A 57,671-nucleotide genomic window follows, 5' to 3' on the forward strand; every position below is an offset into this window, starting at 1 on the left:
AAAATGTTCCCGGGAATGAGTGAAGTGGTTTTGGCTTCTATTCTGGCAATTAAAGATTTAAAAGGAATTGTTCTGGAAACCTACGGTTCTGGAAATGCCCCAACAGAAGATTGGTTTTTAAATTTGATTGAAAAAGCAATTCAATCCGGATTGCACATCGTTAACGTTACGCAATGTTCGGGAGGAAGCGTAAATATGGGGCAATATGAAACCAGTACTGCTTTGAAATCTCTTGGAGTGATCTCTGGAAAAGACATCACTACCGAAGCTGCTATTACGAAATTAATGTATTTGTTAGGACATAATATTCCACAATCCGAGTTTAAAACGATTTTCGAAACCGCTTTGCGTGGAGAGATTTCGCTATAAAATAAAATTCCAAATTCCAATCTTTGCTTTGGAATTTGGAATTTCTAAAATTGGAGCTTATCAATTTTTGTAGCGAACCTCACAGGTTCCAAACTCTTCCTGAGAACTCTGTTTTTTGTAGTACACATAAACAATGACCGAGATAATACTGATAACACCCTGAATGGCGACAGTTTCTCTGGTTCCGATAATGTGTGACACATAGCCAATAATCAAACTTCCCACAGGAATCATTCCCTGATACGCCATCAAATAGTAACTAATACTTCTTGAACGCATATTTACGGTACTTTGTGTTTGAATGTAAATGTTGATTGATGAGGTTTGCGCCATCATTCCAATACCGCTTAAAGCCATGCAAATAAGCGCTACAGTTAAGCTATTTGAATAGGCTAATATGATGATGCTAAAACCCAGCAATAAGCTTGCAGTGATCATTATTTTACCCATATTGTCAGCTTTTTTAAGGTTAGCCAGATAAATAGCGGATAGTATTGATCCAATCCCGGCAGCACTTTCAAACCAGCTGAAAGTCTGAGCATTTCCGTTAAAAATATCCTTGGCAAAAACAGGCATTAAAGTGTTGAAAGAAATAACAAATAAGCTGCTGCACATTAACATCAGAAGCATTTTGGCCATTTCGGTTTCTTTTTTTACATAATCCAGACCTTCCAGAAAATCATCTACCATTTTCATCTTATCAGTGGCTTTAATATGTGGTGTAATTTTCATCATTAACAGCGAAATTAAAACCGGAATGTAGCTTAAGAAGTTGCCGATAAAACAAATATCTTCACCATAATTGTGCAGAATAATTCCCGCCAGAGCCGGGCCTGCAATTCGGGCAAAATTATTCAGGGTAGAGTTTAAGGCGACTGCATTAGGTAAATCTTCTTTGTTGTCGACAATATCAATCATCATCGTTTGTCTGCAGGTCATGTCAAAAGAATTGATGATGCCCTGAATCAGACTTAAAGCCAGAATAAAGTTGATGTTGTATATTTTCAGGTAAATCAGCAGAGCCAAAGCACCCGCCTGAAGCATTGCCAAAGATTGTAATAAAATCATAGCACGGTGTCTGTCGTAGCGGCCAATAATACTTCCGGCTAAAGGAGCCAGAAATAAAGAGGGGATCATACTTAAAAACGTTGCCAATCCCAGCAAAAAAACCGAACCCGTAACGCTATAAACCATCCAGCTTACGGCTGTTTTTTGAAGCCAGGTTCCAATTACAGAAACAGATTGTCCGTAAAAGAATAACTTGAAGTTTTTTGATTTTAACGCTTGAAACATGATGCCTGATATTTTTTTACAAAGTTCGGGATTATGATTTCATTAGAAAAATTAATAATTTTACTTATAATAAGTAATTAAAATTATCAATATGGAAATTTATCAGTTAGAATATTTTATCAAAACAGCAGAGGTGTTGCATTTTACAAAAGCGGCAGAGTTGTGTTTTGTAACCCAATCCGGATTATCACAACAGATAAAGAAACTAGAAGAAGAACTTGAAATGCCTTTGTTTAAAAGAATAGGTAAAAAAGTGCAGCTTACCGAAGCCGGTGCTGTTTTCCTTATTCACGCCAAAAAAGTCATTGAAAATGTAGAAAACGGAAAGCAGGCGATTGAAGATTTAAACGAAATGATTGGTGGTGAACTGCGAATAGGGGTAACCTATATTTTTGGACTTTTGATTTTGCCCGTTATCAATACGTTTGCCAAACAATATCCGAACCTGAAAATTGTGGTCGAATATGGTACAACAGAGGCTTTAGAACAAAAACTACTGACGAACGAGTTAGACTTGGTTCTGGTGATTTCTTCGCATGAGATAAATATTCCTGTTGAGAAAGTTCCTTTGTTTACTTCGCAAATGGTAATGGTGGTTTCGAAAACACATTCTCTGGCAGCTTTAGACAAAATTGCGTTTAAGAAGATAGAGGAAATTCCGCTTGTTTTACCGGGAAAGGGTTCGAATTCAAGGGAGTTTGTAGAAGAATTATTCGCTAAGAACAAAATGCGACCTAAGATTTCGATCGAGCTAAACTCAATTCATGCCTTGTTGCAAATGGTTCAGGATAGTGATTGGGCTACAATAGTTGCTGAAAAAGCCCTAAAAGGTTGGGATGACCTCAAAGCCATTCAGATTACAGGAGTTCCCACTAAGAGAGACTCGTTTATGCTGACTATTGGAGGCTATCAAAAAAAGGCGGTCAAGCTATTTATGGAAGAATTTAGAAAAAGTATGTAAAGTAATATCCGATTTTGTTTTTCTAAGTCATTTTTTTTTATGTTATTTGCAGACCAATTTAGAGAGGTGTCCGAGTGGTTGAAGGAGCTAGCCTGGAAAGCTAGTATATGGGTAACTGTATCGAGGGTTCGAATCCCTTCCTCTCTGCAAATTTTTAACTTAAAGAATACCAAACCCCGAAACTTGTGTTTCGGGGTTTTTTTATTAACTTTTTCGAACTGCCAAAAAAAACATCAATAGGTCTGAGAATCAAAAAAATATTGTTTTTTTGTAAAGTGTTGACTATAAAAATACCTTTTTAAGATGGAAAGTAATATACTGATATATCAAACAGAAGACGGTGTGACCAAAATACAAACTCGTTTAGAGAATGAAACAGTTTGGCTTACGCAATTGCAGATGGCAGAGCTTTTTAGTAAGGATAGGACTGTCATTACAAAACATCTAAAAAATATCTTTGCAGAAGAAGAATTGGACAAGAAAAGCAATGTGCAAATTTTGCACGTTGCAAATTCCGACAAGCCGGTTAAGTTTTATAATCTCGATGTAATAATCTCTGTTGGTTATAGAGTGAAAAGTTTGCAGGGAACTAAATTTCGTCAATGGGCGACGGCAAGATTGCGAGAGTACTTGGTAAAAGGTTTTACCATGAATGATGAAATGCTGAAACAAACTGGCGGAGGGAATTATTTTGACGAATTACTGGCTCGGATTAGAGATATTCGTTCTTCTGAGAAGGTGTTTTGGCGTAAAGTGCTTGATATTTATGCGACAAGTATAGATTATGACCCAAAAGCAGAAAGCTCTGTTTTGTTTTTTCAGACGATACAAAACAAAATGCACTGGGCTGCGCATGGACATACAGCAGCTGAAATAATTTATCAGCGCATTGATGCCAGTAAAGCTAATTTGGGTTTAACCAGTTTTAAAGGCAAGAAACCAACCAAACAAGAAGCTGAAACTGCCAAAAATTATTTGAATGAACAGGAATTAAATGTCTTAAACCGAATCGTTTCTGCTTATTTAGATTTGGCCGAAATTCAGGCTTTGAATCAAAAGCCAATGTATATGAACAGTTGGATAGAAAAGCTGGAAGAATTTATAAATCTGACAGGCAATGAAGTTTTACTTCACTCCGGAAAAATAACTCACAAACAAGCTTTAGAAAAAGCCAATGTCGAATATCAAAAATACAAGCTACAAACGATAAATGACCTGAGTTTGGTTGAGAAACATTTTATGGAAAGTATCGATAAAACCAACAAAATCCTTAAACCTAAAAAATAATAGGGAGGTTTTGTAAGTTAAAATAGAGAGGTGTCCGAGTGGTTGAAGGAGCTAGCCTGGAAAGCTAGTATATGGGTAACTGTATCGAGGGTTCGAATCCCTTCCTCTCTGCAAAAAAGCAATGTATTTTGCTTAAATTTTATTAAAATGCTAAAAACCGGCAAGTTCATAACTTGCTGGTTTTTTTTACATCTATATCTTATGTATTAGATTCCTTTAAGGTTGTCCTTGTAAGTACGGCCTATGGGCAACTCCTTGCCGTCTCTGAGCTGTACCATACGTGAATTGAATGATACGATGTGGTTTTTCAAAATCAGGTATGATTTATGTATTCTAATAAATCCCAGATGACGGTGCATTTCTTCAAATTTTGCCATGCGTTCCAGTACCATGTATTTTTTATAGCGGGATACAATTTTGAGGTATTCTCCAAAACCTTCTATCCAAAAAATATCATCCAGTTTTACTTTGTTTACAATGTTGTCTGATTTAAACATAATGTAATCTTCAACAATGTCTTTAGATTTTATAAAGCGGTGGTATTCTTTGGCTTTTGTGATGGCCTTTTCAAAACGTTCAAAACTTATGGGTTTTATAAGATAATCTACAACATCAAGTTCAAATGCTTTGGCAGCATGTTGCTCTTCGGCAGTTATAAAAATGCAGAGCGGCTTGTTGTGTGTGTTTTGTAGTAATTCTATCCCGTTGATGCCGGGCATATTAATATCCAGTATCAGCAGGTCAACTTCATTGTGCTGCAAAAAATCCATGGCTTCCTTTGGATTGCTGTAGGTAGCCAGTAACTTTATGTCATCCGTTTTGGCACAATACTTTTTTATCAGTTCCAGCGCAAGGTATTCATCATCTACGCCTACAACCTGCAATTGGTTCATAACTTTATTTTGAGAGTAGAAAAGTACGTCTTATTTGATAATTCATCAAACAATTCATAATTTTCTGCATATTCCATTGCTAATATTTTTTTCAATGCAACCAGTCCCATTCCGTTATATCCTTTGTTATTACTAATTTGAGCGTGTTCTGGTACAGAGTTTTCTATTCTGAACAACAAGTTATCGTCTTCCTTATCAAACCTCACAGAAATATAGGCATCCATGTCTGTCCCAATGTCTGAATGCTTAAGTGCATTCTCAAAAAGAGTAAAATATATAGAAGGAGGAATCTCTACCTGTTCCTGCACTTCACTATCATTTAACTCAAATGCTATATGGAGTGTATTGTTGTATTTGAGCTGATACAAACCCGCAAGTGCCTTCATCATTTCAAACTCTTTATGTATGGCAATAGTTTTTTTATCGGTTTCATATATAACATATTGCAGCAACTGGCTTAGCTGTAGTATTGCTTCGGTCGTATTACCATGTTGGCTGTAACTGCCCGCATAAATATTATTAAGGGTATTGAGCAAAAAGTGAGGATTTATCTTTGACTTCATAAGGTTGAGGTCGGTCTCATTTTTTTTTACCTCAAGGTCGAGATAGTCATATTCTATTAAAAACTTATGTTTTGATATTCCTAAAAAGGAAGCTACTAAAATCACGATACTTTGCGAGCTGTATACGCTTATCAAAAAAAGCGTTTGGTCTTGTGCTACGCCGCTCCCTTTTGAAAATTCAGGTTCAGCGAGTAGTCTTAGTAATGTTGTTGATATAAATAATATCAGGGCATACAACAGGTATTCAGGATACTTATGGGTTTGATAATAGGCAGGAACTAAATAGGCATAACAAACGATATACAAGGCAGTATTGATCGTCATAATAAATAGTATCCTGTACAGCGCAAAAGGCATGTCGGTAAAATAAAACATTGAAATTATCAGAAAGGAGGTATATATCACAAAAAACAAAACATGTTGAAACCTGATAAGGTTTGTCCATTGTTTTTTCATGAGGCTGCCTATAATCTTTTGTTCAAACAGTAATCTAAAAGCTACAAGGAGGATAATGATGTTTATTAGTAAAACCATACTTTTTTGTGTTAAAAATTATTCACCCGTTAAAATTATATCATTTAAAATACAAATATCATTATTTTATAATAGGCACTTTGCGTTGTTTGTTTATTAAATGAGTCGTTCGTTGAAAATTAAATTTTTGAAAAAATCAATCCTATACTTTTACCTCACACAAATAAATTAACAATTTATCAGAATGTATAGAATATATATATCAATCATGTTTTTTTTAATGCTTTTTTCTACGAAAGCATCAGCGCAGCAAGATAATCTTAACATGTGGCTGCAATATACAATGTCGGCAAAACTGAGCGAAAAGTACAGCTTTACAGCCCTTTCTCAATATCGTGCATACGATTTGGTAAAAGATTCACGTCTTTTTTTAGTTTCTACCTATTTGGAAAGAAAGTTAGACAACGACCTGTATCCGGCTGTGGGTTTCATGTTTTTGGTGCTACAACCGTACACAAGTTTTACCGATAAAAAGATACGTTATGAAAACAGGCCGTTTCAGCAGTTAACGATTAAAAGTAAACTTGGGCGTACTACATTATTACATCGTTATCGTGTCGAAGAACGTTTTTTAACCAATCCTGATGATTTTGTTTTGAGACTGCGTTATCTCATATCGTTAAAAATCCCATTGGGTAAAGAAAAGGGAAATAACCTCATGTATGGCATTCTAAAAAATGAAATCAGGATGAATGTGGTAAAGGAGGAACAATTTGACAGCAACAGGATTACAGCCGGATTGGGTATTAATCTTGGTAAACAATCAGCAATAGAACTTTCATTTGTCAATCAGGTAAGCCCTGATGATACAAGCAATTATGTATTGGCGGGCTTTAGAAACTCATTTGACTGGTCGGCTAAAATAGAAAACAATTAAACTTAAAAATATAGAGTCATGCTTACAATCTTAGGATTTTCAATGATCATTGTATTTATGTACCTGATCATGACAAAACGCTTGTTTCCTTTAACGGCGCTAATACTTATCCCTATACTTTTTGCCATTTTAGGTGGTTTTACTGCCGACCTTGGTTCAATAATCATGGAGGGTGTAAAGAATATTGCTCCCACCGGTATCATGCTTATTTTTGGGATACTCTTCTTTAGTATAATGATTGATGCCGGATTATTTGACCCGTTGGTAAACCTAATATTAAAGTTTGTAAAAGGTGACCCTTTAAAAATAGTCGTAGGTACTGCCTTGCTTACCATATTGGTTTCGCTTGATGGTGATGGTGCTACTACCTATATGATAGTTGTAGCCGCAATGTTGCCATTATATAAAAAACTGGGCATGAATCCACTTGTTCTCGCGTGCATTATAATGCTTGGCGGTGGAGTAATGAATATACTGCCTTGGGGCGGGCCTACAGCACGTGCGATGACGACTCTTAAAATGGATGCGTCAGAATTGTTTATGCCTATGATACCGGTCATGATTGGCGGTATACTATGGGTACTATTTGCAGCATTCTGGCTTGGGCTTCGCGAAAAAAGAAGGATTGCGCGCGAAGGCGACATGAATAAGTACCTTATAAACGAGGAAGAAGTTGTTATAGAGCGCGAACTCAGGAGACCTGGTCTGATATGGTTTAACCTTCTGCTTACGATACTTTTGCTGGCCTCAATGATGTTTGATGTACTGCCTTTGGCCGTTTCTTTTATGATAGCATTCTGCATTGGACTTATTATTAATTACCCCAAAGTAGAGGAGCAGCAAAAAGTATTGAAACTGCATGCGGGCAACGCCCTTTCTGTAGCATCGATGATATTTGCGGCAGGCATTTTTACAGGTATCCTTTCTGGTACCGGAATGATGGATGCTATGGCAGCTTCTATGATAGCAATGGTGCCAGATACTTGGGGGAGTGCTTTTCCGGTTATAACAGCTGTAAGCAGCGCACCGTTAACATTTTTTTTAAGCAACGATGCTTATTATTTTGGTATACTGCCATTAATTACAGAAACGGGTATACACTTGGGGGCTACAAAGTTAGAGATAGGAGTGGCATCGCTTATCGGTCAGGGAGTTCATTTGTTAAGCCCGCTTGTACCCTCAACCTATCTTTTAGTAGGTTTGGCAGGTGTTGAATTTTCTGATCATGTAAAGTTTACTATAAAATGGGCCTTGGGTTCATCACTTGCTATGCTTATTGCGGCGTTGCTTATCGGGTTAATAACTTTTTAAAATTACCTTTACGGAGCAATTTAATGAGTAAGGTTTAAAAAATGGATACCACACAACAACATCCGGAAAGCACTGGAATACCGCAAAAGTATTTGAAAAATCTAGCAGCTTATGTCACCATAGCATTGTTGTTGGGAATTGCTGTGGGCCACTATTATCCTGAACAGGGGATTCAGCTGGATTTTTTAGGCAGTGGATTTTTATATCTTATTGAACCGCTTATACAGCCCATAATATTTTTAACGATAATTATAGGTGTAAGTAGTATTGACAATCTTAAAAAAGTGAGTCGTGTAGGGTTCAAGGCGCTCGTTTATTTTGAAATAATAACTACTCTTGCCATGATAATGGGTATAATGGCAGCATTATTTATAGAACCGGGTAAGATAGAAAAAAGCTTTATCGATGCAGCCTTGCCCAAACATTTTACAGCTACCGAATCACTTAATGGCGGCTGGTTTAATTTTATAATACTTAATCGACCGCTGGTATTGGTTCTGTTGGCAGTTATAACAGGTGTTTTGCTTAGCCTCTCGCCGGGTCGGGCAAAGTATGTAACAACTCTGCAAAAAATTATGACCTTCTTGTATAAGATACTGATGTACCTGTTTTTGCTTATACCGGTTGCTGCTTTTGGCGGAATGGCTTACGCAGTATCGCGATTTGGTATACACAGCCTGTTGCCTTTAGGCAAATTGCTGGCGACAACTTATATAACAATGGCTCTCTTTGTATTTATAGTACTGGGACTTTTGCTGCGTTATTACAATATAAGCCTCTGGAAGTTCCTGAATTATATTAAAGAAGAACTGCTTATTGTTTTTAGTACATCATCATCCAGGACAGCGTTTCCTTTAATTGTTGCAAAGCTTGAAAAAGCAGGGTGTAGTAAGGCTGTAGTAGGTCTTTCAATACCGCTGGGCTATTCTTTTAACCTTGCTGGTGCGTCTATATTTTTGCCAGTATGTACATTGTTTGTTGCTCAGTTGTTTAATATCCCACTTACTCTTCACGATATCATAACTATAGGGCTGGTTATCATGGTTACATCAAAAGTGGCATCGGGAATACCGGGATCTGGTTTTATCGCTCTTACTATAACGTTTACAACACTTAATAAATTTCCTTTAGAAGGCTTGGCACTACTTTTCAGTATTGATAAGTTTATGAACGAAGCCCGCACCATAACTAATTTTATAGGTAATGGTGTAGCGGTTATACTCATTTCTAAATATGAAAATGACTTTGAGCCAAACTCCGAAATAGATCTTTCTATATCAAAATAAATAAGCCATTAAGGCATCATTCTTTAAAATAATACAAAATGACTGAATTACTTACTACTATTAATAGCCTTTGGCAAGATATTATTGCACATCCCGGTACATCCCTGGCAATTATTGGAAACCTTATCCTTATTGAGAGCCTGCTCTCTGTAGACAATGCGGCCGTACTGGCTACAATGGTAATGGATTTGCCTGAAAACCAGCGTGACCGTGCGCTTAAGTATGGTATTTGGGGGGCTTATTTCTTTAGGGGTGTTGCCATGATATTTGCTTCGGCACTTATTGCCATTTGGTGGCTTAAGCCTATTGGTGGACTTTACTTGCTCTATCTGGTGTATTCGTGGTATAAAGACAAGCAAAAAGAAGGAGGCGAAGAAGAGAAAGTAAATAAGGAAGGTAATTGGTTATACCGTGTAACAGTAGGCTCAATAGGCCATTTTTGGGCTACTGTTTGCCTTGTGGAGCTTATGGATATGGCCTTTTCAATTGATAATGTATTTGCAGCTGTAGCCTTTACGCCAAATATCATATTAGTATGCATTGGTGTATTTATAGGTATTCTGGCGATGCGTTTTATAGCACAATGGTTTGTGGGGCTTATGCAAAAATACAATTTTCTGGAAACCGCAGCTTTTGTAGTAATTGCCATTTTAGGGATTAAACTGGCGTTATCTTTATATGAACATTTTTATCCCGAAACAGCATTCAGTAAATTCTTAGCAAGCCATGCTGCAGATATAGGGATCTCGGTCCTTACCGCTGCCGTATTTTTTGTACCGATACTAACCAGTACCTTCTTTAATTTTCCAATGAAAACCAAACCAGTTGCAAATAAATAAATTTTAGTGCTAGGTATAAGTTTAGAGTGCTTAAAGCAGCCAGCTTGGAAAGATAATATAAGGGTAACTGTGTAGAGGGTTCGAATCTAGTGCTCTCTGAAATAAAAAGGGGCTGTCATATTGAGACAGCCCCTTTTGAATTTGATTAAGTTTTGATTTTCTTTTTTGTTGGATTTTAGATATTCTAGAAACAGACTTCTTTTAATTTTGAATGTGTCATTTGCGTATTAGAAAAACCAACTCAAATTTTATTGTAGACGAATTCTATAAGTACTTTTATTTTTTGAATTTTTCAATTCGTTTAGAATAGATGTTATTGCCAAAAATAATCGCGGCCATTAAAAATGGAACAAAATGCGAAATTTGCCAAAAAAGATCAATTCCAGTTTTTAAGCCTTCGTCTAATGTTTCAAATATTCCTATACCAATAAAGAATAAGCAAATAACAAATAAGACAAATTGAATTTTATAATTTATTTTAATCATGATTTTGAACTTATGTCTCGTTTTGAAATAGTGATACAAAAAAGGATCGCGTTTATAGTAAGAATTTATTTCTCCTTTAACAATTTCTCCAAATATTCATTTTTATCTTTTTCAGCCTGCACTAAACGTTCGTAAAGTTCAACAACTTTATCAAGAGGATTAAAAGTACAATGATTAGACTGTGGAGCTAAAATACTTCCATTAATTTCGTTATCATAAATGTTATTAAAATAGTTAAAAACAGCTTCTTCCGAAAAGTTTTTAATTGCTTCAACCGTAACTCCAAGTACTTTTGCCACTTCTTTCAATTTTTCATCATCAATAGTTTCGCTGTTTTCTATAGCAGAAACCGATTGCTGAGATATACCTAAAGCTTGTGCCAATGCTTCTTGTTTCATGTCTTTAAGTTCACGAATACGGCTGATTTTTCGCCCTATATGATATGGTTTTGTTGCTGTGCTCATAAATCAAAGATATTTAAAAATTTTAGAGAAAATAGATTTTAGTAAAAAACAGATTCTTTTTTGTAAGATACGGATTTCATTATTGATGCAAAAATACGGTTTTTCTACTCTGGTACAAGTCTGTTATTCGGATTCGTCTACAATAAATTAATCAAAAATTAAAAGCAATTGATCAGATTTTCAGTAGTAGTAATATTAAAAAATACATTGAAAACAGAAATTTGATGAAGGCTTTCAAATCTTATTTTTAAGTTAAATTTATTAGATAAATTATTATATATTTGGCTCCTTTTGTTACCTAAAAAACTAGAATGGATTTACCTCCTTATTCGCCAGGACTGCATAAACTGGTTACTTTACATGTAGATGAAATTCAAAAACTAACCAATAGTCAGGGTTTTGTTGATGCAACCCATATAATTTTAGAAAAGTATGAATTGGAGAAGGTTGGTGCGGTTATACACAATTTTGACAACGATAGCTTTACAATTTCATTCTGTTTAAAAGAATCTCATATTTGCATACACACCTGGCCGGAATACAATCAATTAACACTGGATGTTTATTTGTGTAACTATCTTCAGGATAACTCGCAAAAGGTCAAAGACGTAATGGCAGATTATATCAGCTATTTTGAAGGAAAGATTATTAAAGATTTTGAAATTAACCGATAGTATATGAAAATTCATTGTTACGATTGTAATATAGAAACCGAATTACAGGTTGGTTTTGACGTTGTGAATTTTGTCTGTCCTAATTGTCAGAGTTTATATGCTCGGGACAAAGAAGGGATGTTTCGCAAAAAAACTCAGTATAAAACGACAATCAATGATTTTCCCTTAGCGATAGGTGATGTTGGTTTTTTAAAAGGAAGCGAATATAAAGTTACAGGCATTTTGGTAAAGAAGGTTCATCCTGATTATAGATGGACCGAGGTTATACTCCAAAACCATAAAAATGAATTTATCTATCTTTCACTTTCTCAAGGGCATTGGATTTTATTAACTCAAATGGAAGAGGTTTTTGAGGTAAAAAAACATCCTCTGATTTTGGAGCATAATAAGGAAGACTATAATATTTTTGAATATTCAGATGCCGCAATTATAAATGCTCAGGGGTTTTTCGATTTCGAATTGCCTCAGAACAGGAATATTCATTTAGTGGAGTACATAAGACCACCGTATATGATTTCGGTGGAAAGAATGAATGGTGTTGAAACCGCTTTTTACGGAGAATACATTAAAAAAGGAGAAATAAAAAAGGCTTTTAAGAAGATTACTTTACCGTATCAGTCTGGTACAAATATGGTTCAGCCCTATGGATTTGATCTCAGAAATACCGGAATTATTTTCTGCTTTATTGCTTTATTGATCATTACGGCCAACTGGTATATCTATAAGGATCAATTCGAACAGAATGTTTTTTCTAAATCAATAAAGTTTACCGAATTTGATAATAAAGAAGTTACAAGTGATGCTTTTATTCTGAACGGAGGTTCGGCACCATTGACCATTAAAGTTTCTACAGATGTTGATAATTCATGGGCCAATCTGAATATCGCTTTAGTAAATGAAGTGACCAATGATGAAATTTATGCAAACAAAGACATCGAATATTATCACGGATATACGGACGGAGAGTCCTGGACAGAAGGGAATAATTCTGAAGAATTTAATATTTGCGGTGTAAAAGCAGGCAAATACCATCTTTTAATAACACCAATGAAAGCGCCAGAAGATGTTATTAATAGCGAAATGCGTGTAAATGTGGTCTGGAATGAGCCTTCAAGCAGAAATGTCTGGATGGTTGTTATTGGCATGATTATCATTTACTTAATAATATGGTTTTTTAATTATAATTTTGAAAAAGGGAGATGGGCAGACAGTTCTTATTCTCGCTATGAGGAATAAACAGTTATGAAAAAAATTTCGGATTTTATATTTAATAATGCCGCTTCACTAGCAATAGGACTTTTTTGCTTTGGAGTTTATCTTTATTTTGCAATGGCAGGAAATCGAATTTGCGATTGTGAAAGCACAGAAAATTACAAGTCAACGGGAAGCCGTACTTCTTATAACCGTTTTTATCACAAATAACATTTTACTATGGATTTAATACATGTTCAACCAGTAGTTAATTCAGTCATTTTTTCTTTTTTAGGAATTATCATTTTATTGGCAGCTTACTTAATTATCGAAAAAATTACTCCTGAAAACACGTGGAAAGAGGTTGTGGAGAAAAATAATGTTGCCGTTGCAATTGTTCTGGCTGCATTCATCATCGGGATTTCGATGATCATTAGTGCAGCAATTCATGGGTAAAAAGTTTCTTAGGTTTGAATTTCTTTTGCTGTTTGCCGTATTTATTATTGCGACCTGCGGGCTTATATATGAGCTTGTGGCGGGAACGTTAGCAAGTTATTTATTAGGCGATTCAGTAAAACAATTTTCATTTATAATTGGAGTTTACCTGTTTTCGATGGGTATTGGCTCCTTTTTTTCAAAGTTTTTTCACAAAAACCTGCTCAATACATTTGTCGAAATCGAGATTTTGGTTGGTTTGATAGGCGGTTTGAGTTCGGTAGTTTTATTTCTATTGTTCGAAAGTGTCGAATCCTTTCAATTCATATTGTATCTGTTTGTTTTTGTAACAGGTTTTTTGGTCGGATTAGAGATCCCACTTTTGATGAATATTTTAAAAGACAAAGTCGAATTCAGAGATTTGGTCTCTAATGTATTTACATTCGATTATATCGGGGCTCTGTTGGCGTCAATACTTTTTCCTTTGGTTTTAGTTCCAAAATTAGGGATAATGGGAACGTCTCTTTTCTTTGGAATGATCAATGTCAGCATAGCCATTGTGTTGTGCTTTTTGCTTACTAAAGAATTAAAAAAGCCTTACTTCTTAAAGGTAAAAGCTATTTTTTCATTTTTAGTCTTACTTACGGTTTTTATTTTTTCAGATGTTATTTTATCTTATTCAGAAGGAAAATTATATGGAGAAAATATAATTTACACTAGTACAACTCCTTATCAGCGAATTGTTTTAACACACAATAAAAGTGATTACAGATTGTATTTAAATAACAATCTCCAGTTTAGTTCTGTAGACGAATATCGTTACCATGAAGCCTTAGTTCATCCAGTAATGTCAATAGCTAAAGAGGTAAAAAACGTTCTAGTTTTAGGAGGAGGTGACGGATTAGCGGTTAGAGAAATCCTAAAATACAAAGAAGTTCAAAAAGTGACCTTAGTTGATTTGGATGAGGGGATGACCAAACTTTTTAAAACCAATAAGATACTGACAAAATTCAATCAAAATTCATTAAACAATCCAAAAGTTACAGTTGTAAATACGGATGCCTATATCTGGGCAAAAAGCTGTACCGAGAAGTTTGATGTTGCAATTATAGATTTTCCTGACCCCTCAAATTATAGTTTAGGAAAGTTATATTCTCTGAATTTCTATCAAACTATAAAAAACATATTAAAACAGGATGCGGCAGTTGTGATTCAGACTACTTCGCCTTATTTTGCTCCAAAATCATTTTGGTGTATTAATAAAACAGTGATGCAGGTTTTTCCACAGGTTGATGCTTACCATGCTTATGTTCCTTCGTTTGGAGAATGGGGGTATACCATTGCAATCAATGGTTTTGGAACCACTTTTAATGAAGTGAAACGAAAAAGCCCGGGATTGAAATTTTATAATTATCAATTTGACAGATTCAATTATTTTACCAACGATATGATTTCGAATCAAATAGAAATAAATCGTTTGGATAACCAGATTTTAGTACGCTATTTTGATGAAGAATGGGGAAAATTGCAATAGAGGAAGGCGAAATTTCGTAAAGGGAATTACGGCATCTTTGCTTTTAATCCCTTTTTTACAATTTTGCTCCGATAAAATAGCAGTTCTGATGATTCGGTTATCAGGAACAAATCATCTTTTAGGACATCGTTTGTGGATAAAGGACTTTCCGAAACCACAGCAACAAGTAAAAATCCCGTATTTAATTATTGGTGGTGGAATCTCAGGTTTGAGCGCTGCACGTCAGTTTCATAAAAAAAGAATCTCAGATTTTTTATTGATTGAAATGGCAGATCATTTGGGAGGGAACTCTTCTAATGGGGAGAATAAATATTCTAAATACCCTTTGGGCGCGCATTATCTGCCGCTTCCAAATTTTAATGATAAAGAACTTCTCGGTTTTCTTGAAGAAGAAAAAATTATTCTTGATTACGATAAAAACGGACTTCCTGTTTTTGATGAATTACAACTGACTTTTGCACCGGATGAACGGTTGTTTTATAAAAATAATTGGCAGGAAGGCGTTGTTCCAAAGGAAGGAAACTCTCCGGAAGAACATAAAGAATTTCAGCGTTTCTTTAAAGAAATGGATGCCTTTCGAATTGCAAAAGGAGAAGATCAGAAGTACTTATTCGATATACCTGTTTCTCTTTCTTCTAAAAATGAAAAAACAAGAGCATTGGATAAAATTACAATGCAGCAATGGTTTGAAGAGAACAATTTCAAATCAGAACCTTTGTTTAATTATATTGATTATTGCTGTAAGGACGATTTTGGATTAGGAATTGCCTTTGTTTCGGCCTGGGCAGGAATTCATTATTTTGCCGGAAGAAAGCAAGATGCAGCTGTAGAAAAAATGGATAGTGTTTTGACATGGCCGGAAGGAAATGCAAGATTGACACAGCATCTTAAGAAATATACAGAGCAAAAAGCACTGAAAAACCATTTGGTTTACGAGGTGAAAATTGAAAAAGACAAAGTTATTGTTAAAGCTTTTGATGATGTCAAAAAGACAACAATAGAAATAATAGCAGATAAAGTTATTATGGCAACACCGCAGTTTGTAAACCAATATCTCATCAAAGACCGAAAACAATTTACAAAACAGTTTCATTACACGCCTTGGCTTTTGGCGACTTTAGTTGTAAACAATTTGACTGACAATTTAAGTTTCCCGCTTTCGTGGGATAACGTAATTTATGAAGCAAAAGGCTTAGGTTATGTTTACGCGCAACATCAGACGTTAAATCAGATTCAGGACAAAAAAGTGATTACGTATTATTACAGTTTTTCATCCGGAGATTTAAGGAAAATGCGCAAAGAAATTTATAAAAAAGACAAAGGATATTGGAAACAGATTGTCTTTAATGATTTGAAAATTGCCCATCCGGATATTGAAAATGATACCGAAGAAATGGAAGTTTTTTTATTAGGGCACGGAATGATTTCTCCGGTGCCTGATTTTATTTTTGGAGAAGCAAAAGAGAAGGCTTCACAGAGTATCGAAAATCGAATCTATTTTGCTCACTCCGATTTGTCGGGAATTTCAATTTTTGAAGAAGCTTTTCATCAGGGAATTAATGCCGTAAATAAAATTTTAGATGGAACAACCCTGGATTCATAAAGTAAAAACAGACTCATTGTTTATCATTGGTCCTTCATTTTTTGTGTTGGCAGTTATTTTTGTTTTTCAGAACTATATCACTTCGATCGAAAATAATTATTCTTTTTATACCTGGCTTTTTCTAATTGTTTTTATTGATGTCGCACACGTTTATGCCACCTTATTTAAAACCTATTTTGTAAAAAGTGAATTTCAAAAAGACAGGAAAAAATTGATTCTTTTGCCTGTTATTTGTTTTCTTACCGGCTTAGTTTTATTCTCTTTCGGGAGCTTAGTTTTTTGGTCTTTTCTGGCTTATGTGGCTGTTTTTCATTTTATTCGACAGCAATATGGTTTCGTGCGATTGTATGCGCGTAAGGAAGAGAAAACGAAAGTTTCTGTGTGGATGGATAATCTGGCAATTTATGCTGCTACAGTTTACCCAATGCTATTTTGGTTTCTTTCTTCTGAAAGAAAGTTCAATTGGTTTGTTGAAAATGAATTCTTTCGTTTTGAAAATAAAACCGTCTTAGAAATTTTGTTTTGGGTTTATATTGCCATTCTATCTCTTTATGTTATTCGCACTATAATCGTTTCGGTTAAAACTAAATTCTTTAATATCCCTAAAAACAGCATTATTTTAGGAACTGTGCTTTCGTGGTATTTCGGAATTGTTTATTTCAACGACGATCTTATTTTTACTTTGCTAAATGTGGTTTCACACGGAATTCCTTATATGGCTTTAGTGTACTTTAAAGAAATTGATGGGAAGAGTAGTAAAGAAATAGGTGCTTTGACTTATTTAAAGAGATACAATGGTGTTTTAATTTATATTGGGATATTAGTATTAATTGCTTTTTCAGAAGAGTTTCTCTGGGAGTTTTTTGTCTGGAATGAAAATATAACGTTGAGCCGTTTCGATTTTTCAGGATGGCAGTTTCTATTAGTGCCGCTTCTGAGTGTGCCTCAATTTACACACTATATTTTAGACGGCTTTATCTGGAAATCTAAAAAGTAAGCTTAAACTAAAGCTTAATATTAAACAAATTGACAAACCCCTTGTAATGTTGTTTACAAGGAGTTTATTTTTTGGTCTTCATAAGTTATTGTATCTATAGTAATAATTCAGATGGTATTTTATAACTTGCAGCATACTGGAGATTTTCTCCACTTTCTTTAAATTTAATAAATGCTTTTCGATACCATTTTAAATCAGAGTTAAAATCCTCGTTTGTTATGACATCATAAAACGCTCCATTTTTCCAAGGTTCTATTCCTAAAATTTCAACACCAAGTTTTTCTACTCTATCGAGAACTATTTCAAAATCATTTTGAGAGAAATAATATATTGATTCAGAATCAAAACCATTGTTAAGATTTTCAAGCCCGATAAAGACATTTTTAATTAAAAAACTATGCTTGTCCATTTCTTGAGATTTTATTTTATGAATGAAGGTAAGTAAACTAAAGCTTAATCTCAAACAAACTAAAGGAACCTTCTTTATAATGCTCCGGTAATTCGCTTGTCCATTCGATGGTGCTGATACCCTTGTATTCGAAACCACAGCTGGTGTAATAGTTGTTTATCCTTTCGTTTCCGCTGTGGGTGTCAAGACGAATATATTGTTTGTTGTTTTCTTTAGCGTATTCTTTGGTCCAGGCAATAATTTTTTTGACATACGATTGTCCTCTGAATTTTGGATTCGTTGCAATACGATGAAGATAAACTGCAGGATCGGCACTGGCTTCTTTCCAGATAATCAAATCGTTAAAAGTAAGAACAAATGTACAGGCCACTTCATTTCCTTCTTTGATGATGAAATGACGATTCTCGGCAATTTCTTTTTCTATAAGAGTCCTTTCAAAACCTCTCCAGCTTTTGTTGTTGACTGTTTTTTGATAAGATGTAGCGGCATTGTAAAGATCGAAAACGGCATCGATATCTTCATTTGTAGTTTTAAAAAATTCCATTCTTAGGTTGTATACTGTAGATTAATGAATACTTCAAAGATAAATCTTTAAGCAGCGTAAAGTTCCATGAAACATCAGTTTTAACTTTTTTTATTAGAGTCCAGCCATACCACATTTTGTTCGGATTGATGCTCCTGACCAATAATATCCCGATACAATTCTGGTCTTCTTGCTTTTATGTAACGATTTCCACCAGCCTTAGTACATTTTTCAGAAGTTAGTATCGCGGCTGTAAAAGAGTCATCAAAAGAACGGCATTCGGCAAGAATATCTCCAAAAGGATCAATAATCATCGAACAGCCATTTTTCAGCTGATCGTCATCCATACCGATTGGGTTTGAAAATATGGCATAAATAGCATTGTCATAGGCTCTTGCAGGCAACCATTTCATTAACCAGTCTCTCCCTTTCATTCCATCAAATTCTAATCGGAGAGAAGTAGGATCGGCTTCACGGTTTTCCCACAGTTGCGGAGAAACAAAACCTGCACCTGGTCGGGTAGAAGGAGTACACATCGTAACATGCGGCATGAAAATGATCTTGGCTCCCAAAAGAGTTGTGGCGCGAACATTCTCAACAATATTATTGTCGTAACAAATTAAGATTCCACATTTCCAGCCTTTAATTTCAAAAATGCAATAACGATCTCCCGGAGTAAGGTGCGGATTTATAAACGGATGCAATTTTCGGTATTTGGCGACTAAACCGTTTTGGTCTACACACACATAAGCTTTGAATAAGTTATTGTTCTCGTCTTTTTCAAAAAGCCCCGCCAGAATCACGATATTATTGTTTCGGGCAATTTCAGTCAATTTTAAAATGCTTTCTCCACTCGGAATTAATTCTGCTAAGTCTAACATTTGTTCTTTAGACAAATGTCGCGCAAAGGTATAGCCGGTTACAGAGCACTCGTGAAACGAAATAACATCACAACCCTGGCTTGCTGCCTGTTGAGAAAGTTTTTCAATTACAGCTAAATTATAGTTTTTGTCACCGCTTTTATTCTCAAACTGAGCGGTGGCTATTTTTAGATTTTTCATAAGGCATACTATTGATTTGAGACAAAAGTAGCACTAGTCCTATTTTGAAAATTGTACAAAACCGACATTTTAAAGAACAATAGGCGGAGCGGTTCTGAGAAGATTATTGGTTAACTTTCCGGTATTGTTTATGTATTCTTTTGGAGTTATTCCGGTGTGTTTTCTGAATTCTTTTATCAGATGAGACTGATCCGAAAATCCGGCATTGTAACAAAGGCTCGTGAGATTTGTATCGGCAGCTTTATCTTTTAGTAATTTTAAAAAATAATGCAGTTTTATAATGTTTCCAAATTTCTTAGGATTTAATCCAATAGATTCCTGAAACTTCCTTTCCAGATGCCTTTCCGTATAGCCAGTATATTTAACCAGTTGCTTTACATTAAAACTTCCTTTGTGGGCAGTAATGAAATGAATCGCACTTTCTACGATTAATTGGTGAGAAACCTCTTTATTGGAAATGTAAGTACTGAAAAAATGATTGAGAAGATTGACTTTCTTTGGGATCGTATAGTTTTCAGATAATTTCTCCTGAAGAATCAAACCGTTTTTGTCAAAAATGTCGTCAATAGAAACAATAGAATCCAGAAACTCATGAGCCGGAATTCCTAGCAGTTGGTGGATTCCGTTTGGTTGAAAAACAACAATAACTAAAGTGATTGCATTGTTGGAATAAATGTCTTTAAATCCGCTAAGCTGTCCGTATAGAAAAGAATCAGGTAAATGATTTTTTATCTTGGAATCATTAAAATCAGAACTGAGTTTACCTTTTAAGGAAAATACGATACCGGTATTACCATCAGAAAACAAGCGAAGTTTTTGTACAGCCATTTCATTATGATCTAAAAAGAGATAATGTCTAATGTAAGGCGATAGTTCTTCTGATGGCGAAATCTGCATGGTTTAAAGAATTGATTGAGCGCAATCCATTACGGTCAATTTTAGAAGATCATTTTTGATTGATGATGAAATAACTTTTGATAAAATTAAGGATATTTTTTCAATTATTGTTTTTTGGGTTCCATGCAGGGGCTCCTTTTTATAATACTATTTTATAATACTATTTTATCTGTGGAAGAGCGCAGAATATTAATCCTCTAAAGCGACTCTTATCTTAGGTAAAATACGCTCTGCATATAAAGTATAAGCTTTGGCTGAAGGGTGTAAACCATCTGTGGCCACCAAATCAGGATTGTCAAGACCTTGACGAGAAATATCGGTTATCGAAACAAAAACAATATTGTTGAGTTTACAATAGTTTTCGGCAAAGGAATTGTATTGATTGATTTCGCTTGAAATTCTTTCACCTTCTCCTTCCATTTGTACTTTACCAAAACGAGTATAGGCATAATCAGGAATGGAGATAACAATTACCCTTTTTTTATTCCCTTTTGCTAAAACAATTGCTTTGTTTACGAGTTCTGGAAATTCTTTCTCATAGATCGAAAAGCTTTTTCCCTGATACTGATTGTTAACTCCAATAAGAAGGGTAACGATATCGTATATAGGATCGGGATTTTGGGTATTTATTGCCGAAATTAGATTAGTCGTGGTCCATCCGGTGGTTGCAATGATTTTTAAAGAAAAGCTGGTTTGCGGATAAATTGCCTTTAAACTTGATTTTAGCTGTTCAGGAAATCCGCAAGTTTCACAAACGCTTTGTCCAATGGTATAGCTGTCTCCTAAAGCCAAATATTTTATGGAACCGGTAAGTGGAGTAATTGGAGCGGTAGGAGTTTCTGAAGTTGTTTCTTCAGAACTACAGCTTAAGAGGAATATAGAAAGGATAACAATAACTATTTGTTTGAATTGTAGTTTCATAACTTAGATAAATTAAGTTTCGGCTCATTTTAAACAAATAGTTACGTTGAATAACTTGTTTTGGTTTTTAGACCATCTCCGTTTTCATTAGAATTTCTTCTTCAATAGCGTTCCAAAGTCCGATACGTTTTTCTAATGCCAGAATTGAAATTTCTTCCACTTCTTTCCATTTTTGGGCGTCATCTTCACATAAATCAGAAATCATTTGCATGGCCATTGGTCCGTGTTCATCAGCATCCAATTCTATATGTCTTTCAAAATAGTATAAAAGTTTACTTAAATCTGTTTCAGGAAGATTTTTCTGAAAGTTTTTCAGGATTGCCGTAAACATACTCGGAATCAAATCTTCTCTTCCAAAAGTAAACGCCGCTGCAATTTGATGCGGTTTTCCTTCTTCAATCACTCTAAAAGTAAAATCTAAGAAAGCTTTTGTATTAGGATGTAAGGAACTTTGTTTTATGGCAACAAAAATATTATGCAATGAATTTACTTCAGCTAAAAAGGTGTTGATTCCGCTTGTATCGGCACCACAATCTTCCATTGCTTCAAGATACATTTCATAATGACTTTGCCTTTTTCCATCAATACTTAAATCTGTTTCCTCTGCCAGAACAATTTCGTTGATTAAGTATCTTGTCTCCGGATTTTTTGTTGCAAACCAAGGCGTAGAAGTGCAGGTAAGTTTAGATTGTAATGCTTTTAATAATGACATAAAATCCCAAACGGCAAAGACATGAGTTTCTAAAAAACGATGTAAATCATCAATGCTTTGGATTTTATTGTATAATGAATGTTGTAAAAGTTGATCTTTTTGGGGTTGAATGCTATTGTTTATAGTTTCAATATTCATTTTCGTATTTTTTCTGCAAATATAAAAAGCTTCCCGTTAAGAAGAAGCTTTTTGTATTGGTTTTGTATATATTTTAATAGTTGTTTATTATTTAAATGCTGGAATTCCAGTTACATCCATACCTGTTATTAAGAGGTGAATGTCGTGAGTTCCTTCATAAGTAATAACACTTTCGAGATTCATCATGTGACGCATAATCGAGTATTCTCCCGTAATACCCATTCCGCCCAACATTTGTCTTGCTTCACGTGCAATATGTATTGCCATATCGACATTATTACGTTTGGCCATCGAGATTTGTGAAGTTGTAGCTTTTCCTTCGTTACGTAAAACACCTAAACGCCAGGTTAATAATTGTGCTTTTGTGATTTCGGTAATCATTTCGGCTAATTTTTTCTGTTGTAATTGCGTTCCTCCAATTGGTTTTCCAAATTGAATTCTTTCTTTAGCATAACGCAAAGCGGTATCGTAACAATCCATTGCTGCTCCAATTGCTCCCCAAGCGATTCCGTATCGTGCTGAATCTAAGCATCCAAGAGGTGCGCCAAGGCCGGACTTATTAGGTAGTAGATTCTCTTTAGGTACCTTTACATTGTCAAAGATTAATTCTCCGGTTGAAGAGGCACGAAGTGACCATTTATTATGTGTTTCAGGAGTTGTAAAACCTTCCATTCCGCGTTCAACGATAAGACCGTGAATTCTTCCTTCTTCATTTTTTGCCCAAACTACGGCAATATCTGCGAAAGGAGCGTTTGAAATCCACATTTTAGCACCATTTAAAAGATAGTGATCTCCCATATCTTTAAAATTAGTGATCATACTTCCGGGGTCAGAACCGTGATCCGGTTCAGTTAAACCAAAGCATCCCATGAATTCTCCTGTAGCCAGTTTTGGTAAGTATTTCATTCGCTGCTCTTCGTTTCCATACTTCCAAATAGGATACATTACTAACGAAGACTGTACAGATGAAGTAGATCGAACACCTGAGTCTCCACGTTCTATTTCCTGCATAATCAAACCATAAGAAATTTGATCCAGACCTGCACCTCCGTATTCTACCGGAATATAAGGTCCGAAACCGCCAATTTCTCCGAGTCCTTTTATAATTTGTGTTGGAAATTCTGCTTTTTGGGCATATTCTTCTATAATAGGAGAAACTTCTCTCTTGACCCAGGCTCGTGCTGATTCTCGAACTAATTTGTGTTCGTCTGTCAATAAGTCATCTAGGTTATAATAATCTGGGGCTTGAAATAGGTCTGGTTTCATTTTTGATAGTTTTATAATACAAATCTACGCAATAAAAATATAACAAAATACCGTTAAATTGTTATATTTTTATAAATACTAGAGAAGAAAAATAGTATAAACACGAATTAATTTTAGTTTATTGAAAATTTATAAGCTATTTTTGAGATTCCAAAAACAAAATGAATGAGGCTGATCATCTCTTTTATACTCTTTTTTGTTCTAAATATTGCTGTTTCTCAAGAGAAAAGGGTTTTTACAGAACAAGAGTACTTAATCTTGCAAGACAAAATTCGACTAACGGCAAATGCCAATGTTGACAGTGCGATCGTATACGCCAATCAGCTGGCGAGATCCAATAATAATAAGCATTTGGCTTTTGCAAATGCGGCATTGTCTTATTTGAGTCAGTTAAAAGGAAATACCGCAAAATCTAAAGAGAAATATCAGTTAGCATTAAGATTCTTAGATAAAATCCCGGATGGTCAGGAAAAAATACAGCTTAGGTCCTATTTGTACAATTATGCCGGACTATCAGAATGGAAAAGAGAGAACTATAGCGACGCAATCGAAAATTATCAGCAAGGCATAAGGCTTTCTATAAAAATTGATGATATTATTCAAATTGTAAAGTTTAAGAGTAATATCGCGTCTATAAATGTTGCTGTAGGTAATTATCGTTTGGCGATTAAGGATTTGAGGAGTCTTAATGAATTTGTTGATAAGAATCAAAGTGTTTATAACAAGCAGCAATATCTAAATAATAAGAGTAACATTAATCTTAGCTTAGCAGGATCATATGAAAGCTTTTATATGAAAGATCCTAAAAAGAAGGTTTTACTTGATTCTGCCAAATATTTTTATCAAAAAACGATTAGTTATTCTCAGAATTTCCCCGATAATAAAATTGTAGCAAAATTAAGTTTAGGGAACATTTACAGTGAACTAAAAGAGTATCAAAATGCTGAGAAAACCTATTATGATATAATTTTTCTGGCCAATCAAAACAGTATGCAGGATATTTTATGTACTACTAATTATAATTTGGGGGACTTGTATTATAATATCAAGAAGTATGATAAAGCACTGGTGTTCTTTAAAAAATCAGACTCGATTGGCGATATAACTAAAACGAATCAGGTTGACAATCTGAAGTCCAATTACTATCAGGCAAAAATTTACAACATACGTAAAGAGCCTGAACTTGCTTACAAACATTCAAAAATTTACCTGGATAATTATGAAAAATCGGAATCAAAATTAAATGATGAGGTTTTAGAGGTAAATTATAAACTTGGAGTAGGAGATCTGACCAACGAGATGATTACCATTCAGGAGAAATATAAGTATGATGTTTTTCTAAACAAAGCTCTGAAAGTATTTTATGTTGTTTTGTTTATAGGGATTGTCTTTTTGCTGATAAAAAACATACGGGATAAGAATAAAGCACATAAAAAAATGAATGCTTTAATAGAAGAATTCAAAGCTAACTTAGAGAAGAAAAATGAACCGGAACCAGAACGGGAGACTGTTCTTGAGTCTGAAGAAGTACAACTTAAGAAAGAGAATGTCAATTTAAGTATTGATGAGGCAAAAGAAAACAAAATCGTAGAAAAATTGTTGGCCTTAGAAAGTAAACAGGAATATTTACATGCCGATTTTACTTTACCTTATGTGGCTAAGAAGATAAAAACCAATACCACTTATTTATCTTATGTTGTAAACAAACGATTTGGTAAGTCTTTTGGAGAATACTCAAATGAGTTGAAAATTAATTACGTTATTAATGAAATGATTACGAATCATATGTACCGCAAGTATTCAACTCAGGCAATTGCAGAAAGTGTAGGTTTTAAAAACGCAGTGTCTTTTGCTAAATCATTTCGCAAAAGAACTGGAGTGTCTCCAGCTCAGTTTGCGAACAATATCTAGAAAACAATTTGTTTTAATCAAGGATTTTCAGCGTTACTCCCTTTTCCGTTTCCTCTGATGGTGTCACCATCACCTCCAAAAATTGTTTGTTGCTCTTTTCTTGATAATTTTTCGTTTCCAAAATTTTCGAATGCTGTTTTTTTAGTTTTCATTTTTTAAATATTTATTGGTTGTGTAGATCCTTTTCCATTTCCTCTGATTGTGTCACCGTCACCTCCGTGAATAGTTTTTTGTTCTTTTTCTGAAAGTTCAGTGCTTGTAAAATCGTCTAAATTTAATTTTTTGTTTTTCATTTTTACTAGATTCTTAAAGGTTAATTAGATCCTTTACCATTTCCTCTAATTGTATCACCAGCAATACCAGTAATTATGTCTTCGGCAATATTAGGTTCATCCCCTCCTTGAACAGTTTTTTGTTCTTTTTTTGAAAGTGTATTGTTCTTGAAATCTTGGATGTTTAATTTTTTATTTTCCATTTTTTTAGATTTTTAATGATTAATTGGACCCTTTACCATTTCCTCTGATTGTGTCCCCAGGAATACCGGCAATTATTTCACCGGGAATATTAGGTTCATCCCCTCCATGAACAGTTTTCTGTTCTTTTTTTGAAAGTATATTGTTTTTGAAAGCTTCGATATTTAATTTTTTAATTTCCATTTTTATGAGATTTTTAATGATTAATTAGATCCTTTACCATTTCCTCTGATTGTGTCACCAGGAGTACAAGATTCGTCTTCTCCTCCTCTAACAGTTTTTTGTTCTTTTTTTGAAAGGGTGTTATTTGTAAAATCTTCGATATTTAATTTTTTATTTTCCATTTTGTTAGATTTAATTTATTAATTAGACCCTTTTCCATTCCCTCTAATTGTGTCACTAAGAACATTAGATTCGTCTCCTCCCTGAATAGTTTTTTGCTCTTTATTGGATAGTTTTTCTAATTGAAAATCTTCGAATTTTTGTGCTTGATTTGTCATGATTGTTTGTATTAGGATTATTGATATATCAAAACTAGACAAAAAGGAAAACGCTTAATCGAGAATGGGGTTTTTGGGGTTTTTGATAAAGTGTTTTTTGTTTAATGCATTGATAATAAAGGTTTTGACTGGTTTATTCAGACTGATATAATTTATAAATTGTATGTAGTATAATTAATAAAATGTGTACTACTAGCGTTTTTTTCTCAATAAAAACAACAATATTTGCAGTGTAATTATGATTTTAAAGACTCGAAAAGATGTTAAAACTTGTCCAAAAATTTCTACAAATAAACAAGTACTCGGAGATTAAAAATGAGTTTAAAGATTTGTTTCTTTCTCATCCAAATTATCCTAGTTTATTTGCGATAACAGATTCTCTGGATTTACTGTCTGTAGAGAATGCTGCGATAAGAGTTCCGAAAGAGCAAATAGTAGATTTGCCTTCAAATTTTTTGGCTTATTTCAAAGAAGAGTTAATATTGGTTGAAAAGGCAAAAAATTTTGTTCGTATCAATACAGTGAAAAAAGGAAGTCATAAAATGGCGTATGAAAAGTTTTTATTAGACTGGAATGGAGTTATCGTTGCAATCGAACCAAACAATGTTGTTGCAAAAGAAAATTTAAAAGTTGAATTCAGTTGGTTGAAATATGGCTTGCCGCTTTTATTGCTAGTTGGCTTGTCATTTTTTTATAATACTTACAGTTTATTTAGTGTCGTTTTTTTAGTGACATCAATTTTAGGGTTTATTGTAAGCGTTTTTATTGTTCAGGAAAAATTAGGATTCAAGAATAGTGTTGTCTCGAAACTTTGCAATTTGAGCTCAAACTCTTCCTGTAGTTCTGTTCTCAATAACAAAGAAGGAAATGAAAGTAAATGGATTAGCTTTCCAGACTTGCCATTAATGTTCTTTGGAGCCAGCTTGATTGCAATTTTGGTTAAACCAGTAGAGTCATCAATTTTTGTTGGTTTTTTAAGCTTACTGGCTATACCGGTTATAGTATCCTCGATTTGGATTCAAAAATTTGAGATTCAAAGATGGTGTGTAATGTGTTTAATGGTGTCTTCTTTGATTTTTGTACAAAGTGTTATATGGTTTGCTTCAGATCTGTTTACGTTGAGTTTTAGTTTTGCTGAAATCTTTCCATTCGTGTTCTCACTGGTACTTTTAGTTCCTATCTGGATGGTTTTGAAAACAATCATAACTAATGTTTTGGGAACTGAAAATTCGCTTAAGGAGATGAAGAAGTTTAAAAGAAATTATTCTTTATTGAATTTCTTGTCTAAAAAAGTACCTCACATAAATGGACTTGACGACTTAAGAGGATTGAATTTTGGAAATAGAAATGCAGCCGTTAGATTATCAGTAATTATTAGCCCTAGTTGTGCGCATTGTCATAAAACATTTCAGGAGGCATTTGATTTAGTGTTGAGGTTTCCGGATAAAATATACCTGAATGTATTGTTCAACGTGAACCCGGAAAATATCGAGAATCCATATAAAGCGGTTGTCGAAAGACTTTTAACAATAAACAGGTCTACACCGGGAAAAACAGTTGAAGCTATCTCAGACTGGCATATTAAAAATATGAGTCTTAAAAAATGGTTGAAAAAATGGCATGTCGATTCCGTAAGTATGATGATAAGCCAGGAAATAAACAAACAATATGAATGGTGTTCTAAAAATGATTTTAATTATACACCTGTTAAAATTGTGAACGATAAAGTTTTTCCGGCAGAATACGAACTGGGCGAACTAAAGTATTTTCTGAACGATTATATTGAAGAGAAAGAAACGATTGTTTTGGAAAAAACGGCGTGATATTTAAAAAATAGTGACAACAGACAGAAACTTCAGCTGTCTTAAAATGACTGAGGTGCGAATTCAAAAACAAAAACCTTTAGTTATGTTAAAAATTATTTTAAACTTAGAAGGTGCTCAAAAGCTAAGTGCGTACGAGCAAAAAGGTATGGTGGGAGGCCAACCGATTAATTCGCCAAAGAAATGTTGTGTTTGCCCGGGTAAAGGCTCGACAACTCTTGTAGCGTGTGATTCGATTTGTTTAAATGGTACAATACCGGCAGTGCTTCCGGATTGTTTGTAGTTCTTACTTCGTTGAAGAGCGTTTGGTAATAAGGAGATAGAAACAAACTCCGGTTTATAGAATGCCTGAAATTGTAGTAAAGAAGAATAAAAAATGACGTAAGTCACTTTTGATATTAATTTTTAGCGTTTTAATAGAAGTACGAAATAGCCTTTTTTAGAATTTAGTCATGTTTTTTTTAATTTGTAGGCGCTCGATCGTGGAACATTGAGCAAATTTCCCCACATTGATGATTGGTGTAGGGATTCTTAGGAAATTGGTCACTGAGTTGATTTTAATTGGTTAGGGTTAACCAGTGCCATGTCCTAAAGAAATTGTATTTCTAATAAATATGTTTTAAATACTCTAACAGAGAAGATTAATTTCTTCTCTGTTTTTTTTTGGATTGACATTAGTATGTTCAGTTCATTTTCTGTTTCAGTATTTTAAATGTATTCGTATAACCAACGGAGGGAGTAAAAAATAGAGATCTGATTAATTGAAATGTAGAATTGATAGTTATTGATCAAGATTTAAAAAAATGGAAAAGAAAAGCTTGTAATGATTTAATTGGTTTAATATTGATTAAGGATGGTTATTCGAATAAAAAGTGAAGGAGAAAGTAACAAAATAGATCATTTTTTTATGATGCAACCGGAGCAAATGTTGTTATACTCCGATTTGTAAATTGAGAAGATAGATTGGGAGGAGTAATTTTTAGATCTGGTACGAATGATTTTACTAATCTCATCTTTTAAAGCAGATTGAGTTTTTTTAACTATAAATCAAAAGGAAAAACAATTAATTACGAATTTTTGGTGTATAAATATTATATTTTTGTAAGAGGAAGAATGACAAGGTTATTTGTGCATAAAATGATTAACTCTAAATTAAATTGAAAAAATTCACCAATTATAAGCAGGCCGATTATAAAGATTGTGGCCCAACATGTTTAAAAATAATAGCGAAACATTACGGTAAAACGATCAACATCCAGGAGTTGAGAGACATCAGCGAAACAACTCGTGAAGGAAGTAACTTGCTTTTTTTGAGTGACGCGGCAGAGAAAATTGGTTTTAGAACTTTAGGTGTAAAATTAAATCTGGAAAGATTAGAAGAGGCTCCATTGCCTTGTGTCCTGCACTGGAACAAAAATCATTATGTAGTACTCTATAAAATTAAAAAAAACACCTACTATATTTCTGATCCTGCTTTTGGTTTGATTGAATACAATAAAGAGGATTTTATTAAATTCTGGATCGGAAACAATGCAGATGAATCTACTCAGGAAGGAATAGCATTGTTGATCGAAGCGACTCCTAAATTTTTTCAATCGGATTTTGATAAAGAAGACAATCGCGGACTCGGATTTGGTTTGTTGTCACAATACGTGCTTCGGTACAAATCATTTTTAATACAGCTTAGTATAGGGTTGCTGGCAAGTACGCTACTACAGCTTATTTTTCCGTTTTTAACCCAAAGTATTGTTGATGTTGGGATCCAGAATCAGAATATTCATTTTATTTATCTGATTCTTTTTGCGCAACTATTTCTCTTTGCCGGAAGAACAGGTTTGGAGCTTATCCGAAGCTGGATATTATTGCATCTTTCGACCCGGATAAACATTTCACTAATCTCTGATTTCTTTATAAAATTAATGAATCTGCCCATCTCGTTTTTCGACGTTCGAATGACAGGGGATATTATGCAACGAATTAACGATCATCACAGGATTGAAAAAATTCTAACCACATCGTCACTAAATGTCTTGTTTTCAACAATAAATATGGTTGTTATGGGAGGCGTTTTGGCTTACTTTAACCTAAAGATCTTTTTTGTGTTTTTTGCAGGCAGCGTGCTTTATTTTGGATGGATTACTTTATTCTTAAAAAGAAGGGAAGTGCTGGATTATAAACGTTTTGCTGAAGTTTCCAGTGAGCAAAGTAAAGTGATGGAGCTTATTAATGGAATGCAGGAAATTAAGCTTCATAATGCCGAGAAACAAAAGCGCTGGGGATGGGAATATATACAGGCAAGACTTTTTAGAGTTTCGATAAAAGGCTTAGTTCTGGAGCAAACACAAACTATTGGTTCTTCGGTAATCAATGAGCTAAAAAACATATTCATTATATTTCTTTCCGCAAAATTGGTAATCGATGGGTCGATCACACTGGGAATGATGTTGGCTATTAGCTCGATAGTGGGAAGTTTAAATGGACCAATTACCCAATTGATCGAATTCGTCAGAGAACTTCAGGATGCCAAAATATCATTGGCCAGATTATCAGAAATTCATGAGAAAGAAGATGAGACGCAACAGGAAGCTTATCAAACCAGTGATGTACCTTTTAATTCAGATATCGATATTAATAATGTTTCCTATCGGTATTTAGGTTCTGATATACCAGTTCTGGAGGATTTAACGCTGAAAATTCCCGCTAACAAAGTAACGGCAATAGTAGGAGTCAGCGGAAGCGGAAAAACGACATTGATGAAGCTGCTGTTAAAATTCTATGAGCCTGAAAAAGGTGAGGTGAACATTGGAAATGCACAATTAAAAAATATCTCACAAAAGGCCTGGCGATCTAATATTGGTGCCGTCATGCAAGAAGGCTTTATTTTTAGTGACACCATCGCTAATAACATCGCAATTGGCGTTGATAAAGTTGATAAAGAAAGATTGGTCTATGCTGCTGATGTAGCAAACATAAAAGAATACATTACGGGCTTACCGCTAGGATATAATACAAAAATTGGAGGTGAAGGATTAGGAATGAGTACCGGACAAAAACAGCGTTTGTTAATTGCCAGGGCAGTTTATAAAAATCCGGAAATACTGTTTTTTGACGAAGCCACTTCGGCATTAGATGCAAACAATGAAAAAGAAATAATGCAAAAACTGGATATTTTCTTTAAGGACAAAACCGTTGTGGTTATTGCACATCGTTTAAGTACTGTTATGAATGCCGATCAAATCGTGGTTTTAGACAAAGGAAAAATCATCGAAATTGGAAGTCATTCTGTTTTGGTAGAGCAAAAAGGGAATTATTTTGAACTGGTTAAGAATCAATTGCAATTAGGAAATTAAATCATGGCAGAAGATACTACATTTGAACTAAGAAGTGAAGAAGTTCAGGACATCCTTACTAAGGTGCCACATTGGATGATTCGTTGGGGTACAGTGCTTATATTCGTTATCATTTTGATGCTTTTTTTCGTGTCCTGGTTTGTCAAATATCCTGATGTTGTTACTACTCAGATTGTAATTACAACCAATATCCCTCCGGAGAAAATAGTTTCTAAATCTTCGGGCCGTATTGAGGCGATTCTGGTAAAAGACAAATCTATTGTTTCAAAAAACAGCACACTTGCCATCATTGAAAACACGGCTAATTATAAAGATGTGTTTTTGCTGGAAAAAATTGTTGAAGACTATAATGTCAATGATCCTAAAAAAGCCTTTCCTTTTGAATTGTTAAAAAACACCCAGTTGGGAGAGATTGAAAGCGCTTTTGCTGTTTTTCAGAAAGACTATCAGGCAGAACAACTAAATAAAAATTTACAGCCTTTTGAAGTCGAAAACCGGGCTCAGGTTTCTGAAAAAGTTCAGATCAAAGACAGATTGGAAATTTTGCAGCAGCAAAAGGCAATTAACGAAAGCGAACTACAACTTCAGAAAAATGAAATTGCAAGATTCGAAACCTTATTCAATAAAGGAATCATCTCTGCACAGGAAATGGAGGCTAAAAAACTGGGATATCTCCAGGCGCAAAAAAATTATAGAACGCTTTTGTCTTCCATTTCTCAGTTAAAGTCGGCTTTAATTACCAATACTAAATTGAGTCAGAACTCACAAATCAGCGGCACTAAAGAAGAAGTTACTTTAGGGAGGAATATGGCGCAGTCTTTTTATCAGCTTAAAAAAGTAATAAAAGACTGGGAGCTGGCCTATGCTTTAAAATCATCTGTAAGCGGAGTGGTTACTTTTCTACAGGTTTGGACAGAGAACCAAACCATCAGTGTTGGTGATAATGTTTTTTCGATTATTCCCGATACTAAAAATGGTTTTGTAGGTAAGGTAAAGGCACCGGCATTAAATTCGGGAAAAATAAAAGTAGGACAAATGGTGAATATTCGATTAGCAAATTTTCCAGACAGGGAGTTTGGAGTGTTAAAAGGAAAGATTCAAAATATTTCTCTGGTTCCGGATAAAGATGGAAATTTACTATTGGACGTAGCACTTCTAAACGGATTGGAAACGTCGTATAAGAAACAAATTGTTTTTCAGCAGGAAATGAAAGGAACTGCCGAAATTGTAACCGAAGATCTGCGTTTAATCGAGAGGATTCTATATCAGTTTAAAAGTATTTTTGAGCAGGTCTAAGTTGTAACGATTAATGAAAAATAATGAAGTTAAAAATAATGATCAAACAAGTAATTGTAATAGTGTTTTTATTGTTGCAAACTGTCTTGTATGCGCAAAAAGCGAAAAATTTATATGATTCTTTTAGTATTTCTGGAACGGTTAAAGATTCAAAATCAGATGCGATAATAGTAAATGCGGATCTTTATCTTCTTAATTGTAACAAAAGCGTGGTTTCAAACTCAGAAGGGAGTTTTCAATTTAATATTTCTAAAGGAAGTTTTAATGACAAATTGATTATTTCGGCTTTAGGATATCTTTCAGATACAATCATGGTTTCTCAACTTGAAAAGTTGCAAAGCGAACAATTGCATATAAAATTAGATAGAGAGGCAAATGCTCAGGTTTCATTGAATGAGACGGTCGTTGTTTCTTCTAAAAAGAAATCCAAAACCTTATCTGCAACGACAATTTTACAAAAGGCAAAAGCAAATATTGAAAATAATTATTATCAAAAACCATTTAATCAGAAATTCTTTTTTAGGTCTCAGACCAATAAAGATGGCATTGCTGTAATAAATGAAGAGGCTTCAATTAGTACCTACAGTCCAAATGGAGTCAAAGTTTCAGATGATGCAGCAGCTAATTATTTTGGAGAAATATTGCAGTTTAGAAAAAAACTGAACGCAGAAACCATTGAAAACTGGAAAGGAATAGGGTATTTTGGAGTTGTAATTTTTAGAAACATAATGCTGAGCAATCAGAATTTGCTTTATGAAACAAAAGATTTCGAATTAAAGAAAGAAGGAACGACAACTTATGGCGGTAAAAATGTCTATGTAATAAGTTTTACAAATCTGAATCCGACGGTTTTTTCTAGCGGTTTTGGAAATCCTGCGCCAAAATCTGCAATTGGTTTTATTTATATCGAGACAGATTCTTTTGCAATTGTAAAATTTGAGCAGTATGTAGTTTTAAAGAGAGACAGATCGAATGATAACGACGATATTTGGATAGAGTCTTCATTGAAGATCACGCAAACCTATAAAAATGTAAATGGGCGCTATTTTATTAACTATTGTAATGAAAAAGTAGAAAGTAATTATTATTCATTAGGAGCTAAAAAACAAATAAGTACTGTAAATTCTAATTATGACCTAATGTCTGAAGATATTATTACAGAAAATGTATCGGTTATAAAACGTCCTATTGATCGTTTGAAATTAGATGCAAAAGTTAATGAAGATGTGGAATATTGGAAGAACAACAATTTGATTCTCGAGAGTAAAAAAGTGGAGTTTTGAACTACATCTTCAGGTAAAAGTCTTTAGTTAGTTCAATGTATTCCGGAGTATAGACATGTCTTTCGATTTCTATCGTTAATTCATTTGTCTCTGTTTCCGGGATTTCATTTCGGCTAAAAGCAATTAGGCTTCTTTTGATTTCTGAAGTTGGGGAGCCTTTTACCCTTGTGATTTTGATAGGATATAATTCTGATTCTTTGGCTAAGGCAATGAAATTTTCTTCTTCTTTGTAGGGAAGAATTACCGCAAAAATTCCGTTTTCTGAAAGCAGCAAGTCAGCAGCTTCTATTAATTCTTCAAAAGGCATTGCGTCCTGAAAACGTGCCAGATCGCGCTGTTCGTTTTCGGTTTTGTAATTTTCGGAATAAAATGGAGGATTTGAAACAATCAAATCGTATTCGTCTTCCGGTTCTTCAATAAATTCATCTAATCCGGCATGAAAACAAAATAAACGGTCTCCCCATGGCGAGTTTTCGAAATTATCAACAGCCTGTTCGTAAGCATCTTCATCAATTTCAAGCGCGTCAATTTGTTCTGCATGAGTGCGTTGTGCCAGCATCAAAGCAATAACTCCGGTTCCGGCTCCAATGTCTAAAACGCTAAACGGATTATGGCTTATTGGTGCCCAGGAGCCCAGTAAAACACCATCTGTGCCCACTTTCATAGCGGTTTTGTCTTGTAGAACTGAAAATTGTTTGAATGTAAACATATAGAGAAATTCCAATTTTTTTAAATTCCAAATTCCAACCAGATAGAAGAGAATTCCAAAGGAGAAGATCCAAATTCTAATTCTAGTTGTGTGTTGGTGGCTTATTTTTTGATGCAAAAATAAGATTAAAATCCGAATTAATTATTTTGATGTTTTAGCGATTATTGCCGATAAAATTTTTCGTAATTCGTCTATCTCAAATAATAGAGAATCTGAAGCTATTCTCTGATCAGGATTTAATTCGTGTAGTAATCTCAACCAATATTTAGATTCTTTTGCTTCTTTTCGGGAAATTTTAAGTCTGAATATTAAATCTTTCTCTCCTAGTTTTTCGTTTGCTTCAATATAATTAGCACCAACAGAACCAGATGACCTTAAGAGTTGTTTGCCGTCTTCAATATTTGATATTGTTTTTGGCAGACTTCTAATATAATTTCTGCATTCTTTTGCAAACAAAAAAGTTCTCTCTTCTAGATCGTAGGGTTTGCTCATGATATGATTTTCCTTTTTTTAATTTCAAACTCCAATTGTTAGGGTTTAAAAGTAATAAAAACAAATAAAAAATATAGGTTTTTTCTTTCAAAAAAAACAATAATCATTCCCTTCTGTCAAGTTGGAATTTGGAATTTAAAAAAATTGGAATTTCTAAATTTAAAGGTACATCTCTACCAATCCTTCAGGTAAATTCATGATGACCTTTTTGTTTTCGCGGTCTATTTTTACCAGGAATTGATCGATCATCGGAATTAACATTTCGACTTCGCCATTCAAAACTTCAAAAAGAGGTTGTGCTGTCGTGTCATTTACGGCAGCGATTTTTCCAAAAACGCCTAAACGCTGGTCTTCGATTTCAAAACCGATTACTTCATGGAAATAAAACTTGTTGCCGGAAAGTTTTGGCAACATACTTAAAGGAAGATAGATCGCATTGCCAAGTAGGGCATCTGCATCTTCTTCTGTGTTTACATCTTCAAAACGGATTCTTAAGAAATCGTTTTTGTGTAAAGAACTTGTTTCAATAAAAAAAGGAACCAAGTGTTTGTTGCATTCAACAAACACTGATTCCAGATTTTCGTATAACTCAGGTTCGTCCGTGTCTAAATAAGCCAGAACTTCACCTTTGAAACTAAATTTTTTAGCGATTTTACCTAAATAAAAACATTCTTCTTTACGCATTCTCGCTGGCTAAAATTATGCTTCAGTTGTTTCGTTATTCTCTTCAGCAGCAGGAGCTTCTTCAGCAGTAGCATCAGCTTCAACTTCAGTAACTTCTTCTTCAACTGCAGGAGTTGCAGCAGCGATAGCATCAGCTTCAGCTTGAGCTGCAGCAGCTAAACGTTTAGCGTTAACTTCTTGTTCTGCTTTTAAAGCTTTAGCTTTAACATCAGCTTGCGCTTTTGTTAAACCGTCTTTTTTAGCATCAACTTTTCCAGATTTAGCTTCTAACCAAGCAGCTAATTTAGCGTCAGCTTGCTCTTGAGTTAAAGCTCCTTTACGAATACCTCCATCAAGGTGGTGTTTCAATAAAGCACCTTTGTAAGAAAGAATTGCTCTAGCAGTATCAGTTGGTTGTGCACCATTGTGTAACCATTTAACTGCGCTATCAAGGTTTAAGTCGATAGTTGCCGGGTTTGTGTTTGGATTGTAAGTACCGATTTTCTCTAAGTATTTACCATCTCTTTTTGAGCGTGCATCTGCAGCTACAACCCAGTAAAAAGGTTTTCCTTTTTTACCGTGTCTTTGTAATCTAATTTTTACTGACATAATCGTATGATTAAATTTTGAGGTACTCGACCCCTATTAATTAAGGGCGCAAAGATATAATTTTTTTTATGAATTATACGTTCGAAATCATATTAAATACATCTCGGGTGTATTTCTAGAGCTTTTTTGTCCTTTTTGACTTCAATTTTTAAATAATTATCTTAAATGAGGTACTTTTGCCTCAAATTCACTGTGATATGAAAAAAATAATTTCTTTAGTATTGCTGCTTTTTATCGTTTCCTCTTGTTCAGAAGACGTAAAATTTAATAATCCTGCTTTTCAAAGCCTAAAAGAGAATGTATTTTGGCGTGCGACGACTTATAAAGCGACTAGTGGCGAGAATGGCAGTTTTGTTATTGAAGGTGATCTTGGATTTGAAAAAGTAGTTTTAAAAGTATCGGGCTCAACAGCACAAACTTACATTTTGGGGCGTGATAATATTACGACTGCAACTTATTTAAATATGCAAGAGTCGAAATCATCTAGGTTTTCTACAGGAACAAATAAAGGAGATGGGCAAATTGTGATTACTGAATTTAACGCAGAGAATAGAACTATTTCAGGAACTTTTAAGTTTAATGCATGGAATGAGGATGAAAAGGATACCGAAAAACCAAAAGTTAGTTTTACAGAAGGTGTTTTTTACAAAATTCCAATTTCGACAACATTTGAGAATTAGATTTTTAATTTGTGACAGTTTGGTTTTGTTGATTTCTATTTTTTTAAATCAAAATAAAAGCATAAATAAACTAATATATAGTAGATTACAGAAAAATAAGACTACATTTGCTACATTATTATAAATAAGTACATATGAACATTTTTGTTGGAAGCCTTCCATTCAGTATTGAGGAAGCAGATTTAAGAGAGTCTTTCGAGGCTTACGGAGCAGTAGATTCAGTTAAAATCATTACTGATAAATTTACAGGAAGAAGCAAAGGTTTTGGTTTTGTTGAGATGCCAAACGATGCTGAAGCTCAAAAAGCAATTGATGAATTGAACGGAGCTACTGTTCAAGGTCGTGCAATTGTAGTTAATAAATCTGAACCGAAACCTGAAGGTGAAAGAAGAAGCTTCAACAATAACAGCCGTGGTGGAGATTCACGCGGAGGTTATGGTGGAGGAAACAGCCGTGGTGGAAATGACCGTGGTGGTAACAGAGGAGGATATTAATATTTTTTTCTAAATATATAAAAGGGATCAACGCAAGTTGATCCCTTTTTTTGTTTCAAGTTTATTTTGTTTCACGTTCCAACACAACTTGAAACAAAATAGAACCTGAAATAAAATTTTATAGATTCGCTACAAGCCAATCTCCAACTTCACTGGTTTTGTATGCTTTAGCGCCTTTTGGAGCTAAATCTTCTGTAACAATTCCTTCTTCCAGAGATTTGTTTACAACTGCTCTAATCGCCTCGGCTTCATCTTTTAGTCCAAAAGCATCTTCAAACATCATGGCAGCAGATAAAATAGTGGCCAATGGGTTTGCAATATTCAATCCTGTAGCTTGTGGATAAGATCCGTGAATTGGTTCGTATAATGAAGTGTGTTCTCCAACAGAAGCAGAAGGCATTAATCCCATCGAGCCTGAAATGACAGAAGCTTCATCGGTTAAAATATCTCCAAATAAATTTTCTGTAATTAGTACATCATAGGAGTTTGGCCATTGAACCAGACGCATTGCAACAGCATCTACAAATTCGTAGGATACTGTAACCTCAGGATAATCTTTCTCCATTGCCTGAACCGTTTCTCTCCATAGGCGTGAAGTTTCCAAAACGTTTGCTTTGTCAACACAGCACAATTTTTTGCTTCGGGTCATAGCTAGTTCAAAACCTTTTTTTGCTAAACGTTGCACTTCGGCTCTAGTGTAAACACAGTTGTCAAAGGCAGTATCTCCATTGTCTGTTCTTCCTTTTTCTCCAAAGTAAATTCCGCCTGTTAACTCTCTCAGGAAAACCAGATCAGTTCCTTCGATTCTTTCTCTCTTTAAAGGAGAATTATCAATTAAAGAAGGAAAAGTAAAAGTTGGGCGTACATTGGCAAACAATCCTAGTTTTTTGCGCATCAATAACAAACCTTGCTCCGGACGAACTGGTGCGCTTGGATTATTATCATATTTTGGGTGACCAATTGCTCCAAATAAAACAGCATCGGCTTTCATGCATATTTCGTGAGTCTCATCAGGATAGGGAATCCCCACCGCATCGATTGCGCATGCTCCTGTTAAGGCTGGTGTCCATGTTATTTCGTGATTGAATTTCTTTGCAATAGCATCAGATACTTTTACGGCTTCATTTATGACCTCAGGACCAATTCCGTCTCCTGCTAAAAGGGCGATGTTTAATTTCATTCTATGTGTGTTATTAAGGTTCTAAGGTTCTGAGTTGCTAAGATTTTAAGATTTTTTTACTTAGCGCATTTAGTTACTTGACGTTGTTTTCTTTTGTTCTCAGGTTCTGAGTTACTTGGATTCTAGTTTTTTTTCTTAGTACCTTAGATTCTTAGCAACTTAGCACCTTTTATCAAGTAACTATATTCAGCATTTTTTGAGTGGCAATGATTGCTGCGACCGTTTGATCAGAATCTAGTCCTCTTGTTTTAAATTCTTTTTCGTTGTTTACCCAGGTGATAATAGTTTCGCACAAGGCATCGGAGCTACTTCCCGGAGGGATTCTTACCGCGTAGTCAATTAATTTAGGAAGTGTTAGTTTTTTACTTTTATAAATCTTAGATAAAGCATTCATAAAAGCGTCAAACTGACCGTCTCCCTGGGCGTTTTCTTCGATGATTTCATCTCCAAATTTTAAGCATAAAGTAGTGGACGGACGCATTCCTTTGGAGTGAACTAATATATAAGACTCAATTTTTATTCTTTCTTCATAGGTATGGCTGTCCAGAACATCAGAAATAATATAAGGAAGATCTTCCTTCGTTACAGTCTCTTTCTTGTCGCCTAGTTCAATGATTCTTTGTGTAACCAGCTTCAAGTCTTCCTGGTTTAATTTTAAGCCTAATTCCTGAAGATTTTTTTCGATATTGGCTTTTCCGGAAGTTTTTCCTAAAGCATATTTTCGTTTTCTTCCAAAGCGCTCCGGAAGCAAATCGTTAAAGTATAAATTGTTTTTATTGTCTCCGTCCGCATGAATTCCGGCAGTTTGGGTGAAAACATTGTCTCCAACAATTGGCTTGTTGGCAGGGATTCTGTAGCCTGTGAAAGTTTCTACCAGTTTGCTTACGGTATATAAAGAAGTTTCTTTGATGTTGATACTTACCTCGGGCAGATAGTCGTTTATCACGGCTACTGTGCTTTCAAGTGGTGCGTTTCCAGCGCGTTCCCCCATTCCGTTTACCGTTACGTGAAGTCCGTTGATACCGGCTTTTATGGCTTCCATTACATTGGCAACGCTTAAGTCGTAGTCGTTATGAGCGTGGAAATCAAAATGAATTTTAGGGTATCTGGCTCTGATTTTCGAAAGAAACTCGAAAGTCAAAGACGGAATTAATACGCCTAAAGTATCCGGAAGTAAAATTCGTTTTACAGGTTGGGTTGTCAGGAAATCCAGAAATTGAAAAACATATTCAGGAGAATTTCGCATGCCGTTGCTCCAGTCTTCTAAATACACATTGGTTTCGATATTGTTTTCTTTTGCTAACTTGATAGTGTGCGCGATTTCAGAAAAGTGCTGTTCGGGTGTTTTTTTTAATTGATGTGTGAGGTGATTTAATGAGCCTTTGGTCAATAAATTCTGGACTTTTGCACCTGCTTTTTTCATCCATTCTATCGAAACGCCGCCATCTACAAACGATAAAACTTCAATGCGATCAATGTATCCTTTTTCGGTTGCCCAGGTGGTAATGCCTTTTACGGCCTGAAATTCTCCCTCACTTACACGTGCAGAGGCAATTTCGATTCTGTCAATATTTAATTCATCCAACAATAATTGTGCAATGGTCAGTTTTTCTGCGGCAGAAAATGATACTCCCGAGGTTTGTTCACCGTCGCGGAGTGTTGTATCCATTATTTCAATTTTTCTTTTTTCCATATTGATTTTCCAAATTCCTTTATACCGGTAAATTGTTGTTGTGTTGTCTTGGTTTAAGTTATAAAGACCCGACAGATTTAAAAAAAAACCTCCCGGGCCTCAAGGGACTAGACTTGATTTTTTAATAAGGAAGTTTGTCGGCAAAAGCTACAATGTCTTCTTTGATATTTTGTAAATAATCAATGTCATCAAAACCATTGATCATGTTGTTCTTTTTGTATCCGTTAATTGCAAATGATTCTTGTTGGCCTGTTGACAATAAGGTAATCGTTTGATTTGGTAAATTGATTTCTAATTCTGTTTTAGGATCAGCTTCGATTGCTTTGAAAATGGTATCCGCAAATTCAGGACTCACCTGAACGGGTAAAACTCCAATATTCAAACAGTTTCCTTTGAAGATGTCGGCAAAGAAACTTGAAACTACAGCTCTAAAACCGTAATCGTAAACTGCCCAGGCAGCGTGCTCTCTTGAAGATCCTGAACCGAAGTTTTTTCCTCCAACCAGAATTTTTCCGCTGTAAGTTGAATCGTTTAAAACAAAATCCGTTTTTGGAGAATCATCTCCGTTATATCTCCAGTCTCTAAACAGGTTGTCTCCAAAACCTTCACGTTTAGTAGCTTTTAGGAAGCGCGCCGGAATGATTTGATCGGTATCTACATTCTCAATTGGCAGTGGCACTGCACTGCTGGTAAGTATATTAAATTTATCGTATGCCATTTTCTGGAATTTTAGATTTTAGATTTCTGGATTTTAGATTTTTTTGAAAACTTAAAACTTAGAAACTAAAAAGTTTTGTGTTAAATAATGTAAGTCAATTTTATTTGAAGAAGTTTAGATCAGCAATCTGCAATCTAAAATCTTCAATCTAAAATTAAAACAGCTCTCTCGGATCTGTTAGTTTTCCGGTAACAGCGGCTGCGGCAGCCATAATCGGACTTGCTAATAATGTTCTTGAACCGGGACCCTGACGACCTTCAAAATTTCGGTTGGAGGTGCTTACTGCATATTTTCCGGCAGGAACCTTATCATCGTTCATGGCTAAACATGCAGAACAGCCAGGCTGACGCAATACAAAACCGGCATCCGTAAGAATATCTAAAATACCTTCTTCTTTAATCTGAGCTTCAACAACGTGAGAACCGGGAACTAACCAGGCCGTAACGTTATCTGCTTTTTTTCTTCCTTTTACAATTTCGGCAAAAGCCCTAAAGTCTTCAATACGTCCGTTGGTACAGCTTCCTAAGAAAACATAATCAATTGGTTTTCCAATCATCACATCGTCTTCCTGAAAGCCCATATAAGCAAGAGATTTTTTATAGGTTTCCGCACCGCCTTCAACCTGGTTGGCGTTCGGGATATGTTTTGAGATACCAATTCCCATTCCCGGGTTAGTACCGTATGTAATCATTGGTTCGATATCTGAGGCTTTGATGTTCAATTCGACATCAAAAACAGCGTCCGGATCCGTTTTAAGTGTTTTCCAGTAGGCAACGGCTTTATCCCATGCTTCTCCTTTTGGGGCATATAATCTTCCTTCAAGGAAATCGAAAGTAGTTTGGTCCGGAGCGATCATTCCGCCTCGGGCACCCATTTCAATACTTAGGTTACAAACCGTCATGCGGCCTTCCATGGTCATATTTTCGAAAACATCTCCGGCGTATTCAACAAAATATCCCGTTCCGCCTGAAGTAGTTAACTGAGCAATAATATAAAGTGCAACATCTTTTGGGCCAACACCTTTGCTTAATTGACCGTTTACGTTGATACGCATTTTCTTTGGTTTTGGCTGCATGATACATTGAGTAGAAAGTACCATCTCAACCTCAGAAGTTCCGATCCCAAAAGCAATTGCTCCAAAAGCACCGTGAGTGGAGGTGTGTGAATCTCCGCAAACAATAGTAGCACCTGGCAAAGTAATTCCATTTTCAGGACCTACTACGTGTACAATTCCATTTTTAATATGTCCTAATCCCCAGTGTGAAATTCCGTATTCATTGGCATTGTCTTCAAGAGCCTGAAGCTGATTAGCTGATAAAGGATCCTGAACTGGTAGATGTTGGTTTATGGTTGGTGTATTGTGGTCGGCAGTTGCAAAAGTACGCTCCGGGTATAAAACAGAAACGCCTCTGGCTTTTAATCCTAAAAAAGCAACAGGACTTGTAACTTCGTGAATGAAATGGCGGTCAATAAAAAACACATCTGGTCCATCTTCAATTTTACGCACTACATGTGAATCCCATACTTTGTCAAATAATGTCTTACTCATTTTTTATTTTTTTTAATTGTAATTTCTATAATCACAGCAATTTCCTGTATTATATAATAGGAAAACAAAATTAGAAAAAGCTTCAAGGTGGTCAATTTCAATATTTCATTATATACGATACCCAAACTGAAAATACAAATTAGGATTGGCTTTAGTACGATCGGTTTTGTACGGTAAAAGGAATAAGAAATTGGTTTTGTTTTTCTTTTTTCAATTAATTTTTAACGAACTGCTTTGGTTTTTAATAGTTGATGGAATCCCCTATAAATCACTATGAAATATGATGTTTTGATTTTAAAAATGTAACAAAATCAATAAAAACGAAGGTAATTGTTGTTTTTTGATTCTTTTTTAAGTTTTTGAAGTGTCAAATACAAACATTTTTTGAGGGCGCTTAGATACGTTTAACGGGTTTGTTTGATTGTATTTTTTTAATTGAAATAATACGACATCCAAGAGCTGTATTTTTTTCTTTTTTAGAATGAAATTAAATGGAAAGGAGTAGGAATGCTTGGGAACAAATTAATAGGTAATGACGGGTATCTGACATTTGCTTTTAAAAGCAAGCGCTAATTTTGAATATTCTAATTTTTAAAAATAACATTATGAATTTAAATGAATTTGCGTACAAGCTGGGAGTTTTAGGAACTGTAATTATTTTGCTGTGGGTCGGGCTTTTTAAGTTTACAGCAGTTGAAGCCGGAGCGATAAAAGAATTGGTAGAAAATCATTTTGCTATGGGCTGGATGTACAAAGTAATGTCGGTTCAGCAAGTGTCAAATCTTATTGGAATTTTTGAAGTACTTACCGGGATTGGTTTGTTCGCTTCTTTATTTTTAAGAAGAATTGGTTTTTATGCCGGTTTTGCTTCAGCGATTATTTTTGTTACGACACTGAGTTTTTTAGTGACAACTCCAGGTGTTTTTAAAATGGTGGAAGGTTTTCCGGTTACTGATTTTTTTATTCTGAAAGACATTCCGTATTTGGCTATTTCGCTGATGGTTTTTGTAAATGGGAAAGAATAAAAAATATTGAGCGGTGTTGATAAAATCCTGCGCTCTTTCTCTAAAAAAAAGACTAAATTTGAACTTCCTCAATTTTGTATCTCAAGTTTTTTTATAGTTCATAAAATCAACGATTTATGCGATGCGAAACTTGGAATTTGGAATTTTAAATTTGTCTTTTTATACCTATGTACTTAATATTCGATACCGAAACTACTGGATTACCAAAACGTTGGGATGCTCCTATAACTGATTCTGATAACTGGCCCCGCTGTATTCAGATCGCATGGCAGCTGCATGACGAAATGGGGCAGCTTATAGAACATCAGGATTATTTGGTTAAACCGGACGGATTTAATATTCCGTATGATGCAGAACGTATTCACGGAATTTCGACAGAATTGGCAGATGCCGATGGAATCACCCTGGCTGAAGTTTTGGAGAAATTCAATATTGCTTTAGGTAAAACCAAGTTTATTGTTGGTCAGAATTTAGGTTTTGACGTTAATATTATGGGGGCTGAATTCCATAGAATGGGTGTGGATTCTCCTATGAGTTCAATGCCGGTTCTGGATACCTGTACCGAGGTTACTGCTTCATTATTGCAGCTTCCGGGAGGTCGTGGAGGTAAGTTTAAATTACCAACCTTAACAGAGTTACACAGTTTTCTTTTTAATAAACCTTTCGCGGAAGCGCATAACGCAACTGCTGACGTTGAGGCAACTACGCGTTGTTTTCTGGAATTAATTAGAAGAGAAGTTTTTACCAAAGAAGAACTGGATGTTCCGAAGGATTATTTCAAGGAATTTCAAAGCAGAAATCCTCAGGAATTTCCGTTAATCGGTTTAAAACATATCAATTTAAAAGCGGCATCTGATAAAATCAGAGAGCAATTAAGAGCTTTAGAGTCTACTGATAAAGGAACTACAGTTTCAGAATCTGACAGAGAAGATTTTAAAGCGGCAAAATATGCGCATTTACACAATCATACCCAGTTCTCGGTTTTACAATCAACTATAGGAATCGGTAACATCGTTTCGGCTACAGCCAAAAACGGAATGCCTGCCGTTGCCATGACCGATACTGGAAACATGATGGGGGCTTTTCACTTTGTGAGCGCCGTTATGAATCACAATAAAGGAGCATCGGCTAAAAATAAAGCGTTGGTTGAAGCAGGCGAAGAGCCAACGGAAACAGAGATAAAGCCAATTGTAGGCTGTGAATTTAATGTTTGCGAGAATCATCTGGATAAAAGTAAAAAAGACAACGGAAATCAGGTCGTATTATTAGCCAAGAATAAAAATGGATATCACAATCTGGCAAAAATGTCTTCAATCGCTTTTACAAACGGATTTTATTATGTTCCGAGGATTGATCGAAAAATTGTCGAGAAATACAAAGAAGATATCATGGTTTTGTCCGGGAATTTATATGGAGAGATTCCAAGTAAAATTCTGAACGTTGGTGAAAATCAGGCCGAAGAAGCTTTGATTTGGTGGAAAGAGCAATTTGGAGATGATTTTTATCTGGAAGTCATGCGTCATAATCAGGAAGATGAAAATCGTGTAAACAAAACACTGATTGAATTTTCGAAAAAACATGATGTCAAATTAATTGCAACAAATAATACCTACTATTTAAATAAAGAAGATGCCAATGCGCACGATATTTTGTTGTGTGTAAAAGACGGTGAAAAACAAGCAACGCCAATTGGCCGTGGCCGTGGATATCGTTACGGATTACCAAATCAGGAGTACTACTATAAGTCGGGAGAAGAGATGAAAAAGCTCTTTGCTGATTTGCCAGATGCGATTATTAACATTCAGGAAATTATAGACAAAGTCGAAGGATACTCGCTTTATCGTGATGTATTGCTTCCTAAATTTGATATTCCGGAAGAGTTTGTGGTTGTCGAAGATGAAGCTGACGGAGGCGTTAGGGGAGAAAATAAATACTTGCGTCACCTTACTATGGTGGGAGCAAAAAAAAGATATGGAGAAATAACAGAGTCTATTCAGGAACGTTTGGATTTTGAGCTATTGACCATTTCGAACTCCGGATATCCGGGTTACTTTTTGATCGTTCAGGATTTCATCGCCGAAGCCAGAAATATGGATGTTTCGGTGGGTCCCGGTCGTGGATCTGCTGCCGGTTCTGCGGTAGCATATTGTTTAGGAATTACCAATATCGACCCTATCAAGTACGATTTGCTTTTTGAGCGTTTCTTAAACCCGGATCGTGTATCGATGCCCGATATTGATATCGATTTTGATGATGAAGGACGTGGTCGTGTTATGGATTATGTAATTAATAAATACGGTCAGAATCAGGTAGCGCAAATTATAACCTATGGTAAAATGGCAACCAAATCGGCGATTCGTGATACGGCTCGTGTATTGGATTTACCATTGTTTGAAGCCGATAGAATTGCAAAACTGATTCCGGCAATGATGCCATCAAAGTGGAATTTGGCACGTTTTATTTCAGAAAGTGAGGACGAGGTTAAAAAAGCACTTCGTTCCGATGAATACGATAATGTAAAAGAGTTGATTGCTATTGCCAATGAAGATGATTTGGCAGGAGAAACCATTCAGCAGGCAAAGATTCTTGAAGGATCAATGCGAAATACCGGAATTCACGCCTGTGGGGTAATCATTACGCCATCGGATATTACGAATTTCGTTCCCGTTACCACAGCAAAAGACTCTGATTTGTACGTGACCCAGTTTGATAACTCGGTTGCAGAAAGTGCGGGATTACTGAAAATGGACTTCTTGGGTCTGAAGACCCTTACTCTGATAAAAGACACTGTTAAACTGGTAAAATACAGAAACGGAATTGATCTCGATCCGGATACATTTCCGATTGATGATGTCGAGACTTATGCACTTTTCCAAAGGGGAGAAACGGTTGGAATCTTCCAGTACGAGTCACCCGGAATGCAGAAGTATATGAAGGATCTGAAACCGACGGTTTTTGGAGATTTAATTGCAATGAATGCCTTGTATCGTCCGGGACCTTTGGAATATATTCCGTCTTTCGTTCGAAGAAAAAATGGAGAAGAGGAAATTAAATACGATTTAGATGCCTGTGAAGAATATTTAGGAGAAACCTACGGAATTACAGTTTATCAGGAGCAGGTAATGCTTTTGTCGCAATCGCTGGCGGACTTTACAAAAGGTGAGGCCGACGTTTTGCGTAAGGCGATGGGTAAGAAGCAAAAGGACGTATTGGACAAGATGAAGCCTAAATTTGTGGAGCAAGCGGCAAAAAAGGGTCATGACGCAAAAGTTTTGGAGAAAATCTGGAAAGACTGGGAAGCCTTTGCAAGTTACGCCTTCAACAAATCGCACTCGACTTGTTATGCCTGGATTGCTTATCAAACAGCCTACTTAAAAGCACATTATCCGGCAGAATATATGGCGGCGGTTCTTTCGAATAACATGAACGATATTAAACAAGTATCGTTTTTTATGGAAGAATGTAAACGAATGGGTTTACAGGTTTTAGGACCGGATGTAAACGAATCGTACTATAAATTTACCGTAAATGATGAATATGCAGTACGTTTTGGAATGGGAGCGATTAAAGGAGTTGGTTCTGGAGCAGTTGCAACTATTGTAGAAAATAGAAAGGACGGAAGATATAAATCGATTTTTGATTTAGCGAAACGTATTGATTTGCGTGCTGCCAACAAAAAAGCAATTGAAAACCTGGCACTGGCAGGAGGTTTCGATTCATTTGAAGGTACAACAAGGGCACAGTATTTTCATGATGATGGTGACGGAATTACTTTTTATGAAAAAGCGATGCGTTACGGATCGAAATTTCAGGAAAACGAAAACTCGTCACAGGTAAGTTTATTTGGGGAAACGAGTGAAGTGCAGATTGCCGAACCTGTTGTGCCTCCATGTGAAGACTGGAGTACCATGGAAAAACTGGCAAAGGAAAAAGAAGTAGTCGGAATATATATTTCAGGACATCCGTTGGACGATTTTAGATTCGAGATGAAATACTTCTGTAACTCTCGATTAGAATCCCTGAAAAGTATGAATGAATATGTGGGTAAAAATTTAAATTTTGCCGGAATCATAAATAATGTTCAGCATCGTGTGGCTAAAAACGGAAAGGGCTGGGCTGTATTTAACTTAGAAGGTTATGATGAAAGTTATGAGTTTAAGATTTTTGGTGAAGAGTATTTAAAATTCCGCCATTTCCTAATTCAGAATAATTTTGCTTTCATCAAAATATTGATAAAAGATGGATGGGTGAATCATGATACGGGTAAAAAATCTGATCCAAGAATGCAATTTGTTGAAATAAGACAATTGCAGGATATTCTGGAAGCTTTTGCTAAAAAATTGATTTTGCTGTTAAACATAAAAGACTTGGGAGCCGAATTTATTCATCAATTAAGTCATTTGTTTAGTGAGAATAAAGGCGATAATTCGGTGACTTTTGAGATCATGGAATTAGAAAAAGTAAAGAGATTGGTTGAGGTAGAAACGCCAACAGATTTTGAGGAAACTGATGATGCCGTTTTTGTGGATGAAAATGATCGGGAAGATGATGGAATTGAAGAAACAAAGATTCAGGAAGTAAATGAGGTCGAGGAAATTAAGGTTGTGACCAAATTAACGATGCCAAGCCGCAGACTAAAAGTCAAAATCTCAACGGAGTTATTGATAGAATTGGAAAAAATGCAGGTGAATTTTAAGCTAAATTAAATTTTAACAGTTAAAATTTAAAAGAATGCATTTTTTTTAAGTTAAAATTATGCATGCATAATAGTTTTTTAGTAATATTGCTCAAAATTACAACGATTTCGTTCCAAGTCTAACATCGCAAACCACAAGATTATGTTAAAATAATCTATGTTTGTAAAAATTAATTAAATCAAAATTATGAAAAAGAACCTATTTTTATTAGGATTATTAGTTTGCTCTATGGCCACAATGGCGCAAACAGAAAAAGCAGATAAACCAGAAAGTTGGTATTTTAAATTAGGAGGATCTTATTTTGTTCAAACTGCAGCTACTGAATTTCCAACGGTTGGAGGAAACCTTCCTTTAGACAAAAATTATGTTGGAGGAAAATTAGTTTCTGAAGAAAGTGTTACCGGATCTTTTGGAGAAGGTTTCAGAACTGGGATAACTGCTGGATATAGATTTAATACTCGTTTAGGAGTTGAATTAGGAGTTAATTATTATTCAAGCCAGGATAAGACTATGGCTCAAACTACATCAGATGTGCCTATTACGCCAAGTGGTGTGTATAGCTTCAAATCTGTAGGGCAAATTACTGCTTTCGATGTAGCTCCAGCTTTAGTGTTGTTTTTAGGTGAGCACAAAGGATTCGAGCCTTATACAAAAGTAGGGGTTTTAATTCCTGTTCACGGAGATTTAGAGATCACTTCTGATGCATACGCGCCAATTGCTTTTAGCCCGGCGGGAGCTCCAACTGCTTTTGGAAACGTTCACTCTGTTGATAAAGTAAAACCAAACCCAACTTTAGGTTTCATGGCAGTTTTAGGAACATCTTATAAAATTGCAAAAAACCTTTCTGTATATGGAGAATTAGAATACCGTAACTTTACAGTTCATGGAAAAACTAAAGAAACTACAGAATTTACAGTTAATGGTAATGATGCTTTAGCTAGCAGAACAACTGCTCAAAGATATACAGTTTACAGAGATAGATTAGATGCTAACTCTAATAACCCTTTGTTTAACCCTAATACTTCTACTCCAGATACTAAAGACACAACAAGACCAAATGATAAAATGGACGAGTTAAGTTCTTATGTTGGGATTTCAGGTTTAGGATTGACTTTAGGTCTTAAATACAGCCTATAATTTTATAGAAGTTTTTTAGTTTTTAGAAAAAAGAGGATATTCATAACGGATATCCTCTTTTTTTTGTGCAATCTTTTCATCTTGATTTTTTTAACGAAACTAATTCTTTTTTTCAGGAGCTAATCCCGCTATCCGTTCCAATCTTTTGTGGCGAACCCCGCCACAAAAGGATTTCCACTCCTATCGGGGCTAGGACAATCATTTTCATAAGAATGTTTTCATTTAATTTGTCATTTCGACCGAAGGGAGACTCGAGCCTTTACTTTGAATTAGATAAAAAACTTTAAATTTATTCAAAGTAAAGGCTCGAGTCTCCTTTTATCGAAATTAAAAACGAAACATAAGAGTAAGGGATAAAAACAAAAAAAAAGCCACTTTCTATAGTGGCTTTGCAATTTTTTTAATCATTCACATCCAGATAAGGATTTAAAATTTCGGCTAATTGATTGAGCCAGTAAAATCCATTTTGGAGGTTGGTCCTCTCGGATTGTAGGGATTCGTGTTCCTGCATTACGCTTAAGGCAAGTGCATAGTTTACCTGACGAATGGTTTTGGCCATTGTTTCAGGATCGATCGAATTGCTGAAAAAATCAGCTAACCTCAATTCGGTTTCTTTGTTGAAGGTGTTTGTGCTCATAATCTCGAAATTTAGGAAATAAATAACCCGCATGGGTTAGCTGTCCTACGCCTTCGAGAACGCGTTGCAGTTGTTTCCAATACCGCCAGCATACCATGCGGGCAAAAAGTTTTGTTGTGTTCATATTCTCGATGTTTAGGACTGCGAAGATATGAAAATCAGAAAAACTGGGAGTAATTTTCTTAGTTTTTATAGAAAAAGAGGATATTCGAAATAAATATCCTCTTTTTTTGCTTCCTGTCATTTCTGACAATATTGAGGTCAAGACTAATGATCGCAGGAAAAAAATTGCTAGATCTGCAGGATCTGCGTGAAACAAAATGGGCTTGCTCTTTATCTAGAGTTTCTAAATTCTTTCAACACTTCATCGATAACCCAGGTTGTTCTGGCAGCAGAGGTTCCTTTTGATGGAGAAAAATCTTCTTTGCCTAAAATTTCAGCTACCACGGTTTCAACAAGTGGTAATTGAATGTGAAGCGGATTTTCGATCGTAATACTTTCTTTTTCACCATTTGCATACTGAATATGAATTGGATCATTACCGAAGGTAGAGAACGAAATTTTCCCTTTATCGCCTACAATATCGGTATTATCGTAACGTTCAAAACTGGCAAAATTCCATAAACCGGTTCCATGAATTCCGTTCTCGAACAAAAATGACATAGAAACAGAATCTTCTGCCGGATAGGCTTTCAGCTGTGAGCTAGCGTGTCCGCGAACTGATTTTATAGGACCAAACACGAAATCAAGAAAATCTAAAGTGTGACAAGCCAAATCAACAAATATTCCACCACCGGAAATGTGCGGTAAAACCGTCCAAGGCAAATTGATTTCATCGTCATAACGTTTTTCAAACGGGTGGTATAAAACGCAATTGACATGTCTGATAGTTCCGATTTTGTTTTGGTCGATTAGTTCTTTTATTTTCAGGAATCTTGGAAGGCATCTTCTGTAATAGGCAACAAACAATGGTACATTATGTTCTTTACAAACACGAATCATTTCATTGCATTCTTCAAAATTTAAAGCCATTGGTTTTTCGACATAAACAGGTTTTCCGGCTTTGGCGCATAAAATGGTATATTCTTTATGAGAAGATGGAGGTGTGGCAATATAAACGGCATCGACTTCAGGATCATTAATTAGATCGATGGCGTCGGAGTACCATTTAGGAACATTATGGCGTTTGGCATAATCTTCAGCCAGAGCAGCATCTCTGCGCATAACAGCAACTAAAGCCGAATTTGAAGCTTTCTGAAAAGCAGGGCCGCTTTTAACTTCAGTGACATTGCCGCAGCCTATTATTCCCCATTTTACAATTTTCATGTTTTAGATTTTAGTTTTTCAAATTTAAAAAGTTTGCTACGAAATACACTAATTTTTACTAATTCTTTGTGGTTAGAATATTTGTTATAAATTATTTTTCACGCAGATTTAAAAGGATTTGAGCAGATGTCCGCAGATTTTTTTAAATTAAATCGGTTCTGTATGCAAAAAAAACAAAACCACGAACTCACAAAATAATTCGTGAATTCGTGGTTAAAAAAAGGTAGCTTAAAATATTACTTTTTAGGTAAAGCTTTGAAGCCCATATTGTAAAGTGTAAACGCTTGGATGTCTACGCTTTCCTGAATACTTGCGGCAACAGATTTACCTGCTCCGTGCCCTGCTTTTACATCGATACGAATTAAAACCGGGTTGTTTCCAGTTTGTTTCTCTTGCAATTCAGCAGCAAATTTAAAACTGTGTGCAGGAACTACACGGTCATCATGATCACCGGTTGTTACCATAGTTGCTGGGTACTGAACACCTTTTTTTACGTTTTGTACCGGAGAGTATCCTTTAAGGTATTCGAACATTTCTTTGTTGTCCTGAGAAGTTCCGTAATCGTAAGCCCAACCTGCACCGGCAGTAAAAGTATGGTAACGTAACATATCCATTACACCAACAGCCGGTAAAGCAACTTTCATTAAATCAGGACGCTGTGTCATAGTTGCTCCAACTAATAAGCCTCCGTTAGAACCTCCGCGAATGGCCAGGAAGTCAGAAGACGTGTATTTTTGTGCAATCAAATATTCGCCTGCAGCAATAAAGTCGTCAAACACATTTTGCTTTTGTAATTTAGTTCCGGCATCGTGCCATTTTTTACCATATTCACCACCACCTCTAAGATTGGCAACCGCATAAACACCTCCGTTTTCTAACCAAACGGCATTTGCAATACTGAAACTTGGAGTTAAACTAACGTTGAATCCTCCGTATCCATAAAGGATTGTTGGGTTTTTACCGTCTAATTTTAATCCTTTTTTATAAGTGATAATCATCGGGATTTTTGTACCGTCTTTTGAAGTATAGAATACTTGTTTTGATTCGTAATCCTCGCTTTTAAAATCAACTTTCGGTTTTTCATATACTTTAGACTTTCCAGATTTTGGTTCGAAAGAATAAATTGTTCCCGGAGTTGTGTAATTTGTAAAGCTATAGTATAAAGTTTTCTCTTCTTTTTTTCCTCCAAATCCGCCTGCAGTTCCTACTGCCGGAAGTTTGATTTCGCGGATTAATTTTCCATTGTAATCGTACTGTTGTACAAACGAAACAGCATCTTTGGTATAATTGGCAAAGAAGAATCCTCCACCTGTTGAAGGAGACAGAATATCCTTAGTTTCTTTAATAAAATCTTTCCAGTTTTCAGGTTTTGGATTGCTTACATCAACGGTAACCACACGTGTATTTGGTGCGTTTAAGTCAGTTTCGATAAACAATTTAGTTCCTTCATTCTCGATAATCTGATTGCTGCTGTTAAAATTGTCTACGATAGTTACAATCGGACTATTCGCTTTTGTTAAGTCTTTAATAAATAACTCATTTCCGTAAGTAGAATTAGCAGCAGAAATTACAAGATATTTGTCATCTTCGGTAACATAACCACCTATATATCTACGTTTCTGATCGACTCCATAAATAACTTTGTCTTCTTTTTGAGAAGTTCCCAGTTTGTGGAAATACAATTTGTGCTGATCGGTTTTTGCGGATAATTCGCTTCCTTTTGGTTTGTCGTAACTAGAGTAGTAAAACCCAGTATTGCCATGCCATGAAACACCGCTAAATTTTACATCAACCAAAGTATCTTCTAAAACCTTTTTAGAGATAGCATCGATGATGATTACTTTTCTCCAGTCGCTTCCTCCTTCAGAAATGGCATAAGCAGCTTTTGAGCCGTCTTTAGAGAAATTTAATCCACCAAGAGAAGTTGTTCCGTCTTTAGAAAAAGTATTTGGATCTAAGAAAACCTCTTCTTTGCCGTCTTTACCTTTTCTATATACTACAGATTGATTCTGAAGTCCGTTATTTTTAGAATAATACGTAAATTTTCCTTCTACAAATGGAGCACTGATTTTCTCGTAGTTCCATAATTTTTCCATGCGTTTCTTAAGTTCATCGCGGAATGGAATTTTATCTAAATAACCATAAGTTACTTCGTTTTGAGCTTTCACCCAGGCTCCTGTTTCAGCTGATTTGTCATCTTCAAGCCAACGATAAGGATCGCTTACTTTAGTGTCAAAATACACATCAACAGTTTCACCTTTTTTAGTTTCGGGATATTGGATTTTGTTTTGCCCGAATGAAATCCCTGCAGTTGTGATTGCCATTAGAAGAAATGTTTTTTTCATAATTTGTGTTTAACAGTTATAGCAAAAATAGCATTTTTGTTGTGAAATAATAATGATAAAAAGTTAAACCATATAAGGCATACAAGCTTACTTAGTCAGGATTTAACTGATTTAAGCTATATGTCGTATATGGTTTAAAAATGTTACAGATTGAAGTTAACTCCAAGTACAATATTTCGTCCGATATTTGGAATACCGTCTGTTTTTAATCTTGATAGGTGAGCAATGTATTTTTTATCAAATAAATTGTTTCCATTCAGGTTAACATCAAAAGCATGTTTACCTAGTTTTACCGTTCCGCCAAAACCTAAATTGACTAAAGTGTACCCTTTTGAAGCAGTTTCAAAACCACTTACTTTATCCTGACTAAAAGTAGAAGAAACGTTTAAAGAGGCATAACCTTCTTCAAACCAGTTTTTGATTTTAAACTCTGTCCTTAAAGTGTTATTCCAGTTGTTGGCAGGAATTAAAGGCAGGTAATCATTGTTTTGTTTTTTACCTGTAACGGTTTCAAAACTGGTTTCAAAATGCAGCCAATCCAGTGGATGCGGATGAAAATGCAACCCTGCTTCACCACCATATAATTTGGCATCATCCTGAATATAAGCAAAAACATCATTGTTATCGCGTACCTCACCAGTTGGTGAAGTGTAGATATAGTTGTTCACATGATTGTAAAATCCGTTGATAAAAAATTCAAAATGAGTGCTTTTAAATTCTAAGTTTAAATCTGTCTGAACATTTTGCTCAGTTTTCAAATTGGCGTTTCCAATTTCGTAACGGTTTGTTCCTTCATGAACTCCGTTTGAAGTTAGCTCGGCTAAATTTGGAGCTCTAAAACCTGTAGCCACATTCAATCGGAGTGTTAGTGGCTCTGCAAGTTTTGTTTTATATCCTAAAGAAGCATTAAAACTATCAAAAGAGCGGTCTAAAGGCTGAAAATAACCTTCTTCACCTTCGGTTCCATGTGCTTCAGAAGTCACTTTTCGGTTGTCAAAACGAAGTCCGGCTTGTAAAACATTATTATTCCATTCATAATTTGCAGTTCCAAAAGCACCAAAGTCATTGGTAGTTGCGTCCGGAATTAAATATTCTTCACCTGAATTTTTATTGGTCTGATGCATTCCCTGAACGCCAACAATAGTTTCAATTTTGCCGAATTTCGGAAAATGATATTTTGCATTGTAATTAAAAGTATTCAGTTTCATGTGAAGCGAAGCATCGTTGCTGTCTTCAAATTCGCTTCTGTCATTGGCGATATAACCTAAATCAACATCCAGTTTGGAGTTCTCAAAAAAGATCACGTTGTTCAGACTCAATAAATGATTGAAGATTCCTTGTCTTGGGAACATCGTATTTTTGCTTGACGATTGTTCGGCGATTCCATCTTCGGGAATTCCGATATCCAGTTTGTTGTAGTTGTATCTTAAAACACTGGAGAAGCTCGAATTACTATAGCCAATTCCGGTTTTAAAATCGGTTTCATTATAGCGAGAATTTGTAACGCGGTCGCCATCGGCAATTTTGTAATCAGAGTGTGTGTTGAAACTTCCTCGAGCTAAAAATTTCCAGTTGTCTGTTGACGTTTTTAGTCCGATAGAAGAATTGCTTCCTTGTGTATTGGTGAAATATTTTTGACTGAAATTAGCTTTAAACGTATTTGCATCAGCAAATTTTTCAGGATTAAAATATAAGACCCCACCTAAAGCATCAGAGCCATATAATAAAGAGGCAGGCCCTTTTATTACTTCGACACTTTCTATTCCGGCATCATTAAGGCCCAGTCCATGTTCGTCTCCAAATTGTTGGTTTTCGATACGAACCCCCTGAGAATATACTAAAACGCGATTTCCGCTTAAACCTCTAATTACCGGTTTCCCAATCGAAGTTCCGGTAGAAATTTGAGAAACTCCGGGAATAGTTGCTAAACCTTCAATTAAAGTTGAAGTTCCTTTTTGCTGTAATGTTTTAATGCTTTCGTGTTCTACTTTCATTACGTTTTGCGATTGCAATTTATTGAAAGGCGTTGAAACCACCACTTCATCCATTTCAAAAACAGATTCAGTAAGTGTGATGTCTAAGGTGTTTTGTTTTAGTAATCTTGCAATTGTTTTGCTTTGTGTAGTGTAACCTATAAATGTAAAAGAAAGTCGAAAACTCCCGTTTGGAAGATTCTTAAAATCATATTTTCCGTTTTCGTCTGTTGTCGTTCCTTTGTGTAGTTCAGCTGCATAAACAGATACGCCGGCTAAGGGTTTGTTCTGAAGATCAATTACAGTTCCCGATACCGAATTTTGAGCAGAAAGAATGCCCGTAAACCCTAAAATAAGGGTTAATATTAGTTTTTTCATTTGAAAATAATGCTATAGTTAATTGAATTTGCCTCTCAATCAGAAACTAAAATGAATTGTAAAACTTGCCGATCCTGAAAGTTTCAGGATGGGGAAATCCACTAATTTTTTTAGAATTAGATAAAAAGATTTAGAATTGATTTCGTGTATTTCGAAATTTAGGAAACTATAGCTTGTGGAGGTCCGCGTAATAAATAGACACTTTCTGAAAATGAAAAGATTCTCTCGGAAAGCGTAAAGAAATAGGGAATTTCGTTATCGAAATGGTGAAACTGAAGCGCCATTTCTTCGGGAACAACATAACTGCCAAAAGCAAAATGACAAACATAACATAAGTCATAATTATGGTGCTGATGCGTTATTTCACCACTTGGATCATTGTAATCGTGGTGGCATTGTTTTTCTGAAAGCTGCTTTACAATATGCTCATAACTGTGTATGGACTGAAAGAATATTGAGAACAATACCATCAGGGCCAAAGAAACACTTAGTATGAGTTGTTTTCTTTTCATTAGGGACAAAGGTATAAAAGAAAGGAGAAAAATAGATTTATTTTTTAGATTCTGTTAACGATTCATTGAAAAAAGTTTAGAAAAAGCATTTTTTCGGGATCGAAAAGCGAATAATGACATTCAAATTGTATCCTGAACTAGCATTATATTATATTTGTAATTGAAATAAAACTCTCCTAAAAAACGTTTACTTGAAAAACTCTTTAAAACCAAAATACGATATGCGATTACTTTTTAGTTGTTTGTTTTTAGTATCGTTTTTTAATTCTTTTGCCCAGGAAGTTAAACCGGAGGTAAAGCCAGAAGTGAAGCCTGTGGTTAAAATTGATTCTTTGTATCGGGAAGATCAGTTTTATTTTTCGGTTACCTATAATCTTCTGACAAAGATTCCACAGGGACTTAAACAAAATAAATTTTCTGCCGGACTTTCTGCCGGTTTTCTGCGTGACATGCCAGTCAATAAAAGCAGAACCGTTGCTATTGCTACAGGTTTGGGTTTGAGTTATCAGAATTATAATCAAAATCTAACTATCGCCAAAGGGGCAGATGGAGCTTTGACCTATGAAGTAACCGATTATAATGATATTTCGTCCAACAGATACAAACAATATTCGGTTGATCTGCCTATAGAATTTCGCTGGAGAAATTCGACTTATGAAAGTACTAAATTCTGGAGAATCTATAGCGGATTTAA

The 57,671-nt window shown here is 35.2% G+C and carries 55 protein-coding genes, 2 tRNA genes and 2 pseudogenes (2 of these 59 running past the window's edge); 27 read left to right on the forward strand and 32 right to left on the reverse strand.

Features of this window, described 5'->3' with window-relative positions; genetic code table 11:
• On the forward strand, positions 1–369 hold the 3' end of the coding sequence (locus AC3IS6_RS06310; protein WP_489164143.1) for an asparaginase. The gene continues 663 nt to the left of window position 1, outside the view; 369 of the gene's 1,032 nt are visible here — the last part of the coding sequence; its start codon lies beyond the left edge, outside the window; the stop codon is at positions 367–369.
• Positions 370–429: 60 nt separating this feature from the next.
• On the opposite strand, the gene AC3IS6_RS06315 is transcribed toward AC3IS6_RS06310, so the two are convergent.
• Positions 430–1,662, reverse strand: coding sequence for an MFS transporter (locus tag AC3IS6_RS06315; RefSeq protein ID WP_489164144.1), 1,233 nt, complete (start codon positions 1,660–1,662; stop codon positions 430–432).
• A 91-nt stretch (positions 1,663–1,753) separates the two neighbouring features.
• On the opposite strand from AC3IS6_RS06315, the gene AC3IS6_RS06320 reads away from it, so the two are divergent.
• The 4 genes from AC3IS6_RS06320 to AC3IS6_RS06335 all read left to right on the forward strand — a co-directional run bounded on the left by AC3IS6_RS06320 (position 1,754) and on the right by AC3IS6_RS06335 (position 4,021).
• Entirely contained in the window at positions 1,754–2,623 is an 870-nt protein-coding gene (locus AC3IS6_RS06320) for a LysR substrate-binding domain-containing protein (RefSeq protein ID WP_489164145.1), read from the forward strand.
• Positions 2,624–2,683: 60 nt separating this feature from the next.
• Positions 2,684–2,770, forward strand: a tRNA-Ser gene (locus AC3IS6_RS06325).
• Positions 2,771–2,926: 156 nt separating this feature from the next.
• Complete coding sequence (locus AC3IS6_RS06330) at positions 2,927–3,910, forward strand: virulence RhuM family protein (protein ID WP_489164146.1); 984 nt, start codon at positions 2,927–2,929, stop codon at positions 3,908–3,910.
• 24 nt (positions 3,911–3,934) lie between these two features.
• Positions 3,935–4,021: transfer RNA gene (locus AC3IS6_RS06335), tRNA-Ser, on the forward strand.
• A 95-nt stretch (positions 4,022–4,116) separates the two neighbouring features.
• Here the strand turns inward: AC3IS6_RS06335 and AC3IS6_RS06340 are convergent.
• Positions 4,117–4,803 carry a LytR/AlgR family response regulator transcription factor gene (locus AC3IS6_RS06340; protein ID WP_489164147.1) on the reverse strand — a complete coding sequence of 229 codons (687 nt, stop codon included), beginning with the start codon at positions 4,801–4,803 and terminating at the stop codon, positions 4,117–4,119.
• Positions 4,800–5,900, reverse strand: coding sequence for a sensor histidine kinase (locus AC3IS6_RS06345; RefSeq protein WP_489164148.1), 1,101 nt, complete (start codon positions 5,898–5,900; stop codon positions 4,800–4,802). Before AC3IS6_RS06345 ends, AC3IS6_RS06340 begins: the two co-directional genes overlap by 4 nt.
• Before the next feature lie 184 nt (positions 5,901–6,084).
• Here AC3IS6_RS06345 and AC3IS6_RS06350 point away from each other — a divergent pair, with 184 nt between their 5' ends.
• The 4 genes from AC3IS6_RS06350 to AC3IS6_RS06365 are packed head-to-tail and all read left to right on the forward strand — an operon-like array spanning position 6,085 to position 10,213.
• A complete protein-coding gene (locus AC3IS6_RS06350; RefSeq protein WP_489164149.1) occupies positions 6,085–6,777 on the forward strand; it encodes a DUF2490 domain-containing protein in 693 nt (230 codons plus the stop codon).
• Between the two features lie 18 nt (positions 6,778–6,795).
• Entirely contained in the window at positions 6,796–8,088 is a 1,293-nt protein-coding gene (locus tag AC3IS6_RS06355) for a CitMHS family transporter (RefSeq protein WP_489164150.1), read from the forward strand.
• Positions 8,089–8,129: 41 nt separating this feature from the next.
• The gene (locus AC3IS6_RS06360) at positions 8,130–9,374 is read left to right on the forward strand and encodes a cation:dicarboxylate symporter family transporter (protein ID WP_489164151.1); all 1,245 of its coding nucleotides are present in this window, start codon (positions 8,130–8,132) and stop codon (positions 9,372–9,374) included.
• A 38-nt stretch (positions 9,375–9,412) separates the two neighbouring features.
• The gene (locus AC3IS6_RS06365; protein WP_489164152.1) at positions 9,413–10,213 is read left to right on the forward strand and encodes a TerC family protein; all 801 of its coding nucleotides are present in this window, start codon (positions 9,413–9,415) and stop codon (positions 10,211–10,213) included.
• 276 nt (positions 10,214–10,489) lie between these two features.
• Here the strand turns inward: AC3IS6_RS06365 and AC3IS6_RS06370 are convergent, their stop codons facing one another.
• Together AC3IS6_RS06370 and AC3IS6_RS06375 are read right to left on the reverse strand one after the other, a co-directional pair.
• Positions 10,490–10,699, reverse strand: coding sequence for a hypothetical protein (locus AC3IS6_RS06370; protein ID WP_489164153.1), 210 nt, complete (start codon positions 10,697–10,699; stop codon positions 10,490–10,492).
• Positions 10,700–10,764: 65 nt separating this feature from the next.
• The gene (locus AC3IS6_RS06375) at positions 10,765–11,163 is read right to left on the reverse strand and encodes a helix-turn-helix domain-containing protein (RefSeq protein WP_489164154.1); all 399 of its coding nucleotides are present in this window, start codon (positions 11,161–11,163) and stop codon (positions 10,765–10,767) included.
• A gap of 311 nt (positions 11,164–11,474) precedes the next feature.
• Here AC3IS6_RS06375 and AC3IS6_RS06380 point away from each other — a divergent pair, with 311 nt between their 5' ends.
• From AC3IS6_RS06380 to AC3IS6_RS06405, 6 genes are all read left to right on the forward strand, one after another.
• Positions 11,475–11,837, forward strand: a complete 363-nt coding sequence (locus AC3IS6_RS06380; protein ID WP_489164155.1) for an S-adenosylmethionine decarboxylase family protein — start codon at positions 11,475–11,477, stop codon at positions 11,835–11,837.
• Positions 11,838–11,840: 3 nt separating this feature from the next.
• The gene (locus AC3IS6_RS06385; RefSeq protein ID WP_489164156.1) at positions 11,841–13,073 is read left to right on the forward strand and encodes a DUF4178 domain-containing protein; all 1,233 of its coding nucleotides are present in this window, start codon (positions 11,841–11,843) and stop codon (positions 13,071–13,073) included.
• A 195-nt stretch (positions 13,074–13,268) separates the two neighbouring features.
• The gene (locus AC3IS6_RS06390; RefSeq protein WP_281923236.1) at positions 13,269–13,484 is read left to right on the forward strand and encodes a DUF350 domain-containing protein; all 216 of its coding nucleotides are present in this window, start codon (positions 13,269–13,271) and stop codon (positions 13,482–13,484) included.
• Positions 13,477–14,997, forward strand: coding sequence for a polyamine aminopropyltransferase (locus AC3IS6_RS06395; RefSeq protein WP_489164157.1), 1,521 nt, complete (start codon positions 13,477–13,479; stop codon positions 14,995–14,997). Before AC3IS6_RS06390 ends, AC3IS6_RS06395 begins: the two co-directional genes overlap by 8 nt.
• A gap of 88 nt (positions 14,998–15,085) precedes the next feature.
• A complete protein-coding gene (locus tag AC3IS6_RS06400) occupies positions 15,086–16,600 on the forward strand; it encodes an NAD(P)/FAD-dependent oxidoreductase (RefSeq protein ID WP_489164158.1) in 1,515 nt (504 codons plus the stop codon).
• A complete protein-coding gene (locus tag AC3IS6_RS06405) occupies positions 16,578–17,597 on the forward strand; it encodes a hypothetical protein (protein ID WP_489164159.1) in 1,020 nt (339 codons plus the stop codon). Before AC3IS6_RS06400 ends, AC3IS6_RS06405 begins: the two co-directional genes overlap by 23 nt.
• 94 nt (positions 17,598–17,691) lie before the next feature.
• Here AC3IS6_RS06405 and AC3IS6_RS06410 read toward each other — a convergent pair whose 3' ends face one another.
• The 7 genes from AC3IS6_RS06410 to AC3IS6_RS06440 form a co-directional block, all read right to left on the reverse strand.
• Positions 17,692–18,006: a hypothetical protein gene (locus tag AC3IS6_RS06410; RefSeq protein ID WP_489164160.1), complete on the reverse strand. Its 315-nt coding sequence runs from the start codon at positions 18,004–18,006 to the stop codon at positions 17,692–17,694.
• A 37-nt stretch (positions 18,007–18,043) separates the two neighbouring features.
• Complete coding sequence (locus AC3IS6_RS06415; protein WP_489164161.1) at positions 18,044–18,550, reverse strand: GNAT family N-acetyltransferase; 507 nt, start codon at positions 18,548–18,550, stop codon at positions 18,044–18,046.
• Between the two features lie 80 nt (positions 18,551–18,630).
• The gene (locus tag AC3IS6_RS06420) at positions 18,631–19,590 is read right to left on the reverse strand and encodes a nitrilase family protein (protein WP_489164162.1); all 960 of its coding nucleotides are present in this window, start codon (positions 19,588–19,590) and stop codon (positions 18,631–18,633) included.
• Positions 19,591–19,659: 69 nt separating this feature from the next.
• Positions 19,660–20,487, reverse strand: coding sequence for a DUF6597 domain-containing transcriptional factor (locus AC3IS6_RS06425; protein WP_489164163.1), 828 nt, complete (start codon positions 20,485–20,487; stop codon positions 19,660–19,662).
• Positions 20,488–20,676: 189 nt separating this feature from the next.
• Positions 20,677–21,408 (reverse strand): SGNH/GDSL hydrolase family protein, encoded by a 732-nt coding sequence (locus tag AC3IS6_RS06430; protein WP_489164164.1) that lies wholly within the window; start codon positions 21,406–21,408, stop codon positions 20,677–20,679.
• A 67-nt stretch (positions 21,409–21,475) separates the two neighbouring features.
• On the reverse strand, positions 21,476–22,258 hold the full coding sequence (locus tag AC3IS6_RS06435) for a DUF3050 domain-containing protein (RefSeq protein WP_489164165.1): 783 nt from the start codon (positions 22,256–22,258) through the stop codon (positions 21,476–21,478).
• Between the two features lie 87 nt (positions 22,259–22,345).
• Positions 22,346–23,524: an acyl-CoA dehydrogenase family protein gene (locus AC3IS6_RS06440; RefSeq protein WP_489164166.1), complete on the reverse strand. Its 1,179-nt coding sequence runs from the start codon at positions 23,522–23,524 to the stop codon at positions 22,346–22,348.
• A 990-nt stretch (positions 23,525–24,514) separates the two neighbouring features.
• On the opposite strand from AC3IS6_RS06440, the pseudogene AC3IS6_RS06445 reads away from it, so the two are divergent.
• Both AC3IS6_RS06445 and AC3IS6_RS06450 read left to right on the forward strand, forming a co-directional pair.
• Positions 24,515–24,604 (forward strand): annotated as a pseudogene (locus tag AC3IS6_RS06445) (hypothetical protein); the annotation flags it as partial.
• Between the two features lie 588 nt (positions 24,605–25,192).
• Positions 25,193–25,435, forward strand: a pseudogene (locus tag AC3IS6_RS06450) (helix-turn-helix domain-containing protein); the annotation flags it as partial.
• A 17-nt stretch (positions 25,436–25,452) separates the two neighbouring features.
• Here the strand turns inward: AC3IS6_RS06450 and AC3IS6_RS06455 are convergent.
• From AC3IS6_RS06455 to AC3IS6_RS06480, 6 genes are read right to left on the reverse strand one after another with little or no spacing between them, the layout of a single operon-like run.
• Entirely contained in the window at positions 25,453–25,587 is a 135-nt protein-coding gene (locus AC3IS6_RS06455; protein WP_489164167.1) for an rSAM-modified peptide, read from the reverse strand.
• A 3-nt stretch (positions 25,588–25,590) separates the two neighbouring features.
• On the reverse strand, positions 25,591–25,728 hold the full coding sequence (locus AC3IS6_RS06460) for a TIGR04149 family rSAM-modified RiPP (RefSeq protein ID WP_489164168.1): 138 nt from the start codon (positions 25,726–25,728) through the stop codon (positions 25,591–25,593).
• Between the two features lie 20 nt (positions 25,729–25,748).
• Positions 25,749–25,910 (reverse strand): rSAM-modified peptide, encoded by a 162-nt coding sequence (locus AC3IS6_RS06465; RefSeq protein WP_489164169.1) that lies wholly within the window; start codon positions 25,908–25,910, stop codon positions 25,749–25,751.
• Between the two features lie 19 nt (positions 25,911–25,929).
• The gene (locus AC3IS6_RS06470; RefSeq protein WP_489164170.1) at positions 25,930–26,091 is read right to left on the reverse strand and encodes an rSAM-modified peptide; all 162 of its coding nucleotides are present in this window, start codon (positions 26,089–26,091) and stop codon (positions 25,930–25,932) included.
• A gap of 20 nt (positions 26,092–26,111) precedes the next feature.
• The gene (locus tag AC3IS6_RS06475) at positions 26,112–26,252 is read right to left on the reverse strand and encodes an rSAM-modified peptide (protein ID WP_489164171.1); all 141 of its coding nucleotides are present in this window, start codon (positions 26,250–26,252) and stop codon (positions 26,112–26,114) included.
• Between the two features lie 18 nt (positions 26,253–26,270).
• On the reverse strand, positions 26,271–26,408 hold the full coding sequence (locus AC3IS6_RS06480) for an rSAM-modified peptide (protein WP_173965288.1): 138 nt from the start codon (positions 26,406–26,408) through the stop codon (positions 26,271–26,273).
• Positions 26,409–26,668: 260 nt separating this feature from the next.
• Here AC3IS6_RS06480 and AC3IS6_RS06485 point away from each other — a divergent pair, with 260 nt between their 5' ends.
• Positions 26,669–28,231 (forward strand): vitamin K epoxide reductase family protein, encoded by a 1,563-nt coding sequence (locus tag AC3IS6_RS06485; protein WP_173965287.1) that lies wholly within the window; start codon positions 26,669–26,671, stop codon positions 28,229–28,231.
• A gap of 117 nt (positions 28,232–28,348) precedes the next feature.
• Here the strand turns inward: AC3IS6_RS06485 and AC3IS6_RS06490 are convergent, their stop codons facing one another.
• Positions 28,349–28,621: a hypothetical protein gene (locus tag AC3IS6_RS06490; RefSeq protein ID WP_489164172.1), complete on the reverse strand. Its 273-nt coding sequence runs from the start codon at positions 28,619–28,621 to the stop codon at positions 28,349–28,351.
• 767 nt (positions 28,622–29,388) lie between these two features.
• On the opposite strand from AC3IS6_RS06490, the gene AC3IS6_RS06495 reads away from it, so the two are divergent.
• The 3 genes from AC3IS6_RS06495 to AC3IS6_RS06505 are packed head-to-tail and all read left to right on the forward strand — an operon-like array spanning position 29,389 to position 34,160.
• Positions 29,389–31,581: a peptidase domain-containing ABC transporter gene (locus AC3IS6_RS06495; protein ID WP_489164173.1), complete on the forward strand. Its 2,193-nt coding sequence runs from the start codon at positions 29,389–29,391 to the stop codon at positions 31,579–31,581.
• Between the two features lie 3 nt (positions 31,582–31,584).
• Positions 31,585–32,877 carry an HlyD family secretion protein gene (locus AC3IS6_RS06500; RefSeq protein WP_489164174.1) on the forward strand — a complete coding sequence of 431 codons (1,293 nt, stop codon included), beginning with the start codon at positions 31,585–31,587 and terminating at the stop codon, positions 32,875–32,877.
• 23 nt (positions 32,878–32,900) lie between these two features.
• The gene (locus tag AC3IS6_RS06505) at positions 32,901–34,160 is read left to right on the forward strand and encodes a carboxypeptidase-like regulatory domain-containing protein (RefSeq protein WP_489164175.1); all 1,260 of its coding nucleotides are present in this window, start codon (positions 32,901–32,903) and stop codon (positions 34,158–34,160) included.
• 1 nt (position 34,161) lies between these two features.
• Here AC3IS6_RS06505 and AC3IS6_RS06510 read toward each other — a convergent pair whose 3' ends face one another.
• The 4 genes from AC3IS6_RS06510 to AC3IS6_RS06525 form a co-directional block, all read right to left on the reverse strand.
• Positions 34,162–34,869 carry a tRNA1(Val) (adenine(37)-N6)-methyltransferase gene (locus AC3IS6_RS06510; RefSeq protein WP_489164176.1) on the reverse strand — a complete coding sequence of 236 codons (708 nt, stop codon included), beginning with the start codon at positions 34,867–34,869 and terminating at the stop codon, positions 34,162–34,164.
• A gap of 141 nt (positions 34,870–35,010) precedes the next feature.
• Positions 35,011–35,361 (reverse strand): four helix bundle protein, encoded by a 351-nt coding sequence (locus tag AC3IS6_RS06515; RefSeq protein WP_489164177.1) that lies wholly within the window; start codon positions 35,359–35,361, stop codon positions 35,011–35,013.
• Positions 35,362–35,520: 159 nt separating this feature from the next.
• On the reverse strand, positions 35,521–36,045 hold the full coding sequence (rimM, locus tag AC3IS6_RS06520; protein ID WP_202702131.1) for a ribosome maturation factor RimM: 525 nt from the start codon (positions 36,043–36,045) through the stop codon (positions 35,521–35,523).
• Positions 36,046–36,060: 15 nt separating this feature from the next.
• A complete protein-coding gene (locus tag AC3IS6_RS06525) occupies positions 36,061–36,633 on the reverse strand; it encodes a 30S ribosomal protein S16 (RefSeq protein ID WP_173964860.1) in 573 nt (190 codons plus the stop codon).
• Positions 36,634–36,830: 197 nt separating this feature from the next.
• On the opposite strand from AC3IS6_RS06525, the gene AC3IS6_RS06530 reads away from it, so the two are divergent.
• Together AC3IS6_RS06530 and rbp are read left to right on the forward strand one after the other, a co-directional pair.
• Entirely contained in the window at positions 36,831–37,313 is a 483-nt protein-coding gene (locus AC3IS6_RS06530) for a DUF6252 domain-containing protein (RefSeq protein WP_489164178.1), read from the forward strand.
• Positions 37,314–37,447: 134 nt separating this feature from the next.
• Entirely contained in the window at positions 37,448–37,807 is a 360-nt protein-coding gene (rbp, locus tag AC3IS6_RS06535; protein ID WP_026982652.1) for an RNA-binding regulator, read from the forward strand.
• A gap of 118 nt (positions 37,808–37,925) precedes the next feature.
• On the opposite strand, the gene leuB is transcribed toward rbp, so the two are convergent.
• The 4 genes from leuB to leuC form a co-directional block, all read right to left on the reverse strand.
• Positions 37,926–38,987, reverse strand: coding sequence for a 3-isopropylmalate dehydrogenase (leuB, locus tag AC3IS6_RS06540; protein ID WP_489164179.1), 1,062 nt, complete (start codon positions 38,985–38,987; stop codon positions 37,926–37,928).
• 172 nt (positions 38,988–39,159) lie between these two features.
• Complete coding sequence (locus AC3IS6_RS06545; RefSeq protein WP_489164180.1) at positions 39,160–40,680, reverse strand: alpha-isopropylmalate synthase regulatory domain-containing protein; 1,521 nt, start codon at positions 40,678–40,680, stop codon at positions 39,160–39,162.
• Positions 40,681–40,801: 121 nt separating this feature from the next.
• Complete coding sequence (leuD, locus tag AC3IS6_RS06550; protein ID WP_489164181.1) at positions 40,802–41,398, reverse strand: 3-isopropylmalate dehydratase small subunit; 597 nt, start codon at positions 41,396–41,398, stop codon at positions 40,802–40,804.
• Positions 41,399–41,552: 154 nt separating this feature from the next.
• Entirely contained in the window at positions 41,553–42,947 is a 1,395-nt protein-coding gene (gene leuC / locus AC3IS6_RS06555; protein ID WP_489164182.1) for a 3-isopropylmalate dehydratase large subunit, read from the reverse strand.
• Between the two features lie 605 nt (positions 42,948–43,552).
• Here leuC and AC3IS6_RS06560 point away from each other — a divergent pair.
• From AC3IS6_RS06560 to AC3IS6_RS06570, 3 genes are all read left to right on the forward strand, one after another.
• Entirely contained in the window at positions 43,553–43,972 is a 420-nt protein-coding gene (locus tag AC3IS6_RS06560) for a DUF417 family protein (protein WP_489164183.1), read from the forward strand.
• A 167-nt stretch (positions 43,973–44,139) separates the two neighbouring features.
• Entirely contained in the window at positions 44,140–48,678 is a 4,539-nt protein-coding gene (dnaE, locus tag AC3IS6_RS06565; RefSeq protein ID WP_489164184.1) for a DNA polymerase III subunit alpha, read from the forward strand.
• A gap of 177 nt (positions 48,679–48,855) precedes the next feature.
• Positions 48,856–49,806 (forward strand): outer membrane beta-barrel protein, encoded by a 951-nt coding sequence (locus AC3IS6_RS06570; RefSeq protein ID WP_489164185.1) that lies wholly within the window; start codon positions 48,856–48,858, stop codon positions 49,804–49,806.
• Between the two features lie 400 nt (positions 49,807–50,206).
• On the opposite strand, the gene AC3IS6_RS06575 is transcribed toward AC3IS6_RS06570, so the two are convergent.
• The 5 genes from AC3IS6_RS06575 to AC3IS6_RS06595 form a co-directional block, all read right to left on the reverse strand.
• A complete protein-coding gene (locus tag AC3IS6_RS06575; RefSeq protein ID WP_173964851.1) occupies positions 50,207–50,443 on the reverse strand; it encodes a hypothetical protein in 237 nt (78 codons plus the stop codon).
• A 333-nt stretch (positions 50,444–50,776) separates the two neighbouring features.
• On the reverse strand, positions 50,777–51,769 hold the full coding sequence (locus AC3IS6_RS06580; protein WP_489164186.1) for a Gfo/Idh/MocA family protein: 993 nt from the start codon (positions 51,767–51,769) through the stop codon (positions 50,777–50,779).
• Positions 51,770–52,005: 236 nt separating this feature from the next.
• The gene (locus AC3IS6_RS06585) at positions 52,006–54,114 is read right to left on the reverse strand and encodes a prolyl oligopeptidase family serine peptidase (protein WP_489164187.1); all 2,109 of its coding nucleotides are present in this window, start codon (positions 54,112–54,114) and stop codon (positions 52,006–52,008) included.
• A 143-nt stretch (positions 54,115–54,257) separates the two neighbouring features.
• The gene (locus tag AC3IS6_RS06590) at positions 54,258–56,465 is read right to left on the reverse strand and encodes a TonB-dependent receptor (RefSeq protein ID WP_489164188.1); all 2,208 of its coding nucleotides are present in this window, start codon (positions 56,463–56,465) and stop codon (positions 54,258–54,260) included.
• A 158-nt stretch (positions 56,466–56,623) separates the two neighbouring features.
• Entirely contained in the window at positions 56,624–56,977 is a 354-nt protein-coding gene (locus tag AC3IS6_RS06595) for a hypothetical protein (RefSeq protein WP_489164189.1), read from the reverse strand.
• 221 nt (positions 56,978–57,198) lie between these two features.
• On the opposite strand from AC3IS6_RS06595, the gene AC3IS6_RS06600 reads away from it, so the two are divergent.
• A protein-coding gene (locus AC3IS6_RS06600; protein ID WP_489164913.1) for a porin family protein crosses the window boundary here: on the forward strand, positions 57,199–57,671 show its 5' portion. It continues 241 nt past the right edge of the window; 473 of the gene's 714 nt are visible here — the first part of the coding sequence; its start codon is at positions 57,199–57,201; its stop codon lies off the right edge, out of view.

It is taken from the genome of Flavobacterium sp. KH_035, assembly GCF_057839565.1.

Bases quoted from the DNA above. Each gene is read 5' to 3' on its own strand.
- AC3IS6_RS06425 (WP_489164163.1), bottom strand. From the start codon at position 20,487: ATGCAGATTTCGCCATCAGAAGAACTATCGCCTTACATTAGACATTAT.
- AC3IS6_RS06460 (WP_489164168.1), bottom strand. From the start codon at position 25,728: ATGAAAAACAAAAAATTAAATTTAGACGATTTTACAAGCACTGAACTT.
- AC3IS6_RS06570 (WP_489164185.1), top strand. From the start codon at position 48,856: ATGAAAAAGAACCTATTTTTATTAGGATTATTAGTTTGCTCTATGGCC.
- AC3IS6_RS06390 (WP_281923236.1), top strand. From the start codon at position 13,269: ATGGATTTAATACATGTTCAACCAGTAGTTAATTCAGTCATTTTTTCT.
- AC3IS6_RS06355 (WP_489164150.1), top strand. From the start codon at position 6,796: ATGCTTACAATCTTAGGATTTTCAATGATCATTGTATTTATGTACCTG.
- AC3IS6_RS06470 (WP_489164170.1), bottom strand. From the start codon at position 26,091: ATGGAAATTAAAAAATTAAATATCGAAGCTTTCAAAAACAATATACTT.
- leuB (WP_489164179.1), bottom strand. From the start codon at position 38,987: ATGAAATTAAACATCGCCCTTTTAGCAGGAGACGGAATTGGTCCTGAG.
- AC3IS6_RS06485 (WP_173965287.1), top strand. From the start codon at position 26,669: ATGTTAAAACTTGTCCAAAAATTTCTACAAATAAACAAGTACTCGGAG.
- AC3IS6_RS06380 (WP_489164155.1), top strand. From the start codon at position 11,475: ATGGATTTACCTCCTTATTCGCCAGGACTGCATAAACTGGTTACTTTA.
- AC3IS6_RS06440 (WP_489164166.1), bottom strand. From the start codon at position 23,524: ATGAAACCAGACCTATTTCAAGCCCCAGATTATTATAACCTAGATGAC.
- dnaE (WP_489164184.1), top strand. From the start codon at position 44,140: ATGTACTTAATATTCGATACCGAAACTACTGGATTACCAAAACGTTGG.
- AC3IS6_RS06590 (WP_489164188.1), bottom strand. From the start codon at position 56,465: ATGAAAAAACTAATATTAACCCTTATTTTAGGGTTTACGGGCATTCTT.
- AC3IS6_RS06585 (WP_489164187.1), bottom strand. From the start codon at position 54,114: ATGAAAAAAACATTTCTTCTAATGGCAATCACAACTGCAGGGATTTCA.
- AC3IS6_RS06505 (WP_489164175.1), top strand. From the start codon at position 32,901: ATGAAGTTAAAAATAATGATCAAACAAGTAATTGTAATAGTGTTTTTA.
- AC3IS6_RS06415 (WP_489164161.1), bottom strand. From the start codon at position 18,550: ATGGAATTTTTTAAAACTACAAATGAAGATATCGATGCCGTTTTCGAT.
- AC3IS6_RS06405 (WP_489164159.1), top strand. From the start codon at position 16,578: ATGGAACAACCCTGGATTCATAAAGTAAAAACAGACTCATTGTTTATC.
- rbp (WP_026982652.1), top strand. From the start codon at position 37,448: ATGAACATTTTTGTTGGAAGCCTTCCATTCAGTATTGAGGAAGCAGAT.
- rimM (WP_202702131.1), bottom strand. From the start codon at position 36,045: ATGCGTAAAGAAGAATGTTTTTATTTAGGTAAAATCGCTAAAAAATTT.
- AC3IS6_RS06595 (WP_489164189.1), bottom strand. From the start codon at position 56,977: ATGAAAAGAAAACAACTCATACTAAGTGTTTCTTTGGCCCTGATGGTA.
- AC3IS6_RS06395 (WP_489164157.1), top strand. From the start codon at position 13,477: ATGGGTAAAAAGTTTCTTAGGTTTGAATTTCTTTTGCTGTTTGCCGTA.
- AC3IS6_RS06560 (WP_489164183.1), top strand. From the start codon at position 43,553: ATGAATTTAAATGAATTTGCGTACAAGCTGGGAGTTTTAGGAACTGTA.
- AC3IS6_RS06365 (WP_489164152.1), top strand. From the start codon at position 9,413: ATGACTGAATTACTTACTACTATTAATAGCCTTTGGCAAGATATTATT.
- AC3IS6_RS06315 (WP_489164144.1), bottom strand. From the start codon at position 1,662: ATGTTTCAAGCGTTAAAATCAAAAAACTTCAAGTTATTCTTTTACGGA.
- AC3IS6_RS06430 (WP_489164164.1), bottom strand. From the start codon at position 21,408: ATGAAACTACAATTCAAACAAATAGTTATTGTTATCCTTTCTATATTC.
- AC3IS6_RS06345 (WP_489164148.1), bottom strand. From the start codon at position 5,900: ATGGTTTTACTAATAAACATCATTATCCTCCTTGTAGCTTTTAGATTA.
- AC3IS6_RS06465 (WP_489164169.1), bottom strand. From the start codon at position 25,910: ATGGAAAATAAAAAATTAAACATCCAAGATTTCAAGAACAATACACTT.
- AC3IS6_RS06330 (WP_489164146.1), top strand. From the start codon at position 2,927: ATGGAAAGTAATATACTGATATATCAAACAGAAGACGGTGTGACCAAA.
- AC3IS6_RS06455 (WP_489164167.1), bottom strand. From the start codon at position 25,587: ATGAAAACTAAAAAAACAGCATTCGAAAATTTTGGAAACGAAAAATTA.
- AC3IS6_RS06500 (WP_489164174.1), top strand. From the start codon at position 31,585: ATGGCAGAAGATACTACATTTGAACTAAGAAGTGAAGAAGTTCAGGAC.
- AC3IS6_RS06510 (WP_489164176.1), bottom strand. From the start codon at position 34,869: ATGTTTACATTCAAACAATTTTCAGTTCTACAAGACAAAACCGCTATG.
- AC3IS6_RS06480 (WP_173965288.1), bottom strand. From the start codon at position 26,408: ATGACAAATCAAGCACAAAAATTCGAAGATTTTCAATTAGAAAAACTA.
- AC3IS6_RS06360 (WP_489164151.1), top strand. From the start codon at position 8,130: ATGGATACCACACAACAACATCCGGAAAGCACTGGAATACCGCAAAAG.
- leuC (WP_489164182.1), bottom strand. From the start codon at position 42,947: ATGAGTAAGACATTATTTGACAAAGTATGGGATTCACATGTAGTGCGT.
- AC3IS6_RS06375 (WP_489164154.1), bottom strand. From the start codon at position 11,163: ATGAGCACAGCAACAAAACCATATCATATAGGGCGAAAAATCAGCCGT.
- AC3IS6_RS06515 (WP_489164177.1), bottom strand. From the start codon at position 35,361: ATGAGCAAACCCTACGATCTAGAAGAGAGAACTTTTTTGTTTGCAAAA.
- AC3IS6_RS06530 (WP_489164178.1), top strand. From the start codon at position 36,831: ATGAAAAAAATAATTTCTTTAGTATTGCTGCTTTTTATCGTTTCCTCT.
- AC3IS6_RS06410 (WP_489164160.1), bottom strand. From the start codon at position 18,006: ATGGACAAGCATAGTTTTTTAATTAAAAATGTCTTTATCGGGCTTGAA.
- AC3IS6_RS06385 (WP_489164156.1), top strand. From the start codon at position 11,841: ATGAAAATTCATTGTTACGATTGTAATATAGAAACCGAATTACAGGTT.
- AC3IS6_RS06320 (WP_489164145.1), top strand. From the start codon at position 1,754: ATGGAAATTTATCAGTTAGAATATTTTATCAAAACAGCAGAGGTGTTG.
- AC3IS6_RS06525 (WP_173964860.1), bottom strand. From the start codon at position 36,633: ATGTCAGTAAAAATTAGATTACAAAGACACGGTAAAAAAGGAAAACCT.
- AC3IS6_RS06475 (WP_489164171.1), bottom strand. From the start codon at position 26,252: ATGGAAAATAAAAAATTAAATATCGAAGATTTTACAAATAACACCCTT.
- AC3IS6_RS06420 (WP_489164162.1), bottom strand. From the start codon at position 19,590: ATGAAAAATCTAAAAATAGCCACCGCTCAGTTTGAGAATAAAAGCGGT.
- AC3IS6_RS06340 (WP_489164147.1), bottom strand. From the start codon at position 4,803: ATGAACCAATTGCAGGTTGTAGGCGTAGATGATGAATACCTTGCGCTG.
- AC3IS6_RS06575 (WP_173964851.1), bottom strand. From the start codon at position 50,443: ATGAGCACAAACACCTTCAACAAAGAAACCGAATTGAGGTTAGCTGAT.
- leuD (WP_489164181.1), bottom strand. From the start codon at position 41,398: ATGGCATACGATAAATTTAATATACTTACCAGCAGTGCAGTGCCACTG.
- AC3IS6_RS06400 (WP_489164158.1), top strand. From the start codon at position 15,086: ATGATTCGGTTATCAGGAACAAATCATCTTTTAGGACATCGTTTGTGG.
- AC3IS6_RS06580 (WP_489164186.1), bottom strand. From the start codon at position 51,769: ATGAAAATTGTAAAATGGGGAATAATAGGCTGCGGCAATGTCACTGAA.
- AC3IS6_RS06350 (WP_489164149.1), top strand. From the start codon at position 6,085: ATGTATAGAATATATATATCAATCATGTTTTTTTTAATGCTTTTTTCT.
- AC3IS6_RS06370 (WP_489164153.1), bottom strand. From the start codon at position 10,699: ATGATTAAAATAAATTATAAAATTCAATTTGTCTTATTTGTTATTTGC.
- AC3IS6_RS06545 (WP_489164180.1), bottom strand. From the start codon at position 40,680: ATGGAAAAAAGAAAAATTGAAATAATGGATACAACACTCCGCGACGGT.
- AC3IS6_RS06435 (WP_489164165.1), bottom strand. From the start codon at position 22,258: ATGAATATTGAAACTATAAACAATAGCATTCAACCCCAAAAAGATCAA.